Genomic DNA, 48,732 nt, shown 5'->3' on the forward strand with positions numbered 1-48,732 from the left:
GCGCTCGGGTCGAGCAGGCCGACGAACACGCGGCCGGCGCCCGCATGCAACGCGGCCGAGCCCGCGAGCAGCGCGGCGCCCGCCATGCCTGTAGCGCCGCCGATCACCGCGACATCGCCGTAGCTGCCCTTGTGCGATGCGTGGGCGCGCGGCTGGGTTGGTGGTGCGCCCGCGAGCCGCGCCGCCGGTGGGTCGGTGATGGCGCCGCAGCCCAGGTCGTCGAACCAGACGGTGCCCGCCGCGTCGCGTCCTTGCGCGGTGAACAGGCCGGGCTTCAGGGTGAGAAAGGTGATGCAGTGGCGCGCGGCAGCTTGCGCATGACCGACGCTCTTCGGCAGCACGCCGGTGTCCGCGTTCAACCCGGACGGCACATCAACGCTCAGCGCCGGCTGCGCGCTCGCATGCATCTGCCGCAGCCAATCGGCCATCGTGCCTTCGGGCGGTCGCGTGGAGCCGATGCCCAGCAGCGCGTCGATGGCCAGTTCGTAAGCCGTCGGCGGGCTCGACGCAAAGGTGGCGCCCGCGTCACGGGCACGCTGCAGCGATGCCTTGGCATCGGGCGGCAGACGCCCCTCGTCCCCGATGAATGTCACGACGGGGAAGAACCCCCGGTGCCGCAATTGCGCCGCCGCCTCGAAGCCGTCGCCGCCGTTGTTGCCCGGCCCGCACGCGACCCAGATCGTTCGCGCGTGCGGCGCGACGGCCATGGCGAGCCGCGCGACCGCGAGGCCGGCGCGTTGCATCAGCGTGTGGGCGGGCAGGGCGGCCGCGGCCACCTGCTCGATGCGGCGCGTGGCGGCGATGTCGAACAGATCGGCGGCGGTGGCGGACGTGATGCGGTGCATCGATCCATTGTGCCGCCGCGCCTCCTATCATCGAGCGATGACGCTCAAGACCCTTGGTTGGCTGCTGGTCCTGCTGCTGGCGTGGTTCGCCGGCTTTTTCGGCATGGCGCTCGCCCTGCTTGCGGGCGCTGCCTGGGCATTCGGCTGGCTGGCGGTGGTGTGGGGGTTGTTCCTGCTGGGCGTGACCTTGCGCCGCGTGCCGCTGCGCGATGTCGCCTGGGCGCTGGGCGTGGGCTGCGGCTTCGGTGTGATGCGCTGGCTGGACGTGCCCGCGACGGACGGTTCGGGCGCGATGCAGTGGCTGTTGCTGGGCGCCGACCTGTTGTGCCTGGCTTTCTTCGTGCTGATTGCGCCGGCCGTCCTGGCATGGATCGCCGGCAAGTGGATGCCGCCGCCCAAGCCCGAATTGCCGGCGGAAAAGCCCGCCAGCCCGGAGCGCCTGCGCCGATGGGGTCCTAGAGACTGAGCCGTTCGACCCCGAGTCCTTCGAGGTCGACCCCCGGGTCCTGACCCGCGATCAGGTCGCCCAGCACCCGCGCGCTGCCGCACGACAGCGCCCAACCGCTCGAGCCGTGGCCGAGGTTGAGCCACACGCCCGGGATACCGCTGGCGCCCAGCACGGGCGGGCCGTCCGGCAGCATCGGCCGGGCGCCTTTCCATTGCTGCACGCCGGACTGCAGCGTGGCTGCGCCCGGAAACCAGTCGTGCAGCACCTTGTAGAGCATTTGCACGGCGGCCGGGCTCATCGCGTCCAGCGAGCCGCCGATCTCGGCGCTGCCGGCCACGCGCACGCGCTGGCCCAGGCGGGAAATGGCGACCTTGTAGCGCTCGTCCATCACCGCGCTGCGCGGCGCATTGAGCGGCTCGCGCACCGGTGCGCTGACCGAGTGGCCGTAGATCGGCGCCATCGGAATGCGAAGGCCCAGCGGGCGCAGCAGTGAGGCCGAGGCCAGGCCGGCGCACACCACGATGGCGTCGTAGCGCACGGGGTCCGAGCCGCTGGCCAGCGACAGCGAGGTGGGGGCCGCGCGGCTCAGCGGCGCGATGTCGCAGTTGAAATGAAACTGCGCGCCCAGCGACTCAGCCTCCCACTTGAGCAGCAGCGCGAACTGGCGGCAGTTGGCCACTTCGTCTTCCGGCAGGTGGATGGCGCCCACCAGCGGGGTGTCGGGGTTGAGGGCGGGTTCGATCAGCCGGGCCTCGTCGGCATCGACTTCCTTGAAGACGCTGCCGGCCGCGCGCAGCACGTCGAGCCCGGGCTGGATCAGTTTCTTTTCGCGCTTGGAGCGCAGCAGCACGAGGTAGCCGTCGCTGCGCTCGTAGCTGAGCTCGCGCGCCTCGGTCACTTCGTGCAACCGGGTGCGGCTGTAGAAGGCCAGGCGCTGCATGCGCGCGCGGTTGGCAAGGTAGGTCTCGAGCTTGCAGGCCTTCTGCCAGCGCGACATCCAGCTGATGTCGCGCGAGCTCAGCGGCCAGCGCAGCTTGATGGCGCCCTGCGACGACAGCAGCGAGCGCAGCACCTTGCCGCGCATGCCGGGTGCGGCCCAGGGCGTGACGTATCCGGGGGCGACCACGCCTGCGTTGGCGAAGCTGGCTTCTTCCGCGGCGGCGCCTCGGCGCTCGAATACGGTCACTTCATGGCCGTCGGAAACCAGTTCCCAGGCGGTGGTGACGCCGATGATGCCGGCGCCCACGATCGCGATTTTCATTGAATGTTCTAGATAAGAGAAACGGCTGACGCCCTGAGTATGGGCGAAGCCAGCTATTGATTCTGTAGCGTGCGCTCGGTTTGCAGGGCCACTGCGAGCACGGCGTCGTCGTGCAGCGCGGCATGCCACAGCATGAGGCCGACCGGCAGCTCGCCCGGCGCGTGGCAGGGCAGGGAAATGGCGCAGCCGTCGAGCATGTTGACGATCGACGGATTGCGCAGCAGCAGCCCGTTGACGCGGAAAAATTCGTCGTCGCGTTCTGCCCCTGGCGCAACGCTGGCGATGGGCGGCGCGGTGATCGGCACGGTGGGCGACAGCACGGCGTCGAACGGCGCCAGCGCGGTTTCGACGCGGGCGATCCAGTCGCGGCGGGCGTGGATCAGGTCGATGTATTCATGCGCCTTCATGCCGGCGCCGCGCAGGATGCGCTGAACCACGCGCGGGTCGTAGCCGGCGCCGCTGCGCTCCAGCAGCAGCCGGTGCCAGGCGTGCGACTCGGCGGCCGAAAAGCCGCCGGTGGCGTTGATGGTCGCCAGCTCGGCCAGTTCGGGCAGCGCGATCTCCTGGATGCGGGCGCCGGCGGCGCGAAGCGCCTTCAGCGAACGCTCGAAGGCGGTTGCGACGGCGGGCTCGAGGTCGTCGAGGAACACGTTCTTCACCACGGCGATCCGGTAGGCCGCCAGCGGAGCGTTGCCCGCCGTGACGCGCCGCGCGGCAAGGATTTCGTGGGCGGTGATGGCGTCGCGCACCGAGCGCGTCATGGCGCAGACCGTGTCGAGCGTGGTCGAGAGCGGCAGCGCCCCGTCGGCCGGCGTGAGGCGGGCGGTGTTCTTGAAGCCGACGATGCCGTTCAGCGCCGCCGGAATGCGGATGGAGCCGCCGGTGTCGGAGCCCAGGCCGATGAAAGCGGCCCCGCTGGCCACCGAGATGGCGGCACCCGACGACGAGCCGCCCGGAATGCGCGGCGTGGCGGCGTCGCTCACGTTGGCCGGCGTGCCGTGGTGCGGGTTGACGCCGACGCCCGAGAAGGCGAACTCCGTCATGTTGGTGCGGCCCGTCAGCACGCCGCCCGCGGCGCGAAGGCGCGCGACGGCAAGGGCGTCGGCCCTGGCGGCCGGCGCATGGGACAGCACGACCGATCCGGCCGGCGTGGGCTGGCCCGCGACGTCGAACAGGTCCTTGGCGGTGAAGGCGAGGCCGGAAAGCCGGCTTTCGGGGGCGGCGCCGGCGACGGCCTGGCGGGCCTCGTCGAACATGGTGCGGGTGAAAACGTGGGTGCAGGCCGGAGACTGGGCGATGCCGATGGCGTGCTCCAACTCGGTGCGCGCGTCGCGGCCGCCAGCCAGAAGAGCGAGACGGGCGGCGTGGAGGTCGTTCATGGGTGGGCTGCTGTGCCGCGCGGGCGGCTCGGGTTCGGGGGGAAGGGGGTCACGGCCGTGCTATACTCTTTGGGTTTCGCTGGTCGAGCGACGGCTCCCGTTGCATCCAGCCAAACACATCCGCAAACCGGCCCAATCAAGGTGTTGTGACTCTCTTCAAAAGAGCGCAAAACGGGCTGGATTTTAGACCCAACCTTTGGAGTTAATTCAATGTCTACCACCATGCGCGAAATGCTGGAAGCCGGTGTCCACTTCGGTCACCAAACCCGCTTCTGGAACCCCAAGATGGCTCCGTTCATCTTCGGTCACCGCAACAAGATCCACATCATCAACCTGGAAAAGTCGCTCCCGATGTTCCAGGACGCGATGAAGTACGCCAAGCAACTCACGGCCAACCGCGGCACGATCCTGATGGTCGGCACGAAGCGCCAGGCCCGTGAAATCGTGGCGGCTGAAGCTCGCCGCGCCGGCGTGCCTTTCGTCGACACCCGCTGGCTGGGCGGCATGCTGACCAACTTCAAGACCGTCAAGACCTCGATCAAGCGTCTGAAGGACATGAAGGCCCAGCAAGAAGCCGGCCTCGACAGCCTGAGCAAGAAAGAGCAGCTCACGTTCTCGCGCGAAATCGCGAAGCTCGAGAAGGACATCGGCGGCATTCAGGACATGGCTGCGCTGCCGGACGCGATCTTCGTGATCGACGTGGGCTTCCACAAGATCGCCGTTGCCGAAGCCAAGAAGCTGGGCATTCCGCTGATTGGCGTGGTTGACTCCAACCACTCGCCCGAAGGCATCGACTACGTGATCCCCGGCAACGACGACTCGTCGAAGGCCGTCACGCTGTACGCACGCGGCATCGCCGACGCCATCATCGAAGGCCGCAACAGCGCCGGCGGTGACGTGGTCAAGGCCGTGGCCGAAGGTGGCAGCGACGAATTCGTCGAAGTCGAAGAAGGCGCTTCGGCCTGATTGGCGCGCTCGCGAGCCTGAAGAAGGGGCTTTGGTGCCCCTTTTTTTAACCTGATTTTTGAATTCACGGAGATACAACAATGGCTGCAATCACCGCAAGCATGGTCGGCGAACTGCGCGCAAAGACCGACGCGCCGATGATGGAATGCAAGAAGGCCCTGACCGAGGCCGACGGCAACATGGAAAAGGCCGAAGAGCTGCTGCGCATCAAGCTCGGCAACAAGGCTGGCAAGGCATCGGGCCGCATCACCGCTGAAGGCGTGGTCACGGCTTTTGTCGACGGCGCTGCCGGCGGCATGATCGAAATCAACTGCGAAACCGACTTCGTCACCAAGAACGACAGCTTCCTGGCCATGGCCAACGCTGCCGCGATGCTGGTCGCCAAGCACAACCCCGCGGACATCGCCGCGCTGGGCGCGCTGGCCTATGAGCAGGACGGTTTCGGCCCCACGCTCGAAGACGTGCGCAAGGGCCTGATCGGCAAGATCGGCGAGAACATGAGCTTCCGCCGCTTCAAGCACTTCAACGGCAACGGCAAGCTGGCTTCGTACCTGCACGGCACGCGCATCGGCGTGATGGTCGAGTTCGAAGGCGACGACACGTCGGCCAAGGACGTGGCAATGCACATCGCCGCCATGAAGCCGGTCGCCATCCAGGCGTCGGACGTGCCTGCCGAACTGATCGAAAAAGAGCGCGCGGTGGCTGCCGGCAAGGCGGAAGAAGACCGCAAGACGGCCGAAGCCGAAGGCAAGAAGCCGCAGCCGGCCGACATCGTTGCCAAGCGCATCGAAGGCGGCGTGCAGAAGTACCTCAAGGAAGTCTCGCTGCACAACCAGCCGTTCGTGAAGAACGACAAGCAGACCGTCGAGCAGATGCTCAAGGCCGCCGACACCTCGATCAAGGGTTTCACCCTGTACGTGGTCGGCGAAGGCATCGAGAAGAAGGTCGACGACTTCGCTGCCGAAGTGGCCGCGCAAGTTGCCGCTGCCAAGGCTGCTGCCTGATCCAGCCGCCACACAAGCGGCGGTGCGCGAACGCGTGCCGCCGCTTTTTCACCGCTACGTTTTACACTCGCCCCCGCCAACTCAAGGAAATTGCCCATGTCTGATCCCCGCCCAGCCCACAAGCGAATCTTGTTGAAGCTGTCGGGAGAGGCGCTGATGGGTGACGACGCCTTCGGCATCAACCGCGCCACCATCGTCCGCATGGTCGAGGAGATCGCGGAGGTGGTGAACATGGGCGTCGAGGTGGCGGTGGTCATCGGTGGCGGCAACATCTTCCGCGGCGTCGCGGGAGGTTCTGTCGGCATGGATCGCGCCACGGCCGACTACATGGGCATGCTGGCCACCGTGATGAACGCGCTGGCGCTGGCCGACACCATGAACAAGCAGGGCCTGGTGGCCCGCGTCATGTCCGCCATCGCCATCGAGCAGGTGGTCGAGCCCTATGTGCGTCCCAAGGCCTTGCAGTACCTCGAAGAGGGCAAGGTCGTGGTGTTCGCCGCCGGCACCGGCAACCCGTTCTTCACCACCGACACGGCCGCCGCGCTGCGCGGTGCCGAAATCGGCGCCGAGCTGGTGCTCAAGGCGACCAAGGTCGACGGCGTGTACAGCGCCGACCCCAAGACCGACCCCCATGCAACGCGCTACGCCACGCTGACTTTCGACGAGGCGATTGCGCAAAATCTCGGCATCATGGACGCCACGGCCTTTGCGCTGTGCCGCGACCAAAAGCTGCCGATCAAGGTGTTCTCGATCCTCAAGAACGGTGCGTTCCGACGCGTCGTGATGGGCGAGGACGAGGGCACGCTGGTGCATGCCTAGGAGTATTTGAGATGACCATTGCAGACATCCGCAGTGCGACCGACGCGAAGATGAATCAGTCGCTCGCCGCATTCCAGAACAACCTCACCAAGATCCGCACGGGCCGTGCCAATTCGGCGCTGCTCGACTCGATCCACGTCGAGTACTACGGCTCGCAGGTGCCGCTCAGCCAGGTGGCCAACGTGTCGGTGCTCGACTCGCGCACCATCAGCGTCCAGCCCTGGGAAAAGGGCATGGGCGCCAAGATCGAGAAAGCCATCCGCGAAAGCGACCTGGGCCTGAACCCGGCCTCGATGGGCGACCTGATCCGCGTGCCGCTGCCCGCCATGAGCGAAGAGCGCCGCAAGGAAATGACCAAGCTGGTGCGCAACGAAGGCGAAACCGCCAAGATCGCCACGCGCAACCTGCGCCGTGACGCGAACGAGTCGGTCAAGAAGCTGGTCAAGGACAAGCTGGCGTCGGAAGACGACCAGAAGCGCGCCGAAGCCGACATCCAGAAGGTCACCGACCGCCATATCGCGGAAATCGACCGGCTGGTCGCAGCCAAGGAAGCGGAGATCATGGCCGTTTGAGGCCTGCCATGGCCTCGTCGACGCCGCGCATTCCCCACCACGTTGCCATCGTCATGGACGGCAATGGCCGTTGGGCGACGCGGCGTTTTCTGCCTCGCGTGGCGGGGCACAAGCAGGGCGTGGAATCGCTGCGCCGCTGCGTCAAGGCCTGCGCCGACCGCGGCGTGGGCGTGCTCACGGTGTTCGCGTTCTCGTCCGAGAACTGGAGCCGGCCCGTCGAGGAAGTCTCCGGGCTCATGGAATTGATGGTTGGCGCGCTTGCCCGCGAGGTGCCCCGGCTCTCGCGCGACGGCGTGCGGCTGCATTTCGTGGGCGAGCGCGGCGGCCTGTCGCCGAAGATGGTGCAGGGCCTGATCGGCGCCGAGACCGCCACCGCGCACAACACGCGCATGGTGCTCAACGTCTGCTTCAACTACGGCGGCCGGTGGGACATCGCGCAGGCGGCCGCCAGGCTGGCGGCGCAGGGCGAGGCCATCACCGAGGCAAGCCTGGATCGCGCCATGGCGCTGGCCCACGTACCCGACCCCGACCTGTTCATCCGTACTGGCGGCGAGCAGCGCTTGTCCAATTTCCTGCTCTGGCAGAGTGCCTATGCCGAGCTTTTCTTCAGCGACAAGCTGTGGCCGGAATTCGACGAGGCTGCGCTGGACGAGGCCATCGCCGCGTTCCAGAGCCGCGAGCGGCGCTTCGGTCAAACCTCGGCACAGGTCGCAGCCCCCCAGGGCTTGACGGCCTGACAGCCCGACAACCTCCCGCATGCTCAAACAACGCATCCTCACGGCGATCGTGCTGCTCGCGATCCTGCTGCCGGCGCTGTTCTACCGAAACCACATTCCCTTCGCCTGCGTGATGCTGGTGCTGATCGGCGCCGCCGCCTGGGAGTGGGGGCGCCTGAACGGCTACGGCCAGCGGCTGTCGGTGTTCTTGGGCGTCGAGACGGTGCTGCTGTGCGCGTTGTCGTGGTGGCTGGGCCTGCTCGATCAGTCGCTGGTGCTCATGTGGACGCTGGCCGGCGCGGCCTGGGTGCTGGGCGGCGCGGCGTTGCTGCGCGTGGCGGTGCCGGGGTGGCCCCGCATTCCGCGCGGGCTGCGGCTGGTCGGCGGCCTGCTGGCGCTGTGGGTTGCTTGGCTTGCTGCCGTGCAGGCGCGCATGATCGGCATCAACTTTCTGCTCTCGATCCTCGTGCTGGTGTGGGTGGCCGACGTGTTCGCTTATTTCGCCGGCCGGGCCTCGGCCTGAAGTTCACCCGCAACAAGCTCGCGCCCGCGATCAGTCCCGGCAAGAGCTGGGAAGGTGTCTGGGGCGGGATGATCGGCGTGGTGGTGCTGGCCTTTGCCTGGGTCTGGGCCGACAAGGCGACGGGAGCGACCGTTGCCAGCCTCTACACCCGGCTTGCCGAGCGCGGCTGGTGGCTGCTGCTGCTGGGGGCCTTGTTCCTTGCCGCGATGAGCGTCGTGGGCGACCTCGTCGAATCCCTGATCAAGCGAAGCGCTGGCGCCAAGGACAGCAGCCGGCTGCTGCCGGGCCACGGCGGCGTCCTCGACCGCGTGGATGCCCTCTTGCCCGCGCTTCCCATTGCCATGATGCTCGCTTTCCTGTGAACACTTCCAGACAACGCGTCACTGTGCTCGGCTCGACCGGTTCGGTCGGCGTGAGCACGCTCGACGTCATTGCGCGCCACCCCGAACGTTTCGAGGTGTTCGCGCTGTCCGCCGCCACCAAGGTGGACGAACTGCTGGCGCAGTGCGCGCAGTTTTCGCCGCGCTTCGCCGTCATGGCCAGCGCGCCGCATGCGGCGCTTCTGGCGGAAAAGCTCAAGCAGAACAACCTGAAGACTGTCGTCCTGACAGGTGACGATGCTATTGAAAAGATAGCTTCGCACGAAGAAGTCGACGCTGTCATGGCCGCCATCGTGGGCGCCGCCGGCCTCGGGCCCTGCCTGGCCGCCGCGCGCGCCGGCAAGCGCCTGCTGCTGGCCAACAAGGAGGCGCTGGTCGTCGGTGGCGAGCTGTTCATGCGCACGGTGCGAGAGGGCGGCGCCACGCTGTTGCCCATCGACAGCGAGCATTCGGCCATCTTCCAGTCGCTGCCCGAAGACCCGTCCACCTGGCCCCGGCGCATCGACAAGATCATCCTGACCGCCTCGGGCGGGCCGTTTCGCACGCGCGCGCCCGAAACCCTGGGCACGGTCACGCCCGAGCAGGCCTGCGCCCACCCGAACTGGGTCATGGGCCGCAAGATCTCGGTCGACTCGGCCACGATGATGAACAAGGCGCTCGAAGTGATCGAGGCGCGCCACCTGTTCGGCGTGTCGCCCGAGCAGATCGAGGTCGTGATCCACCCGCAGAGCGTGGTGCATTCGATGGTGCAGTTCACCGATGCCTCGGTCATCGCCCAGCTCGGCACGCCCGACATGCGGGTGCCGATCGCGGTCGGCCTGGCCTGGCCCGAGCGCATCGAGAGTGGCGCCGCGCGGCTCGATTTTCGGCAGATGGCCTCGCTGACCTTCACCGCACCCGACGCCGCGCTTTTTCCCGGGCTGGGGCTGGCATGGCACGCATTGCGCGCCGCGCCGGGCACGACGGCGGTGCTCAACGCGGCCAACGAGGTCGCGGTCGAGGCTTTTCTGGACCGACGGCTGCGTTTTGATCGCATTCATGCGGTCAACATGGAAACTTTGGAAACGGTCTCGCCCTCCAAGCCGGCATCGCTGGCGGACCTGCTGGCGCTCGATGCCAGCGCCCGCGCGGCGGCCAATGCCGCGGCATTGCGTTTTGCAGCCTGACGACGACCCACCCCAGATCAAAGGACCCGGATGCTTACTGTCATAGCCTTTGTGGTCGCGCTTGGCGTCCTGATCGCGGTGCACGAATACGGCCACTACCGCGTCGCGGTTGCTGCGGCGTCAAGGTGGAGCGTTTTTCGGTCGGCTTCGGTAAAACATTGTTCCGCTGGCAGCCCAAGCGCCAGCATCCGGGGCAGTCGACCGAGTTCGTCATCGGCGCTTTTCCGCTGGGCGGCTACGTCAAGATGCTCGATGAGCGTGAAGGGCCGGTCGCGCCCGAAGAGCGGCATCGCGCCTTCAACACCCAGCCGCTGCGTTCGCGCGCGGCCATCGTCGCGGCGGGCCCGATTGCCAACCTGCTGCTGGCGGTGGTGCTCTACACGGCGGTCAACTGGATCGGCGTGCAGGAGCCTGTGGCCACGCTGGGCCGGCCGGTCGCGGCTTCGCTGGCCGAAACGGCGGGCCTGCGCGGCGGGGAGCACATCACGCAAGCGGGCTTCGACGGCGACCTGTCGCCGGTGCAATCCTTCGAAGACCTGCGCTGGCGCATGACGCGCGGCGCGCTCGACGGCCACGACCTGACGCTCGAAGTGGCGGGCGAGGGCGGCAAGCCCGCGCGCACGCTGGTGCTGCCGCTGAGCCGCCTCGAGACCCGAGATGCCGATCCGCAGATGTTCCGCAAGATCGGCGTGCTGGCGCCGCTCACAAAACCCGAAATCGGCGAAGTCATGGCCGACAGCGCCGCCGAGCGCTCGGGCCTGCGCAATGGCGACGTGGTGCGCGCCATCGGTGACACGGCCATCGTCGACGGGCAGCAACTGCGCGAAGTGATCCGCGCCTCGGTCGACGGCGACCAACCCCGCACCCAGGCCTGGCGGATCGAGCGCGGCGGCCAGTCGCTCACGCTCGACGTCAAGCCGGAAGTGCGCGCCGAGGGCGCCGCCAAGGTCGGCCGTATCGGCGCCTACGTGGGCGCGCCGCCTGAAATGGTGACCGTGCGCCAGGGGCCGATCGACGGTGTCTGGCGCGGCGTGGTGCGCACCTGGGAGGTGTCGGCGCTGACCGTGCGGATGATGGCCAAGATGGTCATTGGTGAAGCTTCCCTTAAGAATCTGAGCGGTCCGCTCACCATTGCCGACTATGCTGGCAAGTCCGCAAGCCTCGGCCTGACGCAGTATCTGGTGTTCCTCGCGCTGATCAGCGTGAGCTTGGGTGTACTCAATCTCATGCCGCTCCCGGTCCTCGATGGGGGGCACCTGATGTATTATCTTTGGGAGGGCCTGACCGGTAAAAGCGTCTCTGACGCCTGGATGGAACGGCTGCAGCGCGGCGGGGTTGCTCTGCTGCTGGTCATGATGTCGGTTGCACTGTTCAACGACGTCACGCGGCTCTTTGGTTAACTTTCTGCCGGCCCTTTCCGTGCCGGCTCAATTCACAGATGAACAAAAACTTCAGTCGCTTTCGCCTGCGTAGCGTTGTCGCGGTGGTTGCCAGTGCGCTCGCCGCCACGGCTGCATGGGCTGTCGAGCCTTTCACGGTACGCGACATTCGCGTCGAAGGCTTGCAACGCGTCGAGGCCGGCACGATCTTCGCATCGCTGCCCCTGCGCGTGGGCGACACCTACAGCGACGATCGCGGTTCGGCCGCGATCCGCGCGCTGTTCGAGCTGGGTTTGTTCAAGGATGTGCGCATCGACGTGAACGGCAACGTGCTGGTGGTGATCGTCGAAGAGCGGCCCACCATCGCGGACGTCGACTTCGTCGGCACCAAGGAATTCGACAAGGCCGCGCTGACCAAGGCGCTGCGTGAAGTCGGCCTGACCGACGGCCGTCCCTACGACAAGGCCCTGACCGACCGCGCCGAGCAGGAGCTCAAGCGCCAGTACGTGAGCCGCAGCCTCTACAACGCGCAGGTCGTGACGACGGTCACGCCCATTGAGCGCAACCGTGTCAACCTGACCTTCACGGTCACCGAAGGCGATTCGGCCCGCATCCGCGAAGTGCACGTGGTGGGCAACAAGGCCTTCAGCGAATCGACGCTGCTGAGCCTGTTCGACCAGGACAGCGGCGGCTTCATGAGCTGGTACACCAAGTCGAACCAGTACTCGCGCGCCAAGCTCAACGCCGACCTCGAAACCCTGCGCTCGTACTACATCACGCGCGGTTACCTCGAGTTCCGCATCGACTCGACGCAGGTCGCCATTTCGCCGGACCGCAAGGACCTGACCGTGACGGTCAACATCTCCGAAGGCGAGAAGTTCGTGGTGGCCGGCGTCAAGCTCGACGGCAACTACCTGGGTCGCGACGACGAGTTCAAGTCGCTCATCACGATCAAGCCGGGCGAGCCCTACAACGGCGAGCAGGTCACCGAGACCACCAAGGCCTTCAACGACTATTTCGGCACCTTCGGCTATGCGTTCGCTCGCGTGCAGGCACGTCCCGAGATTGATCGCGTGAACAACCGCGTGACGCTGACGTTGCAGGCCGAGCCTTCGCGCCGCGTGTACGTGCGCCGCGTGTCCGTCGGTGGCAACAATAGACCCGCGACGAAGTGATCCGTCGCGAGTTCCGCCAGTACGAGCCTCGTGGTACGACGGCGACAAGATCAAGCTGTCACGCGACCGCGTCGACCGCCTGGGCTTCTTCACTGAAGTGAACGTCGAAACCCAGGAGGTCCCCGGTTCGCCCGACCAGGTCGACCTGACCGTCAACGTGGCCGAAAAGCCCACCGGCAGCCTGCAGCTCGGCGCCGGCTACTCGAGCTCCGACAAGGTCGCGCTGACCTTCGGTATCTCGCAGGAAAACGTGTTCGGCTCGGGTAATTTCCTGGGCGTGCAGGTCAACACCAGCAAGTACAACCGTACGCTGTCGCTGACCACGACTGACCCGTACTTCACGAAGGACGGCATCTCGCGCACGATCAGCGTGTACCACACGACGACGCGGCCTTACTCCGCGTCGGAAGACGGTGACTACAAGCTCGTCAATCAGGGTGCCACGATTCGCTTTGGTGTGCCGTTCAGCGAAATTGACACGGTCTTCTTTGGTATCGGGCTGGAGCGCTATGCCTTCGACCCGAACGGCTCATCGGTGTATGCGGGCCTGGTCACGCCGAACTCCTATCTCAATTACTTCCAATGCAAGAAGGACGCCACCGGCTTCCTCGTGCTCGGTTGCGACCAGAAGAGCGTCTGGGGTGTTCCTCTGAGCATCGGTTGGGGGCGTGACAGCCGCGACAGCGCGCTGACCCCGACCACGGGCCGGATGCAGCGCGCCAACGTCGAGCTGGGCGTGGGCGGCGATATGCAGTACATCAAGACGAACTACCAGTACCAGCAGTTCTTCGCGATCAACAAGCAGTACACCTTCTCGGTCAACGGCGAGGTGGGTTATGCCAAGGCCCTCGGCAACAAGGTCTACCCGATCTTCAAGAACTTCTACGCCGGTGGTCTCGGGTCGATCCGCGGCTTCGAGCAGAACTCGCTGGGCCCGCGCGACGTGCCGCTGTTCGGTCAGACCGACGGCGCCGCACTGGGTGGTACCAAGAAGGCGATCTTCAATGCCGAATTGAGCACGCCGTTCCCCGGCGCCGGCAACGATCGCACGCTGCGCCTGTACGGCTTCTTCGACGTCGGCAATGTCTTCGGCTCCCGCGCGGCCAATGTCACCGACGCTCAATGGAGCGCCCAGAAGAAGTTGCGCGCGTCGGTCGGTCTCGGGGTCAGCTGGATCTCGCCGCTGGGCCCGCTGCGCTTGGCTTACGCCTTCCCCATCAAGTCCCAGAAGGAAGTCACGGATCCGCAGACCGGGCTCGTCACGATCCCGAAGGATAGAATCCAGCGCCTCCAATTCCAGATCGGAACGTCTTTCTAAATGAAGCATTTGATTCGCGCCGCGGCAGGCGCGTTGTTGATTCCCGCTCTCGTGCTCGTTGCTGCGCCTGCCCAGGCGCAAGCACAGGAAACCTTTCGCATCGGTTTCGTGAACCCGGACCGCGTGCTGCGTGAGGCTCAGCCGGCCAAGGCGCCCAGGCCAAGCTCGAGGCGGAATTCCTCAAGCGCGAGAAAGACCTGACCGGGCAGGGCGATGCCCTGAAGACGGCTTCCGAGAAGTTCGAGCGTGAAGCGCCCACGCTGTCGGAAAGCCAGCGCGTCTCGCGCCAGCGCGCGCTGGTCGACCAGGACCGCGATTTCCAGCGCAAGCGCCGTGAATTCCAGGAAGACCTGAATGCGCGCAAGAACGAAGAGCTGCAACAGGTCTACGAGCGTGCCAACCGGGTGGTGAAACAGGTGGCCGAGGCTGAAAAGTACGACGCCATCCTGCAGGAAGCGATCTACATCAACCCGAAGCACGACATCACCGACAAGGTGATCAAGGCGCTGAACGCGTCGGTCGGCTCTGCAGCACCCGCGGCCGGCAAGTAACGCCGCGAACCGGCGTGTCACTGCAGCTCGGAGCCATCGTTGACGCCCTCGGGGGCGAGCTTCATGGCGATGCGGCGCTGTCCATCGAGCGGCTTTCACCGCTGCAGAATGCACAGCCCGATGCGCTCAGTTTCCTGAGCCATCCCAAATACCAGCAGGAGCTCGCGGCCTCGAAGGCCGCGTGCGTCATCGTGTCGCCCGCCATGCGCGAGGCGGCCGCGACGCGTGGCGCATTCATCGTCACGCCCGATCCCTACTACTACTTCGCGCGCCTGACGCAGCTCTGGAAGGCGCATCACGCGCGTCCAGAGGCCGATCGCATCCATCCCAGCGCAGTCATTCATGCCGAGGCGCATGTCGACCCGACGGCGCGCATTGGCGCGCTGTGCGTGGTGGAGCGGGGTGCGCGCATCGGCGCTGGCACCGTGCTGAAGTCGCGCGTGACGGTCAGCGAAGACTGCACCGTCGGCGAGCGCTGCCTGCTGCACCCGGGCGTGGTGATCGGGGCGGACGGCTTCGGCCTCGCGCTGCACCAGGGCCAGTGGATCAAGATCGAGCAGCTGGGCGCGGTGCGCATCGGCAACGACGTCGAGATCGGCGCCAACACCTGCATCGACCGCGGCGCGCTCGATGACACCGTGATCGAAGACGGCGTGAAGCTCGACAACCTGATCCAGATCGGCCACAACGTGCGCGTGGGCAAGAACACCGCCATGGCCGGCTGCGTCGGCGTGGCCGGCAGTGCCATCATCGGCGCCAACTGCACCTTTGGCGGCGGTGCCATCGTGCTGGGCCATCTGACGGTGGCCGACGGCGTTCATGTGTCCGCCGCAACCATTGTTACCCGTTCGATCCACAAGGCCGGCCAATACACCGGCATGTTTCCCATCGATGACAATGCGAGCTGGGAAAAGAATGCGGCAACGCTCAAGCAGTTGCACAGCCTGCGCGAACGACTGAAGGCGCTGGAGAAGGCTCCCTCGAAAAAATGACGACGATGCAGGAACAGAAAATCATGACCAAGCCAGCGATTGCGCTCGATATCCACCAAATCCTCAAGCTGCTGCCCCACCGCTACCCGTTCCTGCTGGTGGACCGCGTGCTGGACATGGAAAAGGGCAAGCGCATCACGGCGCTCAAGAACGTGACCATGAACGAGCCGTTCTTCAACGGCCACTTCCCGCACCGTCCGGTCATGCCGGGCGTGCTGATGCTCGAAGCCATGGCCCAGGCCGCAGCGCTGCTGTCGTTCTACTCGCTCGACATCGTGCCGGACGACAACACCGTCTACTACTTTGCCGCCATCGACGGTGCGCGTTTCAAGCGTCCCGTGGAACCGGGCGACCAGCTGACGCTCGAAGTCGAGATCGAACGCATGAAGGCCGGCATTTCCAAGTTCAAGGGCCGCGCGCTGGTGGGCAGCGAGCTCGCCTGCGAGGCGACGCTGATGTGCGCCATGCGCCAGATCAACTGATCCGGCCGCAGTCGTTTCACAAGGCATGACCCAGGTTCATTCGACAGCCCTCGTCGACCCCCAGGCACAACTCGACGCCTCGGTGTCGGTCGGCCCCTACACCGTGATCGGTCCGCACGTGCGGATCGGCGCGGGCACCACCGTCGGCGCGCACTGCGTGATCGAGGGGCGCACGACCATCGGGCGCGACAACCGCATTTTCCAGTTCTCGTCCCTCGGCGCCGTGCCGCAGGACAAGAAGTACGCCGGCGAGCCGACCGAGTTGGTCATCGGCGACCGCAACGTCATTCGCGAGTTCTGCACCTTCAACCTCGGCGTGCCGGGGGCGGGTGGGGTCACGCGCGTGGGCAGCGACAACTGGATCATGGCGTACACGCACATCGCGCACGACTGCCGGGTCGACAACCACACGACGCTGTCCAACAACACCACGCTGGCCGGTCACGTGCACCTGGCCGATTGGGTGACGATCGGTGGGCTCACCGGCATCCACCAGTTCGTCTCGATCGGCGCGCACGCGATGGTCGGGTTTGCCAGTGCGGTGTCTCAAGACGTGCCGCCTTTCATGCTGGTTGACGGCAACCCGCTGGCGGTGCGCGGCTTCAACATCGTCGGCCTGCGCCGGCGCGACTTTTCGGCGCAGCGGCTCGCGGCCGTGAAGCAGATGCACCGGCTGCTGTACCGCCAGGGCAAGACGCTCGAAGAGGCGCGCACGGCCATCGCTGCGCTCGCCACGGAAATGCCCGAAGCGGCAAGCGATATCGCGCTGATGGAATCCTTCATCGCCAACTCGCGCGCGGCATCGCGCGCTGACGTGACCGCCATGCAGAAGGACGGACAGCGACGCTTCGCGCTGGTCGCGGGCGAAGCCTCCGGCGACCTGCTCGCGGGCCTGCTGCTCGACGGGCTGCAAGCGCGCTGGCCCGGCCTGGAGACCGTCGGCATCGGCGGCCCTCGCATGCTGGCCCACGGCTTCCAGAGCTGGTGGCCGCAGGAAAAGCTCGCGGTGCGCGGCTATGTCGAGGTGCTGCGGCACTACGCCGAGATCGCTGGCATTCGCCGCCAGCTCAAGGCCCGGCTGCTGCGCGAATGGGCCGAGCTGTTCATCGGCGTCGACGCGCCCGATTTCAATCTCGACCTCGAAGCGGGCCTGCGCAGCCGGGGCATGAAGACGGTGCATTTCATCTGCCCGTCGATCTGGGCGTGGCGCCCGGAGCGTATCGAAAAGGTCCGCGCGGCGGCCGACCACGTGCTGTGCATCTTCCCGTTCGAGCCCGCCTTGCTGGCGGAGCACGGCGTGGCGGGCAGCTACGTCGGGCATCCCCTGGCCAACGTGATCCCCATGACGCCCGACCGTGCCGGTGCACGCGCGGCCATCGGCCTGGCGCCCGACGCGCAGGTCGTTGCCTTGCTGCCCGGCAGCCGCCGTTCGGAGGTGCGCTATCTCGCCGCCCGTTTCTTCGCCGCCGCAGCGTTGATGCAGAAGGAGCGGCCGGGCATCCAGTTCGTGGCGCCCATCCTGCCGGGCCTGCGCGCGGAGGTCGACGCCCTGCTGCAGGCCAGCGGTATGACCGGCCGCGTGAAGCTGCTCGACGGCCAGTCGCATGCCGCCCTGGCCGCCTGCGACGCCACGCTGATCGCCAGCGGCACGGCCACGCTCGAAGCGGCGCTGTTCAAGCGGCCGATGGTCATCGCGTACAACATGAACGGCCTTTCGTGGCGCCTCATGCAACGCAAGCAGCTGCAGCCCTGGGTCGGCCTGCCCAACATCCTGTGCCGCGACTTCGTGGTGCCCGAGCTGCTGCAGGAGGCTGCCACGCCCGAGGCGCTGGCCAAGGCCACGCTGGCCTGGCTCGACGCGCCCGAGAAGGCGCAGGCGTTGCAACAAAGATTTTCAGAGCTGCATGTGCAATTGCAGCGCGATACGCCGACACTTTGCGCCGATGCGATCCAGAAAGTTCTTGAAGGCTGAGCAGGCCCCGCTGGTGTGGGACGCACCGGGGCTGATGGCGGGCGTCGACGAGGCGGGGCGCGGGCCGCTGGCCGGGCCCGTGGTGGCGGCCGCCGTGATCCTCGACGACCTGCGGCCGATCCGTGGCCTGGCCGATTCCAAGACGCTGACCGCCCTGCAGCGCGAACGCCTGCACGACCAGATCCTCGCCAAGGCGCTGTGCTGCTCCATCGCGCAGGCCAGCGTCGAGGAAATCGACACCCACAACATCCTGCAGGCCACGATGCTCGCGATGCGCCGCGCCGTCGAAGGGCTGCGCCTGAAGCCGGTGAAAGTGCTGGTCGACGGCAACCGCCTGCCGACGCTCGACGTGCTGGCCGAGGCCATCGTCAAGGGCGATGCGCGGGTCAAGGCCATTTCGGCGGCCTCGATCCTGGCCAAGGTGCATCGCGACCGCCTGTGCGAGCAACTGCACGCCGAATTCCCGCACTACGGCTTTGCCGGCCACAAGGGCTACGGCACGCGAGAGCACCTGGAGGCGCTGCAGCGCCACGGCGCCTGCGTGCATCACCGCCGGTCGTTCAGCCCTGTGGCGGCGGCGCTGGCCCGTACCGCGGCGGCCGGCGCCACCATGAGCGTCGTCGTGCCGGCGGGAAGCGCGGAGGCGGCGATGGTCATCGGCCTTGCCGAGCCCGTGCGCCTCGACCTGCGCGCCGCACCCTGAATCCCTCTTTCCATGACATCCGAAGCCGGCGCCAGCCACATCAGCTCGCGCGACAACCCGCTGCTCAAGGACCTGCGCAAGCTCGCGCAAGACCCGGGCGCGTACCGCAAGCTGGGCCGCATCTGGCTTGAAGGCGATCACCTGTGCCGGGCGGCGCTGGCGCGCGGCGTCAAACCGGCGATCGCGGTGTTTTCAGAATCGTTCTGGCCGACCGCGCCTGCCGAATGGGCGAGTAGTGCTATCAAAACAGTAGTCGTGAGCGACGATCTGCTGCGTGGCGTCAGCGGGCTGGAGTCGCCGGCGCCGATGGGCTTCGTGCTCGAACTGCCGAGCCGCCCCGAACTGCTGCCGAATGCCTCCAGCGTGGTGCTCGACCGCCTGCAGGACGCCGGCAATGCCGGCTCCATCCTGCGCAGCGCCGCCGCGTTCGGCTTCACCCAGGTGATCGCGCTAAAGGGCACGGCCGCGCTATGGGCGCCGAAGGTGCTGCGCGCCGGCATGGGCGCCCATTTCGGCCTGCGATTGATCGAGGGCGTGGACGCCGAAGCGCTCGACGCCCTGAAAGTGCCGTTGGTGGCCACCAGCTCGCACCGTGGCGAATGGCTGCACAAGGCCGACTTGCCGCACCCTTGCGCCTGGCTCATGGGCCACGAAGGGCAGGGCGTGTCGCCCGCCCTGGAGGCCCGCGCGACGCGCCACATCCGCATCGCCCAGCCCGGTGGCGAGGAGTCGCTGAACGTGGCTGCCGCAGCCGCCATCTGCCTGCATGCGAGCGGAGCAGCCCTGCACCGCGAATAGGGCCCTCCAGTCGGGCTACAATCGGGGGCTTACTCGCAATAGCGTCGCCCGGCCGCCTTTCACGCCATCTTCCCCCTAAGCAGCAGTCCGCAGGCAATATGTCCTGGGGCTCCGGGCGACCGTAACCATCCGGAGAACCCAGTGCTTTTGTCTCTCAAGGGAAGTTTCCCGCCCGCCATCCTGGCGCTCGCAGACGGCACGGTCTTTCAAGGCAATTCGATCGGAGCCGCCGGCTCCACGACCGGTGAAGTGGTGTTCAACACCGCCATGACCGGTTACCAGGAAATCCTCACCGACCCGAGCTACTGCCAGCAGATCGTCACCCTGACGTATCCGCATATCGGCAACTACGGCGTCAACGGTGAAGACATCGAAGCCGACAAGATCCATGCCGCGGGCCTGATCATCAAGGACCTGCCCCTCGTCGCCTCCAACTTCCGCAAGACCGCCACGCTGACCGAGTACCTCGTGTCCGGCAACACCGTGGCCATTGCGAACATCGACACCCGCAAGCTCACGCGTCACCTGCGCACCCACGGCGCGCAGAACGGCTGCATTCTGGGCCTGGCCGAAGGCGAGGTCGTGACGCAGGCGCTGATCGACAAGGCCATCGCCGCCGCCAAGGCCGCGCCCAGCATGGCCGGCCTCGACCTGGCCAAGGTCGTGTCGGTCACGCAGACCTACGAGTGGACCGAGACCGAGTGGAAGCTCGTCAACCTGAACGGCAAGCCGGGCTACGGCGTGCAGATCACGCCCCGGTTCCACGTCGTCGCCTTCGACTACGGCGTCAAGAAGAACATCCTGCGCATGATCGCGCAGCGCGGCGCGCGCATCACCGTGGTGCCGGCGCAGACGCCCGCCGCCGACGTGCTCAAGCTCAAGCCCGATGGCATCTTCCTGGCCAACGGCCCCGGCGACCCGGAGCCCTGCGACTACGCCATCAGCGCCGTCAAGGAACTGATCGAGACCGGCATTCCCACCTTCGGCATCTGCCTGGGCCACCAGATCATGGCGCTGGCCTCGGGCGCAAGACCTTCAAGATGAAGTTCGGCCACCACGGCGCGAACCATCCGGTGAAGGACCTGGACAACGGCCGCGTGAGCATCACCAGCCAGAACCACGGCTTCGCGGTCGACGAGAAGTCGCTGCCGGCCAACCTGCGACCCACCCACATCAGCCTGTTCGACAACACGCTGCAGGGCCTGGCGCGCACCGACAAGCCCGCGTTCTGCTTCCAGGGCCACCCTGAAGCCTCGCCGGGCCCGCACGACATCGGCTATCTGTTCGATCGCTTCACGGCACTGATGGAAAAGCACAAGACGGAGAACAAGAATGCCTAAGCGCACAGACCTCAAATCGATCCTCATCATCGGGGCCGGCCCGATCATCATCGGCCAGGCCTGCGAGTTCGACTACTCGGGCGTGCAAGCCTGCAAGGCGCTGCGCGAAGAGGGCTACAAGGTCATCCTGATCAACAGCAACCCCGCGACGATCATGACCGACCCGGCCACGGCCGACGTCACCTATATCGAGCCCATCACCTGGCAGACGGTCGAGAAGATCATCGCCAAGGAGCGCCCCGACGCCATCCTGCCGACCATGGGCGGCCAGACCGCGCTGAACTGCGCGCTCGACCTGTGGCGCCATGGCGTGCTCGACAAGTACAACGGCGCGGCCACCGGCAAGCCGGTCGAGCTGATCGGCGCCACGCCCGAAGCCATCGACAAGGCCGAAGACCGCCTGAAGTTCAAGGACGCGATGACCAAGATCGGACTGGGCTCGGCCCGCTCCGGCATCGCGCACACCATGGACGAGGCCTGGGCCGTGCAGAAGACGCTGGGTTTTCCCACCGTCATTCGCCCCAGCTTCACGCTCGGCGGCACGGGCGGCGGCATCGCCTACAACCCGGACGAGTTCGAGACCATCTGCAAGCGCGGCATCGAAGCCTCGCCCACCAACGAGCTGCTGATCGAAGAATCGCTGCTCGGCTGGAAAGAGTACGAGATGGAAGTCGTGCGCGACAAGGCCGACAACTGCATCATCGTCTGCTCGATCGAAAACCTCGACCCGATGGGCGTGCACACCGGCGACTCGATCACCGTGGCCCCCGCGCAGACGCTGAGCGACAAGGAATACCAGATCCTGCGCAACGCCTCGCTGGCCGTGCTGCGCGAAATCGGCGTGGACACCGGCGGCTCGAACGTGCAGTTCTCCATCAACCCGAAGGACGGCCGCATGGTCGTCATCGAGATGAACCCGCGCGTGTCGCGTTCGTCGGCGTTGGCCTCCAAGGCCACGGGTTTCCCGATCGCCAAGGTCGCGGCCAAGCTGGCCGTGGGCTACACGCTCGACGAGCTGCGCAACGAAATCACGGGCGGCGCCACGCCCGCGTCGTTCGAGCCGTCGATCGACTACGTGGTCACCAAGATTCCGCGTTTCGCCTTCGAGAAATTCCCGCAGGCCGACTCGCGCCTGACGACCCAGATGAAGTCGGTGGGCGAGGTGATGGCCATGGGCCGCACCTTCCAGGAATCGTTCCAGAAGGCCCTGCGCGGCCTCGAAGTGGGCGTGGACGGCCTGAACGAGAAGACGCAGGACCGCGAAGTGCTCGAGAAGGAACTGGGCGAGCCCGGCCCCGAGCGCATCTGGTACGTGGGCGACGCCTTCGCCATGGGCCTGAGCGTCGATGAAGTGTTCGCGCTGACCAAGATCGACCCGTGGTTCCTGGTGCAGATCGAGGAGATCGTGAAGATCGAACTCGAGCTGGAAACCAAGTCGCTCGCCGACATCGACAAGGACACGCTGCTCGCGCTGAAGAAGAAGGGCTTCTCCGACCGCCGCCTCGCGCGCCAGCTGAAGACCACCGACACGGCCATCCGCGAAAAGCGCCGCGCCCTGGGCGTGCGCCCGGTCTACAAGCGCGTGGACACCTGCGCGGCCGAGTTCGCGACCAACACGGCCTACATGTACTCGACCTATGAAGACGAGTGCGAAGCCGAGCCGACGGACAAGAAGAAGATCATGGTGCTCGGCGGCGGTCCCAACCGCATCGGCCAGGGCATCGAGTTCGACTACTGCTGCGTGCACGCCGCGCTCGCCATGCGCGAGGACGGCTACGAGACCATCATGGTCAACTGCAACCCCGAGACCGTGTCGACCGACTACGACACCTCGGACCGCCTGTACTTCGAGCCGCTGACGCTCGAAGACGTGCTGGAGATCGTCGACAAGGAAAAGCCGCTCGGCGTGATCGTGCAGTACGGCGGCCAGACGCCGCTGAAGCTCGCGCTCGACCTCGAAGCCAATGGCGTGCCGATCATCGGCACCACGCCCGACATGATCGACGCGGCGGAAGACCGTGAGCGCTTCCAGAAGCTGCTGCACGAGCTGGGCCTGCGCCAGCCGCCGAACGCCACCGCCCGCACCGAACCCGAGGCCCTCGAAAAGGCCGCGGCGCTGGGCTACCCGCTGGTGGTGCGTCCGAGCTACGTGCTCGGCGGCCGCGCGATGGAAATCGTGCACGAGCAACGCGACCTCGAGCGCTACATGCGCGAGGCCGTCAAGGTGAGCAATGACTCGCCCGTGCTGCTCGACCGCTTCCTGAACGACGCCGTCGAGTGCGACGTCGACTGCATCCGCGACGGCGAAGGCGCCACGCTGATCGGCGGCGTCATGGAACACATCGAACAGGCTGGCGTGCACTCGGGCGACTCCGCCTGCTCGCTGCCGCCCTACAGCCTGAACGCAGACACCATCGCCGAACTGAAGCGCCAGAGCGCCGCGATGGCCAAGGCGCTGAACGTGGTCGGCCTGATGAACGTGCAGTTCGCGATCCAGCAGAAGGACGGCAAGGACGTCATCTACGTGCTCGAAGTGAACCCGCGTGCCTCGCGCACCGTGCCTTACGTGAGCAAGGCCACGGGCATCCAGCTCGCCAAGGTGGCGGCACGCTGCATGGCCGGCCAGTCGCTGGCGTCGCAGGGCGTGACGAAGGAAGTCACGCCGCCGTACTTCAGCGTGAAGGAGGCCGTGTTCCCGTTCGTCAAGTTCCCGGGCGTGGACACCATTCTCGGCCCCGAGATGAAGTCGACCGGCGAAGTGATGGGCGTGGGCAAGACCTTCGGCGAAGCCTTCGTGAAGTCGCAACTCGGCGCGGGCACGCACCTGCCGAAGTCGGGCAAGGTCTTCATCTCGGTGAAGAACAACGACAAGGCGCGTGCCGTGGAAGTGGCGCGCGGGCTGGTCAAGCTGGGCTTCGAGATCGTCGCGACCAAGGGCACGGCCGCCGCCATCAGCGCCGCCGGCATCGAATGCGCGACGGTCAACAAGGTGACCGAAGGCCGCCCGCACATCGTGGACATGATCAAGAACAACGAGATTGCCTTGGTCATCAACACGGTGGAAGAGCGCCGCAATGCCATCACCGACTCGCGGCAGATCCGCACTTCGGCGCTGCTGGCGCGCGTGACGACCTTCACCACGATCTTCGGCGCCGAAGCCGCGGTCGAGGGCATGGGCTTCATGGACGAGCTCGGCGTGATCTCGGTGCAGGAGATGCACGCGCAGCTGGCGGCCATCGCCTGAGCGTCGCCATGGAAACCCAGCTCGTCGAACTGGACCTGAGCGACTGGGCCGCGGCCACGCCGAACGAGGCGTGGATCGCGGAACTCGAGGCCGGCAAGGTGCTGTACTTCCCGCGCCTGGGTTTCGAGCTGCGACCCGAAGAGCGCAGCCTGCTGACGCCCAGCCTGCTGTCGCCCGATGTGCGCAACATCAGCCTCGATGCCAACGGCAAGCTCAAGGGCGCCGTCGGCGACGAGGCGGTGCAGCGCACGGCGGCCGCGATGGTGGGGCGCTTCCGGGCGCAGGCCACGCAGCTCATTCACGGGCTGCTGCCGCACTACACGCCGGCGCTGCGGCTGGCGCCCACCAGCTACCGACCAGCGCAGGTCGAAACGCGCGTGCAGTCGTGGCGCGCCGACGACCGGCGCCTGCACGTCGATGCGTTTCCGTCGCGACCCAACTACGGTGAGCGCATCCTGCGCGTGTTCACCAACGTCAACCCTGAAGGCGCGCCGCGCGTGTGGCGCGTGGGCGAGCCTTTCGAAGACATCGCCAAGCGCTTCCTGCCGCGTGCCAAGCCCTATGTGCGCTGGCAGGCCAAGGCGCTGCGCGCGCTGCGCGTGACCAAGTCGTTGCGCAGCGAGTACGACCACTTGATGCTGCAGCTGCACGACGGCATGAAGTCGGACATGGCGTACCAGGAAAGCTCGCCGCAGGAGACCGCCAAGTTCCCGCCGGGATCGGTGTGGGTGTGCTTCTCCGACCAGACCTCGCACGCCGTGATGGCGGGGCAATACATGCTCGAGCAGACCCTTCATCTGGCGGCGTCGAAGCAATACAATCCCGACTCGAGCCCGCTCGCCATCCTGAGCCGGCTGACCGGACGCACACTCGTCTGATCCTGTCCCTCATCGACCGCCGAACGGCATCGTTCGGCGGTTTTCGCTTTATGGAGAACCAACAACATGGCCACCATTCCGATCACCAAGCGCGGCGCTGAAAAACTGCGTGCCGAACTGCATCAGCTCAAGACGGTGGACCGTCCCTGGGTCATCAACGCCATTTCCGAAGCACGCGCGCAGGGCGACTTGAGCGAGAACGCCGAATACGAGGTCGCCAAGGACCGCCAGGGCTTCATTGAAGGCCGCATCCAGGAAGTCGAAGGCAAGCTGTCGGCCGCGCAGATCATCGATCCGAGCGAGCTCGATGCCGGTGGCAAGGTCGTGTTCGGCTCGACCGTCGAACTCGAGGAAGAAGAGTCCGGCGAGGCCGTGAAATATCAGATCGTCGGTGAAGACGAAGCCGACCTGAAGCTGGGCCTCATCAACATTTCGAGCCCGATCGCGCGCGCGCTGATCGGCAAGGAAGAGGGCGACACCGCCGAAGTGCAGGCGCCGGGCGGCCTCAAGCGCTACGAGATCGTCGGCGTCAGCTACCTCTGATCGCGGCGCCTCGTCGAACAATGAAAGACCGCATCGCCCTCATGCTGACTGCCTTCTGGTGGGGCAGCCTCACAACGATCGGCTTTCTGGTGGTGCCGATGCTGTTCGCCCGGCTCGGCAACCCGTCGGTGGCGGGCAACTTTGCCGGTCAGCTGTTCGAGGCGCAGAGCTGGATTGCCATTGGCTGCGGGCTGATCCTGCTGATCCACTGGCGCACCAAGGGCGACGAGGGCATCAAGGGGCCGGTACTGACGGCCATCTTCCTGATTCTGGCGGCCTTGCTGCTGGCCCTGTTGCAGCAGTACGCCGTGGCGCCGCACATCCTGGCGCGCGACAACCTCAAGCTGTGGCACGCCGTGGGCAGCGGCATGTACCTCGTGCAGTGGCTGTGCACCGGCGTGCTGCTCTGGCGCATGGGCGCAAGCGCCCTGCGCTGATCGCCTCACTCACTCTTTCCAGTATTTCGCGACCCAGCGCGCCGGCCGGATGAATCGGAAGGCGCGGTTGCGGCGGCCCGCGAGCGCGTCCGGTGGGTTGCACTCGCCATGGAACACCATGACGCGCGCGCCCTCGGGCACGAAGGGCTCTTCCCAGTAGTTGGTCGGCCAGGTCGGAATGCCGTGGTATTTGAAGCTCGGGCACCAAGCTTCGGGCCAGTAGGCCAGCTTGCCTTGCTTGTAGAGCATTTCCGAGAGGTAGACCTGCTCGTTGCGATGCTCGGCCTGAACCTTGTCCATGTTGGCGCGAAAGTACGCCAGCACGTCGGCATGCGCACCCAGTTCGAAGCGATAGACCGACGAATTGCCGGTGATCCGCTCGCGCCGCCAGGGGCGGGCGTAGTCGTGAATGATCAGGAACTCGCCAGGCTGCTCGAAGAAGGCGTCCAGGCTGCCCACGACCACGACATCGAGGTCGAGGAAGAGGGCGGTGCCGCGCAGGCCGTGCAAGTCCTGCTCGAAGGTCGTGAGCTTCTTCCACGCGCCGTCGCGCTGGCCGGGGGCCAGGTGCAGGTTCAGCGGCGGAATGGGCAGGCACGTCACCTCGGGGCGAATGCCGTTGCCGTCATCGGTCAGGCACACGAACTTGAAGTCGCCGCTGAGGTTGCGGCGGGCCATTGCGTAGAGCCGGTTGACGTATTCGGGCCCGTACTTCGTGCCCCACTTCATGCAGAGGATATGGCGCTGGGCGCCTTGCGCTGCCGCCAAGCTCAGTCCGCCTGGTTGCGCTTCTTGGCCGACAGCGGCCGCTTGGCCTTGGCGCGCTTGATGGTGCCGCCGGGGGTGAGGCGCTGGTTGCCGAGCACGCGCAGCGTCTTGATTTCAGGACGCTGGCCGCCGCGCTTGCTGTACTTGACGATCTTGACGTCGCGCGGGCCGGGCATGCGGTCTTCGTCGACCACGCGCTCTTTTTCGGGGATCGGGCGCCACAGCACCAGCAGCTTGCCGATGTGCTGGATCGGGGCGGCGCCCAACTCTTCGGCCAGCTCGTGGAGCATGGCGTCGCGGGCAAGGCGGTCGTCGGAGAAAACGCGGACCTTGATCAGGCCATGGGCCTTGAGCGCCGCGTCGGCTTCTTTTTTTACGGCAGGGGTGAGCCCGTCTCCACCGACCATGACGATCGGATCCAGGTGGTGAGCTTCGGCGCGGTGCACCTTGCGCTCGGCAGGGGTAAGTTGAATGGCGGGCATCCCCGTATTATCGACGCGTACACGAAGACCCTCATGAGCACCAAAGCCAAAAGCAAAAAAGTCAATAAAGCGTGGCTTCACGACCATATCAACGACCCCTACGTGAAACTCGCCACGCGGGAGGGCTATCGGGCGCGCGCCGCCTACAAACTCAAGGAAATCGACGAGTCGCTCGGGCTCGTCAAGCCGGGCCAGCTGGTGGTTGACCTGGGCTCCACGCCCGGGGCCTGGAGCCAGTACCTGCGCCGGCGCATGTCGCCGGACGGCGCGGCCGCCGGTGCGCTGAACGGCACCATCATCGCGCTGGACATGCTGGCAATGGAGCCCATCGAGGGCGTGACCTTCCTGCAGGGGGATTTCCGCGAGCCCGAGCTGCTGGAGCAATTGCTGGGCGTGTTGGCGGGCCGCAAGGCCGACCTGGTGGTGTCCGACATGGCGCCCAACCTGTCGGGCATTCATTCGGCCGACGCCGCGCGCGTGGCGCACCTGATCGAGCTGGCGATCGACTTCGCCCAGCACCATCTGAAGCCCGAGGGCGCGCTGGTGGCCAAGCTGTTCCACGGCAGCGGCTACGACGAGCTGGTGAAGCTTTTCAAGGCCAATTTCCGCATCGTGAAGCCCTTCAAGCCCAAGGCGTCGAGGGACAAATCGTCCGAGACCTTCCTCGTCGGTGTGGGTCTAAAGGCCTCAGATACGCATTGATACCTTGCCGCCGGGCGTGCGCTCAGGGCGCAAACCCCTGTCAGGCTATGGCTGCTTTAGGGAAATGCCCGCTTTTCGCAGCTTGAAAAGCCTAAAATGGGGCGCAATTGCGTACCCATAGCGCGTTTTTCATATCCTCGTCACGCGCTTTCGACTGGAGCTTCGTTTGAACAATCAGTGGTTTTCCAAAGTTGCCGTATGGCTCGTCATTGCCATGGTGTTGTTCACTGTGTTCAAGCAGTTCGACACCCGCGGCGGCGTCGGCTCGGGAGCAGTCAGCTACTCCGAGTTTCTGGACCAGGTCCGGAACAACCAAATCAAGAGCGCCGTCATTCCTGAAGGCGCCGGCGGCGGCGAAATCATCGCCGTCACCAATGACGATCGCAAGATCCGCACGACCGCCACGGTGCTCGACCGCGGCCTCGTGGGCGACCTGATCGACCACAACGTCAAGTTCGACGTCAAGCCGCGCGAAGAAAGCTCGCTGCTCATGACGCTGCTGGTCAGCTGGGGCCCGATGCTGCTGCTGATCGGCGTGTGGGTCTACTTCATGCGCCAGATGCAGGGCGGCGGCAAGGGCGGGGCGTTCAGCTTCGGCAAGAGCAAGGCCCGCATGATGGATGAAAACAACAACACGGTCACTTTCGCCGACGTCGCGGGTTGCGACGAGGCCAAGGAAGAAGTCCGTGAAGTCGTCGACTTCCTAAAAGACCCGCAACGCTTCCAGAAGCTTGGCGGCCGCATTCCGCGCGGCCTGCTGCTGGTCGGCCCTCCGGGTACCGGCAAGACGCTGCTGGCCAAGTCGATCGCCGGCGAAGCCAAGGTGCCGTTCTTCTCGATCTCGGGTTCCGACTTCGTTGAAATGTTCGTCGGCGTGGGCGCTGCCCGTGTCCGCGACATGTTCGAGAACGCCAAGAAGAACGCACCCTGCATCATCTTCATCGACGAAATCGATGCGGTGGGTCGTCAGCGCGGCGCCGGTCTCGGCGGCGGCAATGACGAGCGCGAACAAACGCTCAACCAGATGCTGGTCGAGATGGACGGTTTCGAAACCAACCTCGGCGTGATCGTGGTGGCCGCCACCAACCGCCCCGACATCCTGGACGCCGCACTGCTGCGCCCCGGTCGTTTCGACCGCCAGGTCTATGTCACGCTGCCCGACATCCGCGGCCGCGAGCAGATTCTCGGCGTGCACATGCGCAAGGTCCCGCTGGGCCAGGACGTGAACCCGAGCGTCATCGCTCGCGGCACGCCCGGCATGTCGGGCGCCGACCTGGCCAACCTCTGCAACGAAGCCGCCCTGATGGCCGCCCGCCGCAATGCGCGCGTGGTCGAAATGCAGGACTTCGAGAAGGCCAAGGACAAGATCTTCATGGGCCCCGAGCGCAAGAGCATGGTCATGCCCGAGGAAGAGCGCCGCAACACGGCCTACCACGAGTCCGGCCACGCCCTCATCGGCAAGCTGCTGCCCAAGTGCGACCCGGTCCACAAGGTCACGATCATTCCGCGCGGCCGCGCCCTGGGCGTGACCATGAGCCTGCCGTCGCAAGACCGCTACAGCTACGACCGCGAGTACATGCTGAACCAGATCAGCATGCTGTTCGGTGGCCGCATCGCCGAGGAAGTGTTCATGCACCAGATGACCACCGGCGCCAGCAACGACTTCGAGCGCGCGACCTCCATCGCCCGCGACATGGTCACGCGCTACGGCATGACCGACGCGCTGGGCCCGATGGTCTATGCCGAGAATGAAGGCGAAGTGTTCCTGGGCCGCTCGGTTACCAAGACTACCAACATGAGCGAGCAGACCATGGAAAAGGTCGACTCCGAAGTGCGCCGCATCATCGACGAGCAGTACGCCCTGGCGCGCAGCCTGATCGAAGAGAACAGCGACAAGATGCACGCCATGGCCAAGGCGCTGCTCGAGTGGGAAACCATCGACAGCGAACAGCTCGACGACATCATGGCCGGCCGCGCACCGCGTCCGCCCAAGGACTGGACGCCGCGCATTCCGCCTTCGGGCAGCGGTGGCAGTGGTGGCACGCCGGCCGTCAACCCTGACCCGGCGCCCACTGCGGCCTGAGGTGGGCTTGATCTCAAGCAATGACGGGGCCTCTGGCCCCGTTTTTCATTGGGGCGGCGCCGCTGTCTGGCAGACCTCGCGCTTTCGCATCGACCTCGCGCAACCGCGCGTGATGGGCATCGTCAACGTCACGCCCGACTCGTTCTCCGACGGCGGCGCGCACGCCTCGACCGGCACCGCCTTGCGGCACTGCGAGCAGCTGCTGAAAGAGGGCGCCGACATCCTCGATATCGGCGGTGAATCGACCCGCCCCGGCAGCCCGGCCGTGCCGCTCGATGAAGAGCTGGCACGCGTGCTGCCCGTGGTGCGCGAGGCCGTGAGGCTCAACGTGCCGCTGTCCATCGACACCTACAAGCCCGAGGTCATGCGCGCGGTGCTCGACCTGGGCGCGGACATCGTTAACGACATCTGGGCGCTGCGCCAACCGGGCGCGCGCGAGGCCGTGGCCGCGCATCCGTCGTGCGGCATCTGCCTGATGCACATGCACCGCGATCCGCAGACCATGCAGGCCGTGCCGATGAACGGCGACGTGATTCCCGAAGTGCTCTCGTTCCTGCAGGCGCAGGTGCAACTTCTGCATGCGCTGAAGGTCGATCCCTCGCGCATCACGCTGGACCCCGGCGTGGGCTTCGGCAAGACGGTGGCGCAGAATTTCGCGCTGCTGGCGCGGCAGCGTGAGCTGCTGGCTGGCGGCTTTCCACTGCTGCTGGGCTGGTCGCGCAAGTCGTCGATCGGCGCTGTCACCGGCATCGAGGCGGCAGGCGAGCGCATCGTGCCCAGCGTGGCGGCAGCCGTGCTGGCGGTGGACCGCGGCGCTGCCGTGGTGCGCGTGCACGACGTGCGCGACACCGTGGCGGCCATCGCCGTGTGGCGCGCCATGAGGGAGCAGGAACCACTGCAACAACAAACAAAAGAGCAAAGCAAACAACCATGACCCGTAAATATTTCGGCACCGACGGCATTCGCGGTACGGTCGGCCAGGCCCCATCACCCCCGACTTCGTGCTGCGCCTCGCGCACGCCGTGGGCCGCGTGCTCAAGAAAACGCAGGCCCGCCCCACCGTGCTGATCGGCAAGGACACCCGCATTTCGGGCTACATGCTCGAATCGGCGCTGGAGTCGGGCTTCAACTCGGCCGGCGTCGACGTGGTACTGCTGGGCCCGCTGCCCACGCCCGGCGTGGCGTACCTCACGCGCGCCCAGCGCGCCAGCCTGGGCGTAGTGATCAGCGCCAGCCACAACGCCTTTCCCGACAACGGCATCAAGTTCTTCAGCGCGCAGGGCACCAAGCTCGACGACGCCTGGGAGCTGGCCGTGGAAGCCGCGCTCGAAGAAGCGCCCGTGTGGGCTTCTTCGGCCGACCTCGGCAAGGCCCGGCGCCTGAACGACGCGCCCGGCCGCTACATCGAGTTCTGCAAGAGCACCTTCGCCAACGACCTCACGCTGCGCGACATGAAGCTGGTGGTCGACGCGGCGCACGGCGCGGCCTACCAGGTGGCGCCCAACGTGTTCCACGAGCTGGGCGCGGAAGTCACCAGCATCGGCTGCGCGCCCGACGGGCTCAACATCAACAAGGGCTTCGGCGCCACGCACCCCGAGGCACTGGTGGCCGCGGTGACGGCGCAGAACGCCGACTACGGCATCGCGCTCGACGGCGACGCCGACCGCCTGCAACTGGTCGATGCCAGCGGTCGCCTGTTCAACGGCGACGAACTGCTCTACCTGATGGTGGCCGAGCGCATCGCGCGCGGCGAGAAGCCGGTGGGCGTGGTCGGCACGCTCATGACCAACAAGGCCGTCGAAGTCGCGCTGCGCGGGCAGGGCATCGAGTTCGTGCGCGCCAAGGTCGGCGATCGCTATGTGCTCGAAGAGCTCGACAAGCGCGGCTGGCTGCTCGGCGGCGAAGGCTCCGGCCACCTGCTGGCGCTCGACCGCCACACCACCGGCGACGGCATCGTCAGCGCGCTGCAGGTGCTGCAGGCCTGCGTGCGCAGCGGCAAGACAGTGGCGCAACTGCTCGACGGCGTGACGCTGTTCCCGCAGACGCTGATCAACGTGCGCCTGGCGCCCGAACAAAACTGGAAAGACAACCAGGCGCTCGCCAGCGAGACCGAACGCATCGAGGCCGAGCTCGGCGATGCCGGCCGCGTGCTGATCCGCGCGAGCGGCACCGAACCCCTGGTGCGCGTGATGGTCGAGGCGCGCGATGAGGCGCAGGCCGAGTCTTGCGCCAGGCGTCTCGCCGCCACGCTGGAGCCCGCGAAGTGACGATCGAGGTCTTCCAGGCCAACTACTGCGACCCCGCGCACGCGGCCGCCGTGGTCGGCTTGCTCAATGCGTACGCGAGCGACCCGGCCGGCGGCGGCGCGCCGTTGGACCCCGAGGTGCGCGAAGGCCTCCCGGCGGCCCTGGCGGCGCGTCCACAGGCCTTCAGCGTGCTCGCTTTCGAGGGTGGACAGCCCGTGGGCCTGATCAACTGCCTGGAGGGCTTCTCGACCTTCGCGTGCAAGCCGCTGGTCAACGTGCACGACGTGGTCGTGCTGGCCAGCCATCGCGGGCAGCGCGTGGCGCAGCGGATGTTCGCGCTGGTCGAGCAGGAGGCGCGCAAGCGCGGCGCCTGCAAGCTCACGCTCGAAGTGCTGTCGGGCAATGCGCCCGCGCTGCGCGCCTACGAGCGCGAAGGGTTCGCGAGCTACCAGCTCGACCCGGCGTTCGGCAGCGCGATCTTCCTGCAGAAGAAGCTCTGAAAAAGAAAAAGGGCCGGGGTGCATTCAGCACCGTCGACCCCCATTGCAAACCGCTCCCCGAAGGCAGAGACCGCAGGACGGATCAGAAACGCGTCACGGGCATTTCCGCATCGGCCTTGCTGGGCGCGTACTTGCCCAGCTCCCACTTGGCGATCGCGTTGCGGTGCACTTCATCCGGGCCGTCCGCGAAGCGCAGCGTGCGGGCGCCGGCGTAGGCGGCTGCCAGCGGGAAGTCGTCGCACATGCCGCCACCGCCGTGGACCTGCATGGCCCAGTCGATCACCTGGCAGGCCATCGAGGGGGCGACGACCTTGATCATCGCGATTTCGTTCTTGGCGACCTTGTTGCCGGCCACGTCCATCAGCCACGCGGCCTTGAGCGTGAGCAGGCGGGCCATGTCGATCTTGCAGCGGGCTTCGGCGATGCGTTCCTGCGTCACGGTCTGCGAAGCCACGGTCTTGCCGAAGGCCACGCGCGACGAGGCGCGCTTGCACATCAGCTCGAGCGCTCGCTCGGCCAGGCCGATCAGGCGCATGCAGTGGTGAATGCGTCCCGGGCCAAGGCGGCCCTGGGCGATTTCGAAGCCACGGCCTTCACCCAGCAGGATGTTGCCGACCGGCACGCGCACGTTCTCGAAATACATCTCGACGTGGCCGTGCGGCGCATCGTCGTAGCCCATCACGTTCAGCGGGCGCACGATGCGGATGCCCTTGCGTCGGCCGGCACCACGACCATGCTTTGCTGCGAGTGGCGGGGCGCCTCGGGGTCGCTCTTGCCCATGGTGATGAACACGGCGCAGCGCGGGTCGGCGGCGCCCGAAATCCACCACTTGTGGCCGTTGATGACGTACTCGTCGCCCTGGCGCTCGATGCGCGTGGAAATGTTGGTGGCATCGCTCGAGGCCACTTCGGGCTCGGTCATCGCGAAGGCCGAGCGGATCTGGCCTTCGAGCAGCGGCTTGAGCCAACGTGCCTTGATCTCTTCCGAGCCGTAGCGCGCGATGGTTTCCATGTTGCCGGTGTCGGGCGCCGAGCAGTTGAAGGCTTCGCTCGCCCACGGCACCGCGCCCATGATTTCGGCCAGCGGCGCGTATTCCTGGTTGGTCAGGCCCGCACCCGCATAGCCGGAGGCGGAAGCGCTGTCGACCGGCAGGAACAGGTTCCACAGGCCCTGGGCCTTGGCTTTTTCCTTGAGCTTCTCGACCGTCTTCAGCGCGGTCCAGCGCTTGCCGGCGGCCGTGTTGGCGGCCAGCTCGGCGCTGTACTCGGCTTCGGCCGGATAGATGTGGTCGTCCATGAACGCCTGGACGCGTTTCTGCAGGTCTTTGGTCTTGGCCGAGTATTCGAAATCCATCTTCGTCTCCTGGTGGGTGTGGGGGCGGCGATTACGCCTTTTGGGCGAACTGCCAGGCCATTTCGGCCATGGGGCGCGCACCGCGGCCGGAGGCCACGGCTTGCTCGCTCGACGCGGTGCCGGCTTCGACCCGCTTGGCAATGCCTTGCAGGATCGCGGCCATGCGAAACAGGTTGTAGGCCTGGTAGAAGTTCCAGTCGGGCGCCAGCGCCTCGGGCGTGGTGATGCCGGTGCGTTCGCAATACTTGCGGATGTATTCGCTCTCGGTCGGAATGCCCAGCGCCTTGTGGTCCAGGCCGGCCACGCCGCGGAAGGTCTCGCCCGAGATGTGCCAGGACATGCAGTGGTAGCTGAAGTCGGCCAGCGGATGGCCCAGCGTCGACAGCTCCCAGTCGAGCACGGCAATGGCGCGCGGCTCGGTGGCGTGGAACATCAGGTTGTCCAGGCGGTAGTCGCCGTGCACGATCGAGGTCATCTTCTCGTCGCGCGCGCTGGCCGGAATGTGCGCGGGCAGCCACTCCATCAGCTTGTCCATCTCGGGGATGGGCTGGGTGATGGAGGCCACGTACTGCTTGCTCCAGCGGCCGATCTGGCGCTCGAAGTAGTTGCCGGGCTTGCCGTAGTCGGCCAGGCCGCGCTCGGCGAACTTCACCGTGTGCAGCGCCGAGATGACGCGGTTCATTTCGTCGTAGATGGCGGTGCGCTCGGCGTTGCTCATGCCGGGCAGCGACTGGTCCCACAGCACGCGGCCCTGCATGAACTCCATCACGTAGAAGGCGCGGCCGATGACGGCCTCGTCCTCGCACAGGCAGTACATGCGCGGCACGGGCACGTCGGTGCTGGCCAGGCCGCTCATGACCTTGAATTCGCGCTCCACCGCATGGGCCGAGGGCAGCAGCTTGGCGACCGGGCCCGGCTTGGCGCGCATCACGTAGCTCTGCGACGGCGTGACCAGCTTGTAGGTCGGGTTCGACTGGCCGCCCTTGAACATCTCCGCCGTCAGCGGGCCCTTGAACCCCTCGAGGTTCTTCTCGAGCCAGGCGGAGAGCGCCTCGATGTCGAAGGCGTGCTGTTGCGAGACGGCACGGGTGCCGATGAAGTTGGAGAAGTCCTGGCTCATGTCGATTTGTCTGGCTTTCTAGTTTTCAGCTTCCGAGACGCGCATCAAGGCAGAGCGGTCCAGCACGACCAGGCCGCCCGGCTCGATCCGGATGGTGCCCTCGCGCTCCATGGTCTTGAGTTCCTGGTTGACCCGCTGGCGCGACGCGCCCAGCAGTTGCGCCAGTTCTTCCTGCGCCAGCTGCAGCCCGATGCGCATCTGGCTGCCGTCTTCCAGGTTCGGCACGCCGTAGCTGCGCACGAGGTGAATGAGCTGCTTGGCCAGCCGTGCCCGCAGGGGCAGGGTGTTGAGGTCTTCCACCAGTCCGAACAGCGTGCGGATGCGCCGCGCCTGCAGCCGCATCAGCGCTTCGTACAGCTCGACGTGCGCGGTCAGGATCTTCTGGAAGTCGGCCCGTGCCACGCAGAGGATGGTGCTGTCGCCGTGCGCATAGGCATCGTGCGTGCGCCGGTCCCCATCGAACATCGCCACGTCGCCGAACCAGATGCCCGGCTCCACGTAGGTCAGTGTCACCTGCTTGCCGGAGACCGCCGTCGAGCTGACGCGCACCGCGCCCTTGGCACAGGCGATCCAGTGTTCGGGCGGGTCGCCGCGGGCGGCGATCAGGTCGCCGTCCTTGTAGCGTTTGACGAAGGCGCATCGGAGGATGTCGTGCCGTAGCGATGGAGATAAGGAAGAAAACCAGCGACCACTGTTGATCGCTTCACGTTCTTCGATGGTAAGAATGGGGTCGTCCATTGGTCTGTCCTCTCGGCGACTGAAAAGCTGATGGGTGTCACGGGAGCGACGCGGCGCGCCGTTACTCGTACTGCGGCGGCTTCTTCTCGAGGAACGCGGCGATGCCGATGCCCGCGTTCGGATGGTGCAGGTTGCGCACGAAGTGGTCGCGCTCCTGCGAGAGCTGCGAAGCCAGCGTGGCGCCGCGCGCGTCGCTCAGCAGCTCCTTGATGCTGGCCAGCGAGTTGGGCGCGCGGGTGTTGAGCTTGGCCGCCAGCGCCAGGGCGCCCGCGAGCGCCTGGCCGTTTTCGGTCAGCTCGTTCACCAGGCCGAGCGCGTGCAGGCGCGGCGCGCCGATGCGCTCGCCGTTCATGAGCCATTCGCTGGCCAGTTGGCGCGGCAGCTGCTGCCCCAGGTGCCAGCTCAGGCCGCCGTCGGGCGACAGCGCCACGTTGCTGTAGGAGGCCGCGAAGATGGCGTCCCGCGCCGCCACCACGAAGTCGCAGGCCAGCGCCAGCGAAAAGCCGGCGCCGGCGGCCGCGCCCTCGACCGCCGCGATGATCGGCTTGGGGAAGGTGCGGATCGAATCGATCCAGTTGTGCAGGCCTTCGATGCTCTCGGCCTGCACCGAGCGGTCGAGCTCGCGGTTGGCCAGCAGCCGCTGCAGCGAGCCGCCGGCGCAGAACCAGTCGCCTTCGCCCACGATGACGACGCTGCGGATCTCCGCGCTGCCCTCTGCGCCGTTCAGCGCCTCGATGCCGGCGGCGTAGATCTCTGGGCCCAGTGCGTTGCGCTGGGTCGGGTTGGCGATGGTCAGCACCATGGTGCTGCCTTCGCTGGTGCTCTTGAGTTCGGCGGTCATGGCTTGGTGACGTCTGTTTATTTATTCTTCTTCGTGCAGCAGGCTCAGGCCCAGCGCGCCGCGGCGGCGCAGCCACGGGCTCGGGCGATAGCGCGGATCGCCGTACACCGTCTGCAGGTTGAACAGCACTTCGAGCATGTTGGTCGGCCCGAACAGGTTGCCCATGGCCAGCGGGCCGCGCGGGTAGCCCAGGCCCAGTTGCACGGCTGTCTCGAGGTCGGCCGGCGTGCATACGCGTTGCTGGCACATGTCGGCGGCGATGTTGACGATGGTGCCGATCACGCGCTGCGTGACGAAGCCGCCGCTGTCGCGGATCACGCTCACGGCCTTGCCGTCGCGCGCGAAGAGGGCGTGCGCGGCGTCGCGGATGTCGCGGCGCGTGGCGGGGTTGGTGGCGAGCACGCGGCGCTTGGTGGCGGCGTCGTCGATCAGCATGTCGATGCCGATGGTGCGCGTGGCGTCCAGGCGCTCGACGGCGGCAACGGTGGTCACGTCGAAGCCCAGCGGCGCCACCAGGATCAGCGAATGCGGCGCGGCTGCGGCCCCGCTGTCGATCTGCGCGCCCAGCGTGTTCACCAGGCGCAGCAGCTCGGCGCGGCGCGCGGCGCGCGGTGACACCCACACCGAGGGCGTGCCCTCGACCACGGGCGGCGGCGGCTCGGGCGTCTGCTGCATCACGCCGTCGGTGTAGCGGTAGAAGCCTTCGCCGGTCTTGCGGCCCAGCGCGCCGGCAGCCAGGCGTTGCGCGGTGATCACGCTCGGGCGAAAGCGCGGCTCTTCGAAGTACTGGTGGTAGATCGACTCCATCACCGGGTGCGACACGTCGAGCGCCGTCAGGTCGAGCAGCTCGAACGGGCCGAGGCGAAAGCCGGCCTGGTCCTTGAGGATGCGGTCGACGGTGGCGAAATCGGCCACGCCTTCGCCGACGATGCGCAGCGCCTCGGTGCCGTAGCCGCGGCCCGCGTGATTGACGATGAAGCCGGGGGTGTCCTGCGCCTGCACGGCGCTGTGGCCCATTTGCCTGGCGTAGCCCGCCAGTTGCGCGCAGACCTCGGGCGCGGTCTTGAAGCCCGCGACCACCTCGACCACCTTCATCAGCGGCACGGGGTTGAAGAAATGGAAGCCCGCAAAACGCTCGGGGTGCTTCAGGCCGGCCGCGATGGCCGTTACCGACAACGAGGAGGTGTTGGTGACCAGCGTCGCGGTCTCGGCCACCACGCCCTCGAGTTCACGGAACAGCTGGCGCTTGACCTCGAGGTCTTCGATCACGGCTTCGATCACGAGGTCGCAGCTGGCGAGCGCCTGGACCGAATCGACGGCCTTGACGCGGGCGATCTGGGCGTCGCGCGTGGCGGCGTCGATCTTGCCCTTCTCGTGCAGCTTGTTCCATTGCGCGGCGAGGGCTTCGCGGCCGCGCTCGGCGGCGCCCGCGAAGCTGTCGAGCAGCAGCACTTCGCTGCCTGCCTGGGCGGCGATCTGCGCGATGCCGCGACCCATGCGCCGGCGCCGACAACGCCGATTCGGGTGTAGTTCACTGTCATTTGCTGAAGATTTTCACTGGTTGGGTGGTATCCGGCCTGCCGCGCAGGCGTCTGCGCAAGCACTGTCGCCAAGCTCCGATTCTGCAATCTCGCGCGGGCGGGGCGTGACGGGTTTTACGCGAGGGCGCGATTTCAGGCCGGACGGCGGCTGCGGTCGATGGCCGCGCTGAGCGTGATGGCCACCAGCAACAGGGCGAAACCGACCCAGCTCATCCAGACCTGTGCGTCGTGCGCCAGCAGCCAGCCGCCGAGCGCCGCGCCCACCGCCTGCCCGGTGTAGATGCCGGAGCTGTTGAGCGCCACCGAGCCCGGTGCCAGCGCGGGCGCCAGGCCCACCAGGCGGGCCTGCTGGGCCGAGTTGGTGGCGAAGCAGCCCAGGCCCCAGGGCACGAGCACCACGGCCAGCCAGGCCAGCGTGGAGGCCAGCGGCCACAGCAGCAGGCTCAGCGTGATCAATGCCGTCGTGATCAGCACCATGCGCCCCGCACCCACCCGGTCGATGAAGCGGCTGACCACCATGTTGCCGACCAGCCCGCAGGCGCCGAACAGGGCCCACATCACGCTCAGCGTGGTGGCGTCGCGCCGAAGCTCTGCTTGAGGATCGGGCCGAAGTAACTGAACAACACGAACTGCCCGGCGCCCTGCAGGGCGGTAACCGACACGATGCCCATCAGCACCGGGCTGCGCAGCACGCGCGACCACGCGGCGGCGGTCAGCGCGGCCGGGCGAATGCCCGTCGGCAGGGTGAGCCAGATCGATGCCGCGCTGACGACGCTGAGCGCGGCGATCGCCATGAAGGCCATGCGCCAGCCCAGGTGGCCGCCGATCAGCGCGCCGATGGGCAACCCCAGCACCGAGGCCATCGACCAGCCCAGGAAGACGAAGGTGACGGCACGCCCGCGCTGCTCGGGCGGCACCAGCATGCCCGCGCAGGCGGCGGCTTGCGGCGTGAAGATGGCGGGCGCGATCACCGTGAGCATGCGCATCGGCAGCAGGGCGCCGAAGCTGGGCATCAGCGCCGAGAGCGCGTGGCCCGCTGCGTACCAGAGGAGGGTGAGGGCGAGCAGCAGGCGCCGGTCCCACCCCGCGACGGCGGCGGCCAGCAGCGGCGCGCCAATGCACATCACGGCGGCGGCGGCCGTGATCAGTTGCCCCGCGGTTGCCACGCCGACCTCGAGCGACGTGCTGATTTCATTGAGCGTGCCGGGCACCACCATCACGCCGGTGCCGATCACGAAATTGCCGGCCAGCAGCGCCCAGAGCGCCCCCTTGGGCGCCGGCCGGCTCACCGACGGACCTGCAGCGCGCCGGGATTCACGATGTTCGTGGGGTTGCCGTTGATGTAGCTGACGACGTTGTCGAAGGCCTGGCCGAAGTAGCTCTCGTAGCTTTCCTGCTCGACGTAGCCGATGTGCGGCGTGCAGATGCAATTCTCCAGGCGCAGCAGCGCATGGCCCTGCAGCGGCGGCTCGCTCTCGAACACGTCGATGGCGGCGAGACCGGGACGCCGCGATTGAGCGCGGCCAGCAGTGCATCGGCCTCGACCAGCTCGGCGCGCGACGTGTTGACGAACAGCGCCGTCGGCTTCATGCGCGAGAGGTCTTCGAGCGTGATGAGCCCGTTGGTTTCTTCGTTGAGCCGCAGGTGCACCGACAGCACGTCGGCCGCGGCAAAGAACTCGTGGCGGTTCTGCGCCACCTGGAAGCCGTCGGAGCGCGCCTTGGCGCAGCTGGCTTCCCGGCCCCAGATCACGACCTGCATCCCGAAGGCCTGCCCGTAGCGCGCGACCAGTTGGCCGATGCGGCCATAGCCCCAGATGCACAGCGTCTTGCCCTTGAGCACCGAACCGAGCCCGAAGTTGGGCGGCATCGAGGCCGACTTGAGCCCCGACTGCTGCCACGCCCCGTGCTTGAGGTTGCTGATGTACTGCGGCAGCCGGCGCATGGCGGCCATGATGAGCGCCCAGGTGAGCTCGGCCGGGGCCTGGGGAGAACCGGAGCCCTCGGCCACCGCCACGCCGCGCTCGGTGCATGCGGTCACGTCGATGTGGCCGGCGACACAGCCGGTCTGCGAGATCAGCTTGAGCTTGGGCAGTTTTTCGATCAGCTGGCGCGAGATCTGTGTGCGCTCGCGAATCAGCACGATCACGTCGGCGTCCTTGAGGCGAACCGACAGTTGGCCGATGCCCTTCACCGTGTTGGTATAGACCTTGGCCGCGTACGCGTCCAGCTTGGCGGCGCAGCGCAGCTTGCGCACCGCGTCCTGGTAGTCGTCGAGGATCACAATGTTCATGGCGTGCCATTGTGCCTCGCAGCATTGGAATGTCGTACCCGTGAACGTTTGGATACCCACCCCCGAAGCCGCTTCCGGGGGCGTTGCGACTCAGTGCAGGCGCGTCGAGCGGGGCGCCATGGCCATGGTCTCGGCGGTTTCGAGGGCGGCCAGGCGGTCGAGCTCGGCGCAGACGTCGGCCATGCGGCCCGAGATCACGACGCGGTTGTTGCGCTGCTGGCCCTTGCCGTCGACCACGCGGACCACGCGCAACGGGCGCGCCGGTGCGGTCGCGGTGGCGTCCGGCGTGGCGCTACCGCCATTGGCGCGGGCGATGCAGGTGGGGCGCACGGCCACGTAGCGCAGGCCGGCCGAGGCTTCGGCGGCGTCGAGGTGGTCCCTGCGGTGCGACCGGCGCGCCGGTATCAACCGGCTGGCGAGCGATTGCAGCGGCATCCAGAAATCAGCGATGGCGAGGAGGGCGATTCCCATGTGAACTCCAAAAAAGTATGAGGTTGAACACAGGCAGGATTTCTTGAATCGCTGCGACAGGGTGATGGCGACTCTTCGCCATACGCCCGCCACCTGTCGCTGCCGGATGGGGTGCTTCGGTAACTCGGCCGAGGGCTACATCAGCATGGTGTTGCGGATGAGGCCGACCGCGAGGCCTTCGATTTCGAAGGGCTCGCCGGGCTGCACGATGATGGTCGGGTAGTCGGGGTTCTCGGCGTGCAGCTCGATGACCAGCTTGTTGCGCTTCAGGCGCTTGACCGTGACTTCGTCGCCCAGGCGCGCCACCACGATCTGGCCGTTGCGCGCCTCCTTGGTGGCCTGCACGGCGAGCAGGTCGCCGTCCATGATGCCGGCGTCGCGCATCGACATGCCGCGCACCTTGAGCAGGTAGTCGGGCTGGCGCTGGAACAGCGTGTTTTCGACGTAATAGGTCTGGTCGACGTGCTCCTGGGCCAGGATGGGCGAGCCCGCCGCGACGCGGCCGATGAGCGGCAACGCGAGTTGCGCCATGCCGGGCAGCGAGAGCGAAAACTGGCCGCCTTCGCGGTGGCGCGTTTCGTTGAGCGAGCGCAGGGCGTCGCCCTTGAGGCGAATGCCGCGCGAAGTGCCGCTGACGAGCTCGATGACGCCCTTGCGGGCCAGCGCCTGCAGATGCTCCTCGGCGGCGTTGGCCGACTTGAAGCCCAGCTCATTGGCGATTTCGGCGCGCGTGGGCGGAGCGCCGGTGCGTGCGATGGCGCTCTGGATCAAGTCCAGGATCTGCTGCTGGCGGGCTGTAAGCTTCACTGCGAACTGCATATGTGGTTCCTTGCGGCACTGGCTAGATATCCAGTACCTGTATTTTTAACCAGTTTTTAAAAGTTGACAAGTCATGGCCAATTCCCCTTCGCCTGAGTTGCGCCGCGTGGTCGTGCTGGGCACCGGCGGCACCATTGCCGGCAAGGCCGCCAGCAGCGGCGACAACATCGGCTACACGGCGGGGCAGGTGGGCGTGGCCGACCTGCTGGGCGGCATCACGGCGCCTGAGGGCGTGGCGCTGCTGGCGGAGCAGGTGGCGCAGCTCGACAGCAAGGACATGTCGCTCGACACGTGGCAAAAGCTCGCACGGCGTTGTGCCCATTGGCTGGCCGAGCCCGATGTGGCGGGCGTGGTGATCACGCACGGCACCGACACGCTGGAGGAGACGGCGTTCTTCCTGCACTCGGTGCTGGCTCCCTCGAAGCCCGTGGTCCTGACCTGCGCCATGCGCCCGGCGACGGCGTTGTCCCCTGACGGACCGCAGAACGTGCGCGACGCCATCAGCGTGGCCGCGACGGTGGGTGCAAAGGGAGTGACGGTGGTTTGTGCCGGCGCGGTCCACAGCGGCGTCGATGTGCAGAAGGTGCACACCTACCGGCTCGATGCATTCGCGTCAGGCGATGCGGGTCCGGTGGGCTATGTGGAAGAGGGCGAAGTGCGGCGCGTCAGGGCGTGGCCCGAGGGGGCTGCGGTGCCTGCGTCGAAGGTCTTGGGGGCGGGAGCTGTTCAGTGGCCTCGGGTCGAGATCGTCATGAGCCACGCCGGCGCGAGCGGTGCGGTCGTCGAGGCACTCCTGCAACCCGGCGGCGCCGAACCGGTGCGTGGACTGGTGTTGGCGGCAACCGGCAACGGCACGCTGCATCACGCCCTGGAGGCGGCGGCGCTCAAGGCCCGGGATGCGGGTGTGTCGGTGGTTCGTGCGACGCGTTGCATGAACGGTCGCATCCTGCCGAAGACCGGCGACCAGCTGCGAGATGCAGGCGCGCTGACGCCCGTGAAGGCGCGCATCGCGCTGATGCTCGAACTGCTCGGGTGAATCAAGGCCGCCCCGCGAAAGGGCGGCCGGGCCATCAGCTGTTCAGCGCAGTCAGTGCACGTTGCGTGATTTCGTCGACCGTGCCCACGCCCTTGATGGCGCGGTACTTCGGCGCGGCGGCCGGGTCGGTCTGGGCCCAGGCCGAGTAGTAGTCGACCAGCGGGCGCGTCTGCTGGCTGTACACCTCGAGCCGCTTGCGCACGGTTTCTTCCTTGTCGTCCTCGCGCTGGATCAGCTCTTCGCCCGTGACATCGTCCTTGCCTTCCACCTTGGGCGGATTGAACTTGACGTGGTAGGTGCGGCCCGATGCCGGGTGCGAGCGGCGGCCGCTCATGCGCTCGATGATGTCGCCGAAGGGCACATCGATCTCGAGCACGTAGTCGAGCTTGACGCCCGCCGCCTTCATGGCGTCGGCTTGCGGAATGGTGCGGGGGAAACCGTCGAACAGGAAGCCGCTGGCGCAGTCGGCCTGGGCGATCCGTTCCTTCACGAGATTGATGATCAGGTCGTCGCTGACCAGTGCGCCCGCATCCATGACGGCCTTGGCTTGCAGCCCCAGCGGCGTGCCGGCCTTGACGGCGGCGCGCAGCATGTCGCCGGTCGAGATTTGGGGGATGCTGTACTTCTGGCAGATGAAGGCCGCTTGCGTGCCTTTGCCCGCCCCGGGCGCGCCCAGCAAAATTAGTCTCATGGTGTCCTCGGACGGTTCTTAGATTTTGTGTCGCGCCACGCGTCGGCTTGGGGGCTGGGCAGGGCGGAGTTGCTTCGAGGATATCACGCGTGCCATCGGCGATTTGTCGCTGTCCCGACAGGCGCGGCAAGGCCTCAGGCGGCGGGGCCGGCCGCGAAGACCGCGCGCACGCGCGCCAGGTCTTCGGGCGTGTCGATGCCCGGTCCGGGCGCGACATGGCTCACGTGCACGGCGATGCGATGCCCGTGCCACAGCGCGCGCAACTGCTCGAGCGCTTCGGTCGCCTCGACCGGCGAGGGCGGCAGCGTCGGAAACTGGCGCACGAAGCCCGCGCGATAGCCGTAGATGCCGATGTGGCGCAGGGGTGCCGGCGTGGGCAGCACGGTCGGCGCCGCGCCGTTGGCGGAGCCGTCGCGCCACCACGGAATGGGGGCGCGGCTGAAGTACATGGCGTTGCCCTGTGCGTCGAGCACGGCCTTCACCACGTTCGGGTTCATGAAGTCGGCGAGCGAATCGATCTCGTGGGCGGCGGTGCTCATTGCGGCTTCCGCATGCACGGCCAGCGCCGAGGCCACGGCGTCGATCAGCGCGGGGTCGATCAGCGGCTCGTCGCCCTGCACGTTGACGACGATGTCGTCGCCGTCCAGGCCCAGTTGCTCGCAGGCTTCGGCCAGCCGGTCGGTGCCGCTGGGGTGGTCCTGGCGCGTGAGGATCGCCTCGACGCCATGCGCCTTGCAGGCGTCGATGATGGAGGCGTCGTCGCCCGCCACCACCACGCGCGCCGCGCCGGATTCACTGGCGCGTCGGGCCACGCGCACCACCATCGGCACGCCGGCGATATCGGCCAGGGGTTTGTTGGGAAGCCGCGTCGACGCCAGGCGCGCCGGCACCAGGACCGTGAAGCTCACAGCCCCAGCTCTTCGTCGGAAAGGGTGCGTGCTTCGTTCTCGAGCAGCACTGGAATGCCGTCGCGCACCGGGTAGGCCAGGCGCGCGCTGCGCGAACAGAGCTCCTGCTTCTCGGGGTTCCAGGTCAGCGGCCCCTTGGTGACGGGGCAGACGAGCAGTTCAAGCAGCTTGGTATCCATCGAGCGATGATAACTTTGCGTCGAGCGCGGTGAGGAATTCAGGCGAGGGCGCGAAGTGCAGCGGCACGGCCAGTGCGTCGGGGGCCTTGCGCCACAGCTTGACCGCGTCTTTCTCGGTGCAGATGAGCGGGCGGTCGTCGGTCGGGCGCTGCCAGGCGTCGAAGTCGTGGTGGTCGGGCAGGGCGATGGTTTCGGCGAGCGTGAGGTCGCGGGCGCGCAACATGTCGAAGAAGGCTTCGGGCCGGGCGATGGCTGCGAGCGCGGTCAGCGGCTTGCCTGCCAGGGTTGCCAGCGGCACGCGTTGGCCGTCGCTCGCCAGGGCGTAATCCGCGAGCCGTCGCCGGGCGGTGTAGCCGCCGGCGAACGCGGGTTTTTCTCCGCTGTGCAGCACGAGGTCGCAATGGCGTGGCCAAGCCTCGCGCAAGGGGCCCGCGGGCAGTCGCCAGCCGTTGCCGATGCCCCGGTCGTCGAACACGCAGATCTCGATGTCGCGGCCCAGCGCCAGGTGCTGCAGGCCGTCGTCGCTGACGACGACCTGGGTGGCGGGGTGACGGGCGAGCAGGGCGCGCGCCGCCTCGATGCGTTTGCGCGCGACGAACACCGGCGCTTTCGTGGCGTGGTGGATCAGCGCGGGCTCGTCGCCGACTTCGCGGGGATCGCTGTCGGCGAGCACTTCGCGGCAGTCGTCGGTGCGGCGGCCATAGCCGCGCGACACCACGCCCACCTGGATGCCGCGCGCGCGCAGATGCTGCACCACGGCCATCACCACCGGCGTCTTGCCGGCCCCGCCCGCAATCACGTTGCCGACCACGATCACCGGGACGGGCACGCGCTCGGACCGAAGCCAACCCAGGCGATAGAGCCAGCCCCGCACGGCGAAGAGCGCGGCATAGAGCAGCGACAGTGGCCACAGCAGGCAGGCCAGCGGGCCGCGACGCAGCCACGCATCCCGCAGCCGCGAGCCCGGCGGCGCCCCTGTGCTGCTGCGGCCTTCGGAAGAGGGCACTCAGTGCCCGGCTTGCGCCGTCGACTGGGCTGCGAAGGTGATCTGCATCAGGCCGGCGCGGCGCGCGGCTTCCATCACCGTGATCACGGCCTGGTGCGGGCTGGTGGCGTCGGCGCTGATGATCACCACGCTGTCCTTGCCGCCGGTGGCCGCGGCGGCGAGCGCGGCGGTCACGGCTTCCACGTTGCGGTCGGCCACGGGCGTCTTGTTGATCGAGTAGCGGCCGTCTGCCGATACCGCCACGATCACTTCCTTCGGATAGTCGCGCTGCGCGTCGACGTCCGCCGTGGGCAGGCGCAGCTGCATCTCGGTGAACTTGCTGTAGGTGGTCGACAGCATCAGGAAGATCAGGATCACCAGCAGCACGTCGATGAACGGGATCAGGTTGATCTCCGGCTCGTCGCGCGCGCCGTGGCGGAACTGCATGCGGGCGCGGGTCATTTGCGCAGGGCGTTCAGGTGGCGGGCAAAACGTTCGCCCGAGAGTTCGAGGTTCAGCAGGTATTCGTCGACGCGGCTGCGGAAGTAGCGCCAGAAAATCAGCGTCGGAATCGCCACGATCAGGCCGAAGGCCGTGTTGTACAGCGCGATCGAAATGCCGTGCGCCAGCTGCGCGGGGTTGCCCGAGCCGACAGCGCCGCTGCCGGGCGACTGAGAGCCGAAGATCTCGATCATGCCGATCACCGTGCCCAGCAGGCCCAGCAGCGGGGCGGCGGAGGCGATGGTGGCCAGGGCCGGCAGGTAGCGCTCCAGCTTGTGCGCCACGGTGCGGCCCGAAGCCTCCATGGCGGCGCGCAGGTCGTCTTCGGTGCAGCGCGGATTGGCGTTCAGCGCGCGCAGGCCGGCGGCCAGCACCTGGCCGAGCATCGAGTTGCGTTCGAGTTTGGTCACGATGTCGGGGCCGGGAATGGACCCGTGCGACACGGTGATGGTTTCGTCGAGCAGCTTCGGCGGCAGTACCCTCACGGTCTTCAGACTCGTGAAACGTTCTATAACCAGCGCGAGCGCAATGACCGAACAAGCGAGCAATGGCCAGATTGGCCAACCCGCGGCAACTATGATGGAAAACAAGAAAATCCTCCGGCCCGTAGACTGCAAATGCGCGGCGATTATCCACTGAGCCCACCATCGGCACGCGCCTTGTTTTTGTGTCGGCAAGGACGCACAGATTCTGTGGATAACTTTGTGATTAACCTGCTGCGCAACGCGTCCTAACCCGCATGGGATGGGCTTTTCGCTAGAACGACTGAATTTTGAGCAGCACTTTTTTCAATAAAATCAATGGCTTGCACGAGAAACCGTGCGCCTGTCCCGCCTTGGGGGCTGACAACGGGGCGCACGGCGCCTGTTGTGGAAGAGTGGCCTTCGGCCGTGCGTGCTTTTCGTGAGCTTGCGTGATGCGAATTCCGCGCCGGGTCCGCGCGTCTGGGCTGTCGGGGCCTTGTGCCATGCGGTTGCGGATGCGCTCGACGCGCGTTTCAACCCGGTCACCGTGCGCGGGGAAATCTCCGGTTTTTCGCGCGCGTCAAGTGGACATTGTTACTTCGCCCTCAAGGACGAGTCGGGACAACTGCGCTGCGCGATGTTCCGCCGCGCCGCCGGCCTGCTCGACTTTTCGCCGCGCGACGGCGACCAGGTCGAGGTGCGCGGTCGCCTCGCGGTGTACGAGCCGCGTGGTGATCTGCAACTGGTGGTGGAGAGCTTGCGGCGTGCGGGGCAGGGCGCCTTGTTCGAGCAGTTCATGCAGCGCAAGGCGCGGCTCGAAGCCGAAGGGCTGTTCGACCCGGCCCGCAAGCGTGCCCTGCCGACCATGCCGCGCGCGGTCGGGCTCGTCACGTCGCTGGGCGCTGCGGCGTTGCACGACGTCGTCACCGCGCTGCGGCGGCGCGTGCCGCACATTCCGGTGGTGCTCGCACCCGCGGCGGTGCAGGGGGCGAATGCACCGGGCGAGCTGGTCCGTGCGCTGCAGTCCCTTTATGCAATGGAGCCCGCTGTCGACGTGATCCTGCTGGTGCGGGGAGGCGGCTCGATCGAAGACCTCTGGGCGTTCAACGACGAGACCCTGGCGCGCACGATCGTGCAGAGCCCGGTGCCGCTGATCAGCGGCGTGGGGCACGAAACCGACTTCACGATCGCCGATTTCTGCGCCGATCTGCGCGCGCCCACGCCCACCGCGGCGGCGGAGCTCGTCAGCGCACCGCGCGACCTGTGGCTCGGCGCGCTCGACCTGCTCGAAGAGCGGCTCGATGACGCGCTGGGTGGCCGTCTCGACGTCCTCGGGCAGCGGCTCGATCAGGCGGCGGGCCGGCTCGGCCGTCCGTCGAACCTCGTCGCGCGTCAGCAACTTCGGCTGGCGCACCATGCGCAGCGCCTGCAGTACGCGATGCGATCGAAGCGCGAGCGCCTGGCGCAGGCGCCGCGATCCATGGCGGCCGACTTTCCATTGAAGCTCGAGCGCGCGGTGGCGCAGCGGCACGATCGCCTGGAGCGCATGGCCCTGCGCCTGCGGCTGCTCGATCCGGCATTGGTCTTGCAGCGCGGCTATGCATGGCTCACGGACGCCAACGGCCGTGCGGTCGTCAGTGCCAGGCAACTGGCGCCGGGTGACGCCGTCGTGGCACGGCTGGCCGACGGCGAAGTCGGCTTGACCGTCACGCCGGGCGACGTGACGGGAACGCGTCCGACGCGACCTCAATAATTACTTCCTAGAATCTTCAATTCCCACAACCAGACCCACGAGAAAAAACCATGGAACATGTGCTCCCACCCCTGCCGTACGCCCTCGACGCGCTGGCGCCCGAGTATTCGAAGGAAACGCTCGAATACCACTACGGCAAGCACCACAACGCGTATGTCGTGAACCTCAACAACCTGCAAAAAGGTACCGAGTTCGAAGCGATGACGCTCGAAGAGATCGTCAAGAAGTCCAGCGGCGGCATCTACAACAACGCCGCCCAGATCTGGAACCACACCTTCTTCTGGAACTGCATGAAGCCGCAAGGCGGCGGCGCTCCCAGCGGCGCGCTGGCCAAGGCCATCGATGCCAAGTGGGGCAGCTACGACGCG

General features: G+C 66.9%; 39 protein-coding genes and 11 pseudogenes. 30 read left to right on the top strand and 20 right to left on the bottom strand.

The genetic code is table 11. The features are described from left to right. The coding region (locus BMG07_RS17560; protein ID WP_198085646.1) for an NAD(P)H-hydrate epimerase at positions 1-845 on the bottom strand (845 nt) is incomplete at its 3' end. Positions 846-882: 37 nt separating this feature from the next. On the opposite strand from BMG07_RS17560, the gene BMG07_RS17565 reads away from it, so the two are divergent. Beyond that, on the top strand, positions 883-1,311 hold the full coding sequence (locus tag BMG07_RS17565) for a hypothetical protein (protein WP_198085647.1): 429 nt from the start codon (positions 883-885) through the stop codon (positions 1,309-1,311). On the opposite strand, the gene BMG07_RS17570 is transcribed toward BMG07_RS17565, so the two are convergent. Both BMG07_RS17570 and BMG07_RS17575 read right to left on the bottom strand, forming a co-directional pair. After that, the gene (locus tag BMG07_RS17570; RefSeq protein WP_198085648.1) at positions 1,301-2,554 is read right to left on the bottom strand and encodes a D-amino acid dehydrogenase; all 1,254 of its coding nucleotides are present in this window, start codon (positions 2,552-2,554) and stop codon (positions 1,301-1,303) included. The two genes, BMG07_RS17565 and BMG07_RS17570, sit on opposite strands and share 11 nt — an antisense overlap. A 53-nt stretch (positions 2,555-2,607) precedes the next feature. Beyond that, complete coding sequence (locus BMG07_RS17575) at positions 2,608-3,933, bottom strand: amidase (protein ID WP_198085649.1); 1,326 nt, start codon at positions 3,931-3,933, stop codon at positions 2,608-2,610. A gap of 210 nt (positions 3,934-4,143) precedes the next feature. On the opposite strand from BMG07_RS17575, the gene rpsB reads away from it, so the two are divergent. The 21 genes and pseudogenes from rpsB (at position 4,144) to BMG07_RS17680 (ending at position 25,891) form a co-directional block, all read left to right on the top strand. Then, positions 4,144-4,899: a 30S ribosomal protein S2 gene (gene rpsB / locus BMG07_RS17580; protein WP_056581327.1), complete on the top strand. Its 756-nt coding sequence runs from the start codon at positions 4,144-4,146 to the stop codon at positions 4,897-4,899. A gap of 80 nt (positions 4,900-4,979) precedes the next feature. Continuing rightward, positions 4,980-5,903 carry a translation elongation factor Ts gene (gene tsf / locus BMG07_RS17585; protein WP_198085650.1) on the top strand — a complete coding sequence of 308 codons (924 nt, stop codon included), beginning with the start codon at positions 4,980-4,982 and terminating at the stop codon, positions 5,901-5,903. Between the two features lie 96 nt (positions 5,904-5,999). Further along, positions 6,000-6,722: a UMP kinase gene (gene pyrH, locus BMG07_RS17590; RefSeq protein WP_198085651.1), complete on the top strand. Its 723-nt coding sequence runs from the start codon at positions 6,000-6,002 to the stop codon at positions 6,720-6,722. A gap of 11 nt (positions 6,723-6,733) precedes the next feature. Beyond that, positions 6,734-7,294, top strand: a complete 561-nt coding sequence (gene frr / locus BMG07_RS17595) for a ribosome recycling factor (protein WP_198085652.1) — start codon at positions 6,734-6,736, stop codon at positions 7,292-7,294. 8 nt (positions 7,295-7,302) lie between these two features. Continuing rightward, positions 7,303-8,031 carry a polyprenyl diphosphate synthase gene (uppS, locus tag BMG07_RS17600; RefSeq protein WP_198085653.1) on the top strand — a complete coding sequence of 243 codons (729 nt, stop codon included), beginning with the start codon at positions 7,303-7,305 and terminating at the stop codon, positions 8,029-8,031. Between the two features lie 19 nt (positions 8,032-8,050). Further along, a pseudogene (locus BMG07_RS17605) lies at positions 8,051-8,895 on the top strand (phosphatidate cytidylyltransferase). Continuing rightward, positions 8,892-10,079: a 1-deoxy-D-xylulose-5-phosphate reductoisomerase gene (gene ispC / locus BMG07_RS17610; protein ID WP_198085654.1), complete on the top strand. Its 1,188-nt coding sequence runs from the start codon at positions 8,892-8,894 to the stop codon at positions 10,077-10,079. Before BMG07_RS17605 ends, ispC begins: the two are co-directional and overlap by 4 nt. A gap of 30 nt (positions 10,080-10,109) precedes the next feature. Next, positions 10,110-11,479, top strand: a pseudogene (gene rseP / locus BMG07_RS17615) (RIP metalloprotease RseP). Between the two features lie 38 nt (positions 11,480-11,517). After that, positions 11,518-13,951 (top strand): annotated as a pseudogene (gene bamA, locus BMG07_RS17620) (outer membrane protein assembly factor BamA). Then, positions 13,952-14,502 (top strand): annotated as a pseudogene (locus tag BMG07_RS17625) (OmpH family outer membrane protein). Between the two features lie 14 nt (positions 14,503-14,516). Continuing rightward, entirely contained in the window at positions 14,517-15,494 is a 978-nt protein-coding gene (lpxD, locus tag BMG07_RS17630) for a UDP-3-O-(3-hydroxymyristoyl)glucosamine N-acyltransferase (RefSeq protein WP_198085655.1), read from the top strand. 23 nt (positions 15,495-15,517) lie between these two features. Further along, positions 15,518-15,976 (top strand): 3-hydroxyacyl-ACP dehydratase FabZ, encoded by a 459-nt coding sequence (fabZ, locus tag BMG07_RS17635; RefSeq protein WP_269759106.1) that lies wholly within the window; start codon positions 15,518-15,520, stop codon positions 15,974-15,976. A 25-nt stretch (positions 15,977-16,001) separates the two neighbouring features. After that, positions 16,002-16,789: pseudogene (lpxA, locus tag BMG07_RS17640) on the top strand (acyl-ACP--UDP-N-acetylglucosamine O-acyltransferase). A gap of 10 nt (positions 16,790-16,799) precedes the next feature. Further along, entirely contained in the window at positions 16,800-17,948 is a 1,149-nt protein-coding gene (gene lpxB / locus BMG07_RS17645; protein ID WP_198085677.1) for a lipid-A-disaccharide synthase, read from the top strand. Further along, positions 17,920-18,651 carry a ribonuclease HII gene (gene rnhB / locus BMG07_RS17650; RefSeq protein WP_198085657.1) on the top strand — a complete coding sequence of 244 codons (732 nt, stop codon included), beginning with the start codon at positions 17,920-17,922 and terminating at the stop codon, positions 18,649-18,651. Before lpxB ends, rnhB begins: the two co-directional genes overlap by 29 nt. Before the next feature lie 12 nt (positions 18,652-18,663). Next, positions 18,664-19,449 carry an RNA methyltransferase gene (locus BMG07_RS17655; RefSeq protein ID WP_198085658.1) on the top strand — a complete coding sequence of 262 codons (786 nt, stop codon included), beginning with the start codon at positions 18,664-18,666 and terminating at the stop codon, positions 19,447-19,449. 141 nt (positions 19,450-19,590) lie between these two features. Then, positions 19,591-20,789, top strand: a pseudogene (carA, locus tag BMG07_RS17660) (glutamine-hydrolyzing carbamoyl-phosphate synthase small subunit). Further along, entirely contained in the window at positions 20,782-24,033 is a 3,252-nt protein-coding gene (gene carB, locus BMG07_RS17665; RefSeq protein WP_198085659.1) for a carbamoyl-phosphate synthase large subunit, read from the top strand. Before carA ends, carB begins: the two are co-directional and overlap by 8 nt. A gap of 8 nt (positions 24,034-24,041) precedes the next feature. After that, a complete protein-coding gene (locus BMG07_RS17670; protein ID WP_198085660.1) occupies positions 24,042-24,911 on the top strand; it encodes a Kdo hydroxylase family protein in 870 nt (289 codons plus the stop codon). A gap of 66 nt (positions 24,912-24,977) precedes the next feature. Next, positions 24,978-25,454: a transcription elongation factor GreA gene (gene greA, locus BMG07_RS17675; RefSeq protein WP_198085661.1), complete on the top strand. Its 477-nt coding sequence runs from the start codon at positions 24,978-24,980 to the stop codon at positions 25,452-25,454. Between the two features lie 20 nt (positions 25,455-25,474). Then, positions 25,475-25,891 (top strand): DUF4149 domain-containing protein, encoded by a 417-nt coding sequence (locus tag BMG07_RS17680; RefSeq protein ID WP_198085662.1) that lies wholly within the window; start codon positions 25,475-25,477, stop codon positions 25,889-25,891. A 9-nt stretch (positions 25,892-25,900) separates the two neighbouring features. On the opposite strand, the gene BMG07_RS17685 is transcribed toward BMG07_RS17680, so the two are convergent. Together BMG07_RS17685 and BMG07_RS17690 are read right to left on the bottom strand one after the other, a co-directional pair. Beyond that, positions 25,901-26,659, bottom strand: coding sequence for a glycosyltransferase (locus BMG07_RS17685; RefSeq protein ID WP_198085663.1), 759 nt, complete (start codon positions 26,657-26,659; stop codon positions 25,901-25,903). 2 nt (positions 26,660-26,661) lie between these two features. Next, positions 26,662-27,141, bottom strand: coding sequence for a YhbY family RNA-binding protein (locus BMG07_RS17690; RefSeq protein ID WP_198085678.1), 480 nt, complete (start codon positions 27,139-27,141; stop codon positions 26,662-26,664). A gap of 33 nt (positions 27,142-27,174) precedes the next feature. Between BMG07_RS17690 and BMG07_RS17695 the strand changes: the two genes are divergently transcribed. From BMG07_RS17695 to BMG07_RS17715, 5 genes and pseudogenes are all read left to right on the top strand, one after another. Then, the gene (locus tag BMG07_RS17695) at positions 27,175-27,843 is read left to right on the top strand and encodes an RlmE family RNA methyltransferase (RefSeq protein WP_198085664.1); all 669 of its coding nucleotides are present in this window, start codon (positions 27,175-27,177) and stop codon (positions 27,841-27,843) included. Positions 27,844-28,009: 166 nt separating this feature from the next. Next, the gene (gene ftsH / locus BMG07_RS17700) at positions 28,010-29,926 is read left to right on the top strand and encodes an ATP-dependent zinc metalloprotease FtsH (protein WP_198085665.1); all 1,917 of its coding nucleotides are present in this window, start codon (positions 28,010-28,012) and stop codon (positions 29,924-29,926) included. 112 nt (positions 29,927-30,038) lie between these two features. Further along, positions 30,039-30,860, top strand: a complete 822-nt coding sequence (gene folP / locus BMG07_RS17705; protein ID WP_198085679.1) for a dihydropteroate synthase — start codon at positions 30,039-30,041, stop codon at positions 30,858-30,860. Beyond that, positions 30,857-32,193 (top strand): annotated as a pseudogene (gene glmM / locus BMG07_RS17710) (phosphoglucosamine mutase). Before folP ends, glmM begins: the two are co-directional and overlap by 4 nt. Next, positions 32,190-32,672 carry a GNAT family N-acetyltransferase gene (locus BMG07_RS17715; protein WP_198085666.1) on the top strand — a complete coding sequence of 161 codons (483 nt, stop codon included), beginning with the start codon at positions 32,190-32,192 and terminating at the stop codon, positions 32,670-32,672. Before glmM ends, BMG07_RS17715 begins: the two are co-directional and overlap by 4 nt. 82 nt (positions 32,673-32,754) lie before the next feature. Here BMG07_RS17715 and BMG07_RS17720 read toward each other — a convergent pair. The 9 genes and pseudogenes from BMG07_RS17720 to lexA form a co-directional block, all read right to left on the bottom strand. Beyond that, positions 32,755-34,025, bottom strand: a pseudogene (locus BMG07_RS17720) (acyl-CoA dehydrogenase family protein). Positions 34,026-34,056: 31 nt separating this feature from the next. After that, the gene (locus tag BMG07_RS17725) at positions 34,057-35,145 is read right to left on the bottom strand and encodes a phosphotransferase (RefSeq protein ID WP_198085667.1); all 1,089 of its coding nucleotides are present in this window, start codon (positions 35,143-35,145) and stop codon (positions 34,057-34,059) included. Between the two features lie 18 nt (positions 35,146-35,163). Next, positions 35,164-35,883 (bottom strand): Crp/Fnr family transcriptional regulator, encoded by a 720-nt coding sequence (locus tag BMG07_RS17730; protein ID WP_198085668.1) that lies wholly within the window; start codon positions 35,881-35,883, stop codon positions 35,164-35,166. A 61-nt stretch (positions 35,884-35,944) separates the two neighbouring features. Then, complete coding sequence (locus BMG07_RS17735) at positions 35,945-36,724, bottom strand: oxepin-CoA hydrolase, alternative type (RefSeq protein WP_198085669.1); 780 nt, start codon at positions 36,722-36,724, stop codon at positions 35,945-35,947. 21 nt (positions 36,725-36,745) lie between these two features. After that, positions 36,746-38,265, bottom strand: a pseudogene (locus BMG07_RS17740) (3-hydroxyacyl-CoA dehydrogenase). Between the two features lie 132 nt (positions 38,266-38,397). Further along, positions 38,398-39,554 (bottom strand): annotated as a pseudogene (locus tag BMG07_RS44935) (MFS transporter). Next, a pseudogene (locus BMG07_RS17750) lies at positions 39,551-40,557 on the bottom strand (D-2-hydroxyacid dehydrogenase family protein). Before BMG07_RS17750 ends, BMG07_RS44935 begins: the two co-directional pseudogenes overlap by 4 nt. Before the next feature lie 90 nt (positions 40,558-40,647). Beyond that, positions 40,648-41,028 carry a hypothetical protein gene (locus BMG07_RS17755; protein WP_198085670.1) on the bottom strand — a complete coding sequence of 127 codons (381 nt, stop codon included), beginning with the start codon at positions 41,026-41,028 and terminating at the stop codon, positions 40,648-40,650. A gap of 135 nt (positions 41,029-41,163) precedes the next feature. Further along, positions 41,164-41,847 (bottom strand): transcriptional repressor LexA, encoded by a 684-nt coding sequence (lexA, locus tag BMG07_RS17760; RefSeq protein WP_124462571.1) that lies wholly within the window; start codon positions 41,845-41,847, stop codon positions 41,164-41,166. A 73-nt stretch (positions 41,848-41,920) separates the two neighbouring features. Between lexA and BMG07_RS17765 the strand changes: the two genes are divergently transcribed. Continuing rightward, complete coding sequence (locus BMG07_RS17765) at positions 41,921-42,883, top strand: asparaginase (protein ID WP_198085671.1); 963 nt, start codon at positions 41,921-41,923, stop codon at positions 42,881-42,883. A gap of 34 nt (positions 42,884-42,917) precedes the next feature. Here the strand turns inward: BMG07_RS17765 and adk are convergent, their stop codons facing one another. The 6 genes from adk to BMG07_RS17795 form a co-directional block, all read right to left on the bottom strand. Continuing rightward, positions 42,918-43,574: an adenylate kinase gene (adk, locus tag BMG07_RS17770; protein ID WP_198085672.1), complete on the bottom strand. Its 657-nt coding sequence runs from the start codon at positions 43,572-43,574 to the stop codon at positions 42,918-42,920. A gap of 134 nt (positions 43,575-43,708) precedes the next feature. Further along, positions 43,709-44,482 carry a 3-deoxy-manno-octulosonate cytidylyltransferase gene (gene kdsB / locus BMG07_RS17775; protein WP_198085673.1) on the bottom strand — a complete coding sequence of 258 codons (774 nt, stop codon included), beginning with the start codon at positions 44,480-44,482 and terminating at the stop codon, positions 43,709-43,711. Then, on the bottom strand, positions 44,479-44,661 hold the full coding sequence (locus BMG07_RS17780) for a Trm112 family protein (protein WP_007836935.1): 183 nt from the start codon (positions 44,659-44,661) through the stop codon (positions 44,479-44,481). The genes kdsB and BMG07_RS17780 overlap by 4 nt, the downstream gene beginning before the upstream one ends. Next, positions 44,642-45,667 (bottom strand): tetraacyldisaccharide 4'-kinase, encoded by a 1,026-nt coding sequence (gene lpxK / locus BMG07_RS17785; RefSeq protein ID WP_198085674.1) that lies wholly within the window; start codon positions 45,665-45,667, stop codon positions 44,642-44,644. Before lpxK ends, BMG07_RS17780 begins: the two co-directional genes overlap by 20 nt. Continuing rightward, positions 45,668-46,093, bottom strand: a complete 426-nt coding sequence (locus BMG07_RS17790; protein ID WP_374221292.1) for an ExbD/TolR family protein — start codon at positions 46,091-46,093, stop codon at positions 45,668-45,670. A gap of 11 nt (positions 46,094-46,104) precedes the next feature. Beyond that, positions 46,105-46,737, bottom strand: coding sequence for a MotA/TolQ/ExbB proton channel family protein (locus tag BMG07_RS17795; protein WP_198085676.1), 633 nt, complete (start codon positions 46,735-46,737; stop codon positions 46,105-46,107). A gap of 313 nt (positions 46,738-47,050) precedes the next feature. On the opposite strand from BMG07_RS17795, the gene xseA reads away from it, so the two are divergent. Both xseA and BMG07_RS17805 read left to right on the top strand, forming a co-directional pair. Beyond that, positions 47,051-48,364 carry an exodeoxyribonuclease VII large subunit gene (gene xseA / locus BMG07_RS17800; protein WP_307866997.1) on the top strand — a complete coding sequence of 438 codons (1,314 nt, stop codon included), beginning with the start codon at positions 47,051-47,053 and terminating at the stop codon, positions 48,362-48,364. A 50-nt stretch (positions 48,365-48,414) separates the two neighbouring features. Then, a partial coding sequence (locus BMG07_RS17805) for a superoxide dismutase (RefSeq protein ID WP_374221291.1) occupies positions 48,415-48,732 on the top strand: 318 nt, incomplete at its 3' end.

The organism is Variovorax sp. E3 (genome assembly GCF_016082275.1).
Taxonomy (GTDB): Bacteria; Pseudomonadota; Gammaproteobacteria; order Burkholderiales; family Burkholderiaceae_C; genus Variovorax.

Excerpts from the sequence above, each read along its gene's own strand:
- BMG07_RS17565 (WP_198085647.1), top strand. The coding sequence starts at position 883 with ATGACGCTCAAGACCCTTGGTTGGCTGCTGGTCCTGCTGCTGGCGTGG.
- BMG07_RS17570 (WP_198085648.1), bottom strand. The coding sequence starts at position 2,554 with ATGAAAATCGCGATCGTGGGCGCCGGCATCATCGGCGTCACCACCGCC.
- BMG07_RS17575 (WP_198085649.1), bottom strand. The coding sequence starts at position 3,933 with ATGAACGACCTCCACGCCGCCCGTCTCGCTCTTCTGGCTGGCGGCCGC.
- rpsB (WP_056581327.1), top strand. The coding sequence starts at position 4,144 with ATGTCTACCACCATGCGCGAAATGCTGGAAGCCGGTGTCCACTTCGGT.
- tsf (WP_198085650.1), top strand. The coding sequence starts at position 4,980 with ATGGCTGCAATCACCGCAAGCATGGTCGGCGAACTGCGCGCAAAGACC.
- pyrH (WP_198085651.1), top strand. The coding sequence starts at position 6,000 with ATGTCTGATCCCCGCCCAGCCCACAAGCGAATCTTGTTGAAGCTGTCG.
- frr (WP_198085652.1), top strand. The coding sequence starts at position 6,734 with ATGACCATTGCAGACATCCGCAGTGCGACCGACGCGAAGATGAATCAG.
- uppS (WP_198085653.1), top strand. The coding sequence starts at position 7,303 with ATGGCCTCGTCGACGCCGCGCATTCCCCACCACGTTGCCATCGTCATG.
- fabZ (WP_269759106.1), top strand. The coding sequence starts at position 15,518 with ATGACCAAGCCAGCGATTGCGCTCGATATCCACCAAATCCTCAAGCTG.
- lpxB (WP_198085677.1), top strand. The coding sequence starts at position 16,800 with ATGCAGAAGGACGGACAGCGACGCTTCGCGCTGGTCGCGGGCGAAGCC.
- rnhB (WP_198085657.1), top strand. The coding sequence starts at position 17,920 with ATGCGATCCAGAAAGTTCTTGAAGGCTGAGCAGGCCCCGCTGGTGTGG.
- BMG07_RS17655 (WP_198085658.1), top strand. The coding sequence starts at position 18,664 with ATGACATCCGAAGCCGGCGCCAGCCACATCAGCTCGCGCGACAACCCG.
- carB (WP_198085659.1), top strand. The coding sequence starts at position 20,782 with ATGCCTAAGCGCACAGACCTCAAATCGATCCTCATCATCGGGGCCGGC.
- BMG07_RS17670 (WP_198085660.1), top strand. The coding sequence starts at position 24,042 with ATGGAAACCCAGCTCGTCGAACTGGACCTGAGCGACTGGGCCGCGGCC.
- greA (WP_198085661.1), top strand. The coding sequence starts at position 24,978 with ATGGCCACCATTCCGATCACCAAGCGCGGCGCTGAAAAACTGCGTGCC.
- BMG07_RS17680 (WP_198085662.1), top strand. The coding sequence starts at position 25,475 with ATGAAAGACCGCATCGCCCTCATGCTGACTGCCTTCTGGTGGGGCAGC.
- BMG07_RS17690 (WP_198085678.1), bottom strand. The coding sequence starts at position 27,141 with ATGCCCGCCATTCAACTTACCCCTGCCGAGCGCAAGGTGCACCGCGCC.
- BMG07_RS17695 (WP_198085664.1), top strand. The coding sequence starts at position 27,175 with ATGAGCACCAAAGCCAAAAGCAAAAAAGTCAATAAAGCGTGGCTTCAC.
- folP (WP_198085679.1), top strand. The coding sequence starts at position 30,039 with ATGGGCATCGTCAACGTCACGCCCGACTCGTTCTCCGACGGCGGCGCG.
- BMG07_RS17725 (WP_198085667.1), bottom strand. The coding sequence starts at position 35,145 with ATGAGCCAGGACTTCTCCAACTTCATCGGCACCCGTGCCGTCTCGCAA.
- BMG07_RS17730 (WP_198085668.1), bottom strand. The coding sequence starts at position 35,883 with ATGGACGACCCCATTCTTACCATCGAAGAACGTGAAGCGATCAACAGT.
- BMG07_RS17735 (WP_198085669.1), bottom strand. The coding sequence starts at position 36,724 with ATGACCGCCGAACTCAAGAGCACCAGCGAAGGCAGCACCATGGTGCTG.
- BMG07_RS17755 (WP_198085670.1), bottom strand. The coding sequence starts at position 41,028 with ATGGGAATCGCCCTCCTCGCCATCGCTGATTTCTGGATGCCGCTGCAA.
- lexA (WP_124462571.1), bottom strand. The coding sequence starts at position 41,847 with ATGCAGTTCGCAGTGAAGCTTACAGCCCGCCAGCAGCAGATCCTGGAC.
- BMG07_RS17765 (WP_198085671.1), top strand. The coding sequence starts at position 41,921 with ATGGCCAATTCCCCTTCGCCTGAGTTGCGCCGCGTGGTCGTGCTGGGC.
- adk (WP_198085672.1), bottom strand. The coding sequence starts at position 43,574 with ATGAGACTAATTTTGCTGGGCGCGCCCGGGGCGGGCAAAGGCACGCAA.
- BMG07_RS17780 (WP_007836935.1), bottom strand. The coding sequence starts at position 44,661 with ATGGATACCAAGCTGCTTGAACTGCTCGTCTGCCCCGTCACCAAGGGG.
- BMG07_RS17790 (WP_374221292.1), bottom strand. The coding sequence starts at position 46,093 with ATGCAGTTCCGCCACGGCGCGCGCGACGAGCCGGAGATCAACCTGATC.